Here is a 57,671-nt window from a genome sequence, read left to right as displayed (position 1 = left end):
GTAATGTGGGCTGGCGCCACAGTATGTTAATCATTGCCTTTTTATTTATTGCTTTAGCTGGTCTATTGTATCAATTTGTCCAAGATACCCCAGGTGGTCATCGCAGTGAGGGGCATTTAGTTAATCGACTCAGTATCTTACAAAGTTTGAAAATTATCTTGTCATGCAAGCAAACTTGGCTTAATGCCTTGTATGCAGGTTTTTTATTTGGCCCCACGGCAGTAATTGGCGAGGCGATTGGCCCTGCTTATTTACAATTTGGTCGCGGACTCGGAGCACATGCGGCCGCTTTTGCTACAGGTTTGATTTTTATTGGTTGGGGAATTAGTGGGCCATTATCGGGTTGGCTCTCGGATAAAATGGGACGTCGTAAACCGCTTATGATTCTTTCTGCAGCCTGTGGTATTGTCTTTACGTCATTATTTGTGTTCAGTCCAAACCTTAGTCAAAATACCGCGTATTTAATTTTCTTTGTGTTTGGCCTAACGAATACTGGAGTTGCTATTGCTTATGCTGTTTCCACTGAATTGCACGATCGCAATGTTGTCGGAACTTCGATTGCGTTTACCAATATGATTTCGATCTTTGTGGGGGCTTTATTGCAGCCTTTGGTTGGACGGTTAGTCGATATGGTTTCTGGGGCTCGTGCATATAATGTTGAATCCTTATTGTTGTCTGATTTTCAAGCGGGCTTAAAGCTGTTACCGTTGTGCTCTTTAATTGCTTTGATCTTGGCATTTACCGTTAAAGAAACTTATTGCAAACCAGTTAAACCGTCTTGATTTTACAGTCCCAAGCCGAAAATGCCTTTACCTCATTGCGGGGTTAGGCTTTAAGCTTAAGGCGTTTAGCCTTGTCTATCTTTGATTCGCTTGCGAAGAGAATAAATGACGTCAGAAAGGACTGCTCCGATGCATTAAAACAGGCGTATCATGTGCTCAATTAAGCTGACTTGCCCGGCAATTGTGACCAGATACGCTACGTTGCTCATTTGTTGCTTATGTATTATATTGGGCCTTTTTTTGCCTTAGTAATACTTCATAATGACTAATCCTTCGCCGCCGCAATCATCTTATTTCAAAAGCTCCCTGCGTTTTTTGTCTGATTATTTTTTTAATTCAAATGATAAATGGAAGGCGTGGGCGCTATTTTGGGGTTGTGCATTGAGTACTTTAGCAATGATTGGTCTTAGTTTTGCTTTAGGATGGTGGTGTTTTCCATCTATTTATGCCGCATTTATAGTTAAAGATACTGCTCTTTTGCTAGTGGGATTAGGTAGTGGTCTTTTAATTTCTAGTGCGATGGCTGGTTTTAATTATTTGGCTAATTTTTTAAAAAATAAATTGTATGTTAATTGGCGCGCTTGGTTAACTAAAAAAATAATAAATCAGTATTTAAATAATAAGACGAATTACCTGGATATCTCACGAATTTATAATGATATTGATAACCCGGAACAACGGATTCAAGAAGATATTGATAAAGTTGTTGAATCATTTTTGGGCTTATTTTTAGGATTTATCGATAACTTTTCTAATTTTGTCATTTATACAATACTTTTAAGCTTAGCAGGTGGCTCATTATCCTTTATGCTTTTTGGGGCAACTATAGTAATTCCGGGGTTTTTAGTATTTGTGGCACTAGGAGTGGGCATTGTAACTTCGCTCATCGGTTATTATATAAATAGATCATTGCGTGAGTCGACTAATGAAGAAACTATTGCGCAGTCCAATTTACGAGCTGATTTGCAACATATTAAAATGTTCTCTGAAGAAATAGCAATGGAACATGCTGAGAATTATTATCAAACACGATTAGAAAAAGAGGTCGATGAATTAAATATAAAAACCACAAGGCGCTTATCCCTTCAAAATGAAACAGCATCGTTTAATTTATTTAATGGAGCACTTCAAGCAATTATTCCATTCATTGCTGCAGCACCTTTATATTTCACTGATCTTATTACCTTGGATGTATTTTATTCTGCAGGATATTATTTTTCCATGATGACGCGTTCTTTAAACTGGTTTATCAATTCTTTTGAAATGATTAATAAATTCCAGACTAGCTTAGGCCGAATTGTAACATTACAACAGGCTTTGGATAAAAATAATGAACGTGAATCCACTAAGAAAATTATTCGTATTATAGAGCATCAAGATAAAAATCTTGTGGTAAAAAACCTGGATCTTAATTTACACGGGAGTAATGACTTAGTCATTAAAGGCCTTAATTTACAGTTTACACCAGGAGTTCATACTCTGATTCAAGCACCTTCAGGCTCAGGAAAAAGCAGTCTCTTTAAAGCAATAGCCGGATCGTGGTTGTCTGGTGAGGGAGAAATTATCATTCCCAAGAGCCTGGAAGCGGTTTATTTTTTACCGCAAAAGCCGACTCTTCCCAATGATACGCTAAGAAAGGTACTCGCATATCCTGATGCAGACTGCTCTTATTCTGATAATGAATTAATTTTAGCTTTAAAGGCTGTAAATATGGAAGTACTTGCAGACAAATTAGATAAACAAATTGGTGGTTTTAAATCATTGGGGGAGCAACAACGAATAGCTTTTGCACGCATATTCCTAAGAAAGCCCGACTGGATATTCCTGGATGAGGCCACCGCTTCTTTAGATGAACATGTAGAAGAACAAGTCTATTGTCGTCTCAAGAAGCTTCTGCCAAACACCACAATCATTAGTATTGCGCATCGCTCTACGGTGAGATGTCATCATGATCATGTTTTATTTTTTAATGTTAATGATAAAAAAGAAGTTCAAGTTGAAGAGGAATCTGAATTATTAGTGAATAGAAACACGGTCCCCAGTTTTTAGTAACCTCAGTGTAAATGGCCAGATTAAAGCCTTTACTTCCCAGTCTATAGCATGGCTAACTCATTCATTTTTTATTTAGGTTTAAATTAACTCATTTATCGCACTACTCTGTTATTTACTGATATACTTTACGTTGCAGTTTTGTTTGCGAGCGAATTACTAACATGGAGAACACAATGAAAAAATTGGCAGGATTAGTGATTATCCTGGCCGCTTTAGTTTTAGGCGGATATTATGGTATGGGGGTTCTTACTGAGAAAACAATCAGAAAGAATATTGAAGTAATCGACCAATCGAACGGATTGCATGCTGAACTTGAGCAATATGATCGTGGTCTATTTAGCTCTGAAGCTAAAATTAAATGGCAATTGCATATTCCTGAGCGTGTAGTAACTGATGCAAACGGACAACCTCAAACAGTTCCTGCGCAAGATTACACCACGGAAATGCCACTTACGATTCACCATGGGCCAATTATTTATACTAACAATCACGTACGTTTTGGATTGGGTTATGCTGAATCAGTTTTCCCTTTTCCACACCAATATGATGCGCAGTTTGATTCCACTTTCACCAAAGAATCGGACAAACCACAATTGGATTTAAGCATTTTCGTAAATTACTTCAATCAAAGTACGCTTGATTCGAAAGTCCCCGCATTTAAACTGTTTGCTAAAGATGGCAATGGTCGCTTTGAGTGGTTAGGAATGAATGCAACAACCACTATGTCCGCTGAAATGAAGAAGGTTGGTGGTACGATCAATCTTGATGGGATACACATTGCTAAAGACGATGCCACCGTTGATTTAGGCAAAGTATCTACTGATTATGATTTACATGAAACCTTGGCTGGATTGTACTTGGGTGATGCAAACTTTAACTTGCCAACACTTAGCATTGTCGTCAAAGGGCAAAAAATGTTTGAGATTGCTGAGCTGGCTATGAAATCAGACAGTGATATTGAACAGCATCTTTTTAATACCAATTTTACTATTACTGTAAAATCGATATTTGCTAATGCAAAAAACTATGGTCCTGGTGCCTTAGTTGTTGCGTTAAGAAATCTTGATGCGGATGTATTGGCTAAAATAAATCAACAAGCAGCAGCCATGCAAAATGGAACAGATGCACAGCGTCAACAAGCAGTTATTGCATTGCTTCCTGAACTACCAAAATTGTTTAGCCAAGGTGCTGAGTTTGAAATTTCAAGGCTTAGTCTGGTAATTCCTCAAGGTACGATTGATGGCAGTCTTTTTGTTTCATTACCAAAAAGCGATAATGTGAATCCATTCGATTTAATGCAAAAAATTCATGGTAAGGCAAAATTGCAAGTTCCTGCGGCTGCTGTGAAAGAATTAATGCAGCAATCAGTGATGCAACAAATTGCCAAACAACCTGATATCCAACAAACTTTGGTTCAACAATTGCAACCGACTCAGAGTGGTTCAACTCAGGCACTAAGTACCGATCAAGTTGCATCGATGCAAGCAGACAAACAATTGAGTGCATTACAACAAACTGGTTTGATTGTAGTCCACGGAACTGACTACTTGGTGGAAGTCACGTTGGAGCAAGGAAAATTCACTGTTAATGGAAAACCTTTTGATTCTTCGATGTTAAAATTCTAAGAATAGTTCTAATTATCAATAAGGTAGACCTAACAGTCTACCTTATTGAGGATTTAAAGGGATTTTTGAATCGGCGCGTGCTAATGGCCAGGGGATTATATGTTGATTTTTAACGTAGTTTTTTCAGTTCTACCCTTGTCTCACACTGCTTGATTCGGTAATATACTGTTTTTAAAAGGAGGAGCTAATAATAATGACAACAATCAGTAATGAAGTAGTGGATACCACCGCTTCACTAGCCGAGAGCGTAACACATTCAGTACAAAAATATTTTTCAGAGCTTAAGGGAACTGATCCTGTTGACTTATACCAGTTTGTACTTGAAGAAATTGAGACGCCTCTATTTCGCGCAGTAATGGAACACTGTAAGTACAATCAGTCACGAGCTGCAATTATGCTGGGAATTAGTCGTGGAACATTAAGAACTAAGTTACGACGTTATTTTGATGATAAATATGTTGGTACGCGTGATTAATTGAATTTTAAAAAAACAAAAAAGGGAGCATTAGCTCCCTTTTTTGTTTTTTCTACACTCATTTTAACGCTCACGTGGCTTGGTTAGGGAGATAGGTCTATTTCTGAAAAATCATGCGCTATAAGCGTTTATAGAACGGATGCCGGCTCCTCCGCTTAATTCGTGTTCAAATAGAGTCATTCTCAAGTGCGCTGAGTTAAGTGGAGTTAAGGAGAATTCATTAATGGGTTGGTACTGTCCCCTTTTTGATTAACAGCAGAAGGGGACCTAAATAGGATAGAATGTGGGACTACTTCTTATTACTCAGCAAACATAGAGCTAACAGACTCTTCAATATTTACACGCCTAATCGCTTGTGCCAGCATATCAGATAGGCTAACTACGCGAATTTTATCGCAAGCACGCGCTTCATCAGACAAAGGAATCGTGTCTGTAATTACTACTTCATCAAGTCCTGAATTTTTAATATTTTTAACTGCAGGCCCGGATAAAACAGGATGCGTTATATACGCTCTAACGCTTTTAGCTCCGTTTTTCTTAAGCTCATGAGCTGCAGAACAAAGAGTACCGGCGGTATCAACAATATCATCAATAATGATGCAGTTCTTATTAGCAGGCTCACCAATGATGTGCATGACTTCTGATTTATTGGGGCCACTGCGGCGCTTATCTATAATCGCTAATTCTGCATCTTCAATGCGTTTTGCAACGGCTCGAGCGCGTACTACACCACCAACATCTGGAGAAACAACCATAATGTTTTGTAGGTTTTGTTTGGTAATGTCTTCAAGTAAGATCGGTGTTGAATAAACGTTGTCTACAGGCATGTAGAAGAAACCTTGAATCTGATCGGCGTGCAAGTCAACAGTAAGAACACGACATATACCAACAGAGGCCATCATGTCTGCGACTATTTTGGCGGTAATAGGAACTCGCGCGGAACGTACACGTCGGTCTTGGCGGGCATAACCAAAATAAGGAACTACCGCGGTGATTCGCGCAGCTGAGGATCTTCTTAAGGCATCGGCCATGGCTAGAAGCTCCATCAGATTATTATTTGATGGATTACACGTAGATTGGATTATAAAAACGTCGCGACCACGAACATTTTCTAGGATTTCAATCATTGTTTCGCCATCGCTGAACGTACCAACGGTCGCTTTGCCTATAGGCAATTGTAAATGAGAGGAAATTTTTTGTGCTAGTTCCGGATTGGCATTACCGGTAAATATCATCATTGTGGACATGTGTAAAAAGCCTTAGATTTAGGTTCATCTAACTTAAACACATAGCAGAAGACAGCCGAAAAGATATTATTATTATTTGAGCACCAACAAGAATGCATCCTTCTAGGTTATCTTCTGCTGTCTGTTTACTTGTGAATCAACAAGAAAAGTGGCAGGGGTGCTAGGATTCGAACCTAGGTATGCAGGGATCAAAACCCTGTGCCTTACCGCTTGGCGACACCCCTAAAAATTGCAGATTCTAAAAAAACTTCCGTTAGTTAATAAAAGCTTTCATCCCTGCGATGTGCTGCGTATTTTGCAGGTGTTTTGTGTCTATGTCAACTTTGAAAGCAATAATTTTTCGTATTTTTTTTATTTTTATTAAAAGATGTGAATCATTGGCTTCTTGCTTGTAAATTTGGTTCAATTTATAACCAAAAAGCCAGTGGTTTTAATTTATTACACTAGACAAATTAATTATTTTTAAACTGACCAATTTTTAATAATGACCTTAATCATCACTCCATTTCCTTCAAGACGGATGATTCCTGGTAGATCCGCACCTTTGACCGAGGTGAAATTTCCGAAGGTAATGGCATAGCCACTTTGTTTTAATTGAACCAGGTGGTTATATTGATCATGTTGTTCTGAATTTACTTTGCCAGGCGCAGGCAAGCCTCTAACCCAATAATAAAGATTATTTACTGGAAGTCTGATGCCTGTTTGTTTTTGCAGCAATTCATCGGCATTGGTTGCGCTAATTTTTTTAGGTCCATCTTGGTAGGTAACGGTATTGCCGCTTTTATTAATTAGTACGGTACCGGCACCTAAAGGTCCCATTAAACGAAGGTGGTATGAGTTGGGGCCATTTTGTACCCAATTCATTACTGCAGACCAGCCCTTGGATTTATTTTTGGCAGCTATGGCGCCACGAATCTCCCAGGATGAAATTGTTTTTGTTCTTTCTTTACGTTGCTCTACAGGGATTACTTTATTAAGTGTAGTGGGTTGTTGGGGCTCCATGACCGGTCTTGGTGGTGCACAAGCAGTCAATAAGCAAATTGGAATGACAATAAAGCGTTTTAGATTATCCATGTTCACCTCAAGTCCATTATTGTAGTTTTTCGATTAACAATACGCTAGACTGTTGGCCTATGCAATCAGTCTTAAATAATATGAAAACAAAAGCAATCTATCCAGGCACCTTTGATCCAGTGACCAATGGTCATGTGGATATTATAGGACGTGCTGCTAAAATTTTCCCAGAGCTAATAGTAGCTGTCGCTAGCAATAATGCCAAACGTCCTCTTTTTTCTTTGGAAACTCGAATTCGATTCTTAGAAGAGGCAGTGGCTCATTTACCTGGAGTTCGGGTAATGGGCTTTGATAATTTATTAATTGATTTTGTGCAAGAGCAAAAAGCGGAAGTTATTTTACGTGGTTTACGAGCGGTTTCTGATTTTGAATATGAATTTCAATTAGCGGGAATGAACCGAAAATTATATAAGGATGTAGAAACTCTTTTTTTAACGCCTTCAGAAAATTTAATGTTTATCTCTTCTACCTTGGTGCGAGAAATAGCGCTTTTAAATGGTGATATTTCTCAATTTGTTCCTCCTTGCGTTGTTAAAGAATTAGAAAAGAGACAAAGTAATCATGGATCTCTATAGTCGTAAAGGTAGTTTTTGGGGAGGGATTGCATTAATTATCTGTTGTGTATTCCCGTTCACGGCAATCGATGCAAAACAAGCATACAGTCATCCTCCAGGTTATGCTGTTGCTACAGCCAATCCTTTAGCAACGAATGCTGCATTAGAAATGCTGGCTCAAGGTGGAAATGCTTTTGATGCAGGGGTGGCCGCTGCTGCGGTATTGGCGGTGGTTGAGCCCTATCATTCAGGGCTGGGCGGCGGTAGCTTTTGGTTATTGCACCAAGAAGATAAGCGGAAAAATATCTTTGTTGATGCGCGTGAAACGGCACCTGCGGCGGCGCAGAAAAACATGTATTTAGATGCTGACGGTAAAATTATTCCCGGCTTATCTTTAAATGGTGGTTTGGCCGCTGCAATTCCTGGTCAACCTGCTGCACTTGCTTATATCGCTAAAAACTATGGGCGCTTATCTTTAGAAAAATCATTGGCACCAGCTATTAAATTAGCCGAAGAAGGATTTTTAGTCGATAAGCAGCTTAGTCGTTTTTTACATCGAAGTGATCGGCTGGAACAAATTAAAAAATATCCCGCTACAGCGGCAATATTTTTGCAGAATGGACGTCCCTATGAACTTGGTGAACGTTTGGTGCAAGCTGATTTGGCAAAAACACTAAAATTGCTTGCTACAAAAGGGGAGCAAGGGTTTTATTCTGGACCAGTCGCACAACAATTAGTACACGGTGTTAATGCAGCAGGTGGGAAATGGGGGCTTGCTGATTTAGCTCAATATCAGGTGAAACTCCGTGAGCCTTTAGTTGGTGCCTATCATAATATGTTAATTATTACCGCACCGCCACCTTCGGCAGGAGGGATAGCCTTATTAACCATGTTGAATATTCTCTCGCACTATCCTTTAGCCTCATATACTAAGGCGCAATGGATTCATTATGTCGTTGAATCCATGCGTTTGGCCTATTGGCAGCGTGAAGAATTTTTAGGTGATCCCGATTTTGAGACTGTTCCTGTAGAAAAATTAATTTCTGCAGACAATGCCAAGCAATTAAGTTCTTTAATTCCGGCACATAAAGCGATTCCCAGCAAGGTTTTACAGGGGCCGAGCAATAATCCAGGTAAAATTACCAATACTACTCATCTGTCGATTATGGATGCCGAAGGAAATCGTGTTGCTGCGACCATGACGGTAAATTATATTTTTGGTTCCAGTGTTGTTGCCGCAGGAACTGGGGTGTTACTCAATGATGAGATGGATGATTTTACCGCCAAAGTAGGTGAAGAGAATGTTTTTGGCATTGTCGGTATGGAGAAAAATGCGATTGCTGCGGGTAAAAGACCTGTATCCACGATGACACCAACCTTTCTTGAGACACCAGGACGCGTTGCTATATTAGGGACACCGGGGGGGAGTCGTATTGCGACAATGGTTCTGCTTGCCTCGTTAATTTTTCATGATGATTTTGGCGCAATTAGCATGGTTTCAGGGATGCGTTTTCATCATCAATTTTTGCCGGATGTCTTGCAGTTTGAACCCGATACTTTTTCTCCAGCAATTCAAGAGGCATTAAAGGCAATGGGGTATGCCTTGATGCCATTAGAGCAGTATTATGGGGATATGCAGGCAATTACCTGGGATAAGGATACTAATATATTAACTGCAGCCTCGGATCCGCGCGGTATTGGCTTATCCGCTTCAGTGGTGGCTAATACGGGTGGCTATGGCGTGAAATATTAGCTAGAGATAATAATGGGATTGAGGCAGATGCTTCAGTCCTATGCTCACCGAATAACGAAATCTTTCATTTTCTTGACAATGTGTATATTAGCTTGACATAATGCGGGCTATTTTAAGCCTTCCCGTTTTTAAGGGGTTCATTATGTCCTCGTCATATACTAGCATTTTTGATGGTCCAACAATTATCACCAGAAAAGATTTATGCGCGGTGTTAAATTTGGATATGTCACGACCAGATTTAAAATTTAGTGAGGCAGAAATTAAAAAAGCCTATAAGATACGCGCCTTGCGATTTCATCCTGATTCACAATTAAGATTTGCTACGCCTATTCCAACTGAATCATGTAATGTATTGGTAAATGATATAGTTTTGGCAAGAGACTATATGCTTGAGGGCAAAGATAATATTCCTGGAAAAGCGTTTGTGGAAAAATCGCAGAATTTTGCGGGAACTGATTCGCTTGCTATGATCATTGGTGCACTAAATGCCCTTAAAGCCGGAGCAACCACGTTGGCATTTGCAGTTCCCTGGTTAAGTCGTTTTAGTAATAATTATTTAATGATCGGCTTAATGTCTACTTTTTTAAATGGGCAATTAAATTTACGCTATATTAATCTCTTGTCAAAGCCCTTGGCAGCTATTCGGCCTCTTTTGCAAGATGTTGATGGCAGTACGGCTGTTGATTTTTTGCGTCGTCTTAAAAGCGCTTTGACTGCTAACGATAATTTGGATCTAGAGAATCTAATTAATGAGTTAAAAACTAAATTACCCAAATCAATGACTGAGCATCCACAATTCGATACCTTGTTGGTGACGATTAAAGAAACAGGCACGGAGTTAAACAAACTATTGGATGATGCATTTATTGATCACGTACAGCATATACTGAAATTTTGGCCACAATTTATCGTGAATGTGCCTTCGTGGAAGCATATTATAGGGGTTTATTTTACTTCGTTAATCATCACTTCAAGTAATGCGTTGCATTCATTGAATGCATTAAAAGTAATCACTGAAATAATCCTGGAACAAAAAGGAATATTGGCCTTAGTGTTAACGGTTTTACCGTTAACACTGCTAAGTGCAGTGATGTTACCGCTAAGTATTCTGTCGCAAGCGTTGAAGCAGCTGGCCTGGATTGCTTTGAAAGCAGCCTACCAAGTATTGGTTAATGGATTTAGTTTATTAGTTTCGGTTATTAATTTACTGCGCTCCTTTTCAGCTGATAGTGATCTATCTTTTTCCCGGGAAGCTGTTGTTCTACTTGAAAGCATGTTTAATCTTACGGTGCGTTTGAGTATTAATATACTTATTGGGGGATTGGATGCTGCGATTTATGTTTTTACTAGCAAAAGTCCACTAAGTTCTTTATTGGATTCTATTAACACCGCCTTTGACGCTTTATTTAACCATTTGCGTCCTGAGAGTGGATTTATTAAGATAGAAGCAGATGCTAGAGCATTAGATAGAATACCAGCACCAGATTCGGCTCAAGAACCACTGCCCGCTGCGACTCAAGAACCACCAGCTTTTGCTTTCTTTACCAATCCCAATTTATCGCTGCATAATCAAGAAGACGTGTGGTTAAACCAGCTTTTAGCCAGTTTTGCTCATGAGAATAGGGATGATAAAGACGCACAAACTTCTCCAATGATGATGTAATAATAAATTTTATAGTTAAATTAATAACCTATGAAGGGGTATTCTTTAGAAAATTTGTAGCGAATCAAAAGGAAGCGAACGTTAATCAAGAAAGTTTCTTGGGCCGTGCTTCGTAGCGAGTATCCATCTAAAGCAGTCGTCAAAATAAATTTTTAGCTGAAAAATGACCCTATTTCGAATGGGGCCATTTTTCAATAATTACAAGGGCTCCTGAACTTCTTATTTCATACTAACCTAAGGCAGTAAAACCTATTTACCCATTAGTTCTTTGATTATCTGATGGGTTTGCGCAAGCAACTCGCCTTTATTGGCTACAGTAAATTTAGATGCGTCGATGGGTTTACCTATATGTATTTCTGCCTTTTGATTTAAATGAATGTTGAATGTACGTGCGGGAAGAATATTGTTAGCTCCTCTAATGCCTATGGGGATAATAGTTGCTTTTGCTTCAATTGCGGTAACAAATGAGCCTTTTTTAAATGGACCTAACTTACCATCTTTGGAGCGTGTGCCTTCGGGAGCAACCCAGATAACAATGCCGCTTTCCATTAATTCTTTTGCATAGGCTAAATCCTTAATTGCCTGATACCTATTTTTACGATCGATAAAAGGAAACTCAGCCGCTGCCATTGCTTTGCCTAGCAGCGGAATTTTAGATAGTTCTTTTTTTGCCAACATACGAAGGGAGCAATGGGGGAATGCTTTAAAGCTCAAGGGAATATCGTAGGCACTGGAGTGATTACACATCAGTATTGTTAATTTTCCTGGCTCAGGTTGTATATTGTATGGGTTTACGACCATATATTCCACTTGCACTTTATTGAGCAATTGGTCGACCCAATGATGAATACTTTTATCGGTCCAGTGCCTGGTGATCGTACTGAAATAATATTTACAGATACAGCGTAAACTGGTAATTGCCGTATAGTAAAATAAGGTAAAGATAATCCATGCGGTTCTTAATTGGTTTAATTTCATTATCGTGGGAGCCCTTAAATGAGTGGGTAATATGGCCTACGTCAGCACAATTGTCCAGATGGTTTTATCTGGGCAACTAGTTTTTAACGAAAGCTGAATGTTCTTTGGAAAAAGCCTGGTGTTTCAGTTGGTAGCGTATGGACATTAAATCCCTTGCTCATTATTTTTTCTGCATTCCATCGTTCTTTCATATAAGCATTATAGTTCGTAAGATGTAACCAACCCACATTGTTTATCTCTGTTATTGCCACATCATTTTGTTTCTCATCCTCTACAAGAGTATAATAATGGGCACGATAGTAGGGGTTCTTGGGCATAAGTTCAGTTGCTTTTTTGAAGAGCGGTTTTGCATCTTCTTTTTTTTCCTCAAAATAAAGCATGGTATCTGCCAGTAAATAGTAAGCTTTCGCTATGGAGACACGCATTTCATCTTGCTTTTCCATCGGTTTATTGAGTTCAATAAACGTTTTTAGACTTTTTTTCAGTGCGGCAATTTCTATTTGATGCTGTTCTGCAAATTCTCTTCGCTCTTCCCAGTGCTCGCAGCTAAGTGGCACGCCAAGTTTAATAATCAAGCAATCAATTTTACGTTGTACTAATTGATTAAAAATATTGATTTTAATTTTGTTTAAGTCTTTTTGATCAAGATTTAATTTGCATTCGTTTAAATAGTTCTGCGCTCTATCTAGTTGCTCTAAGTCAGTCTGTGCTATGTCTGGATGTAATATTTCATCAATTGTTACTAGTGTTTCAGCACAATCTAGAATCGCGCGAAAAAGCTTGCTCGCATCTTGAGGTTGGAGCTGTGTTCTCTTTTTGGCGAGGGCTATTTGTTTTTCAGCGGCCTCTTGTGCCTGTTGCGTATTTTTATGGGCTAATTCGGTCGTTATAATCTTTTTATTACGCACTAATTCAGTATCATAGTACTTTACCAAAAAATCTAAGTCGTTCTTATTAAATTGATAACAAGGATTTTGCGCATAAAGAGTTTCTGCATCTTGAAAACGTTTTTCTTTGATTGCGAGCGAAAACTGAAAAAGAGCCCATTCTTCTTTCATAGCCACTGTATGTATTGTATTGTTTTGTTCTAGAACCTGGGGTTCAAGGCTAACCGCATGTGTTAATAGAGGTAGCATTTGATTGCCCATAAAAAGTTTACTGATTGACCACTTATCGCGTTCTTTTTGGGCCTCAGCTAAATAGAACTGTGCGATTTTCATTCTTAATGCAGGATAATTTTTTAAGTAGCTCAATTGCTTTGAAACATCAAAATTATCTTTTATGTATTTAATTGCTGCAGCATGTTCCTCAGTGTTTGGTGATGAGGCTAAGGCATTAATTAATCTAAGTGCTTTGTCTACGGCTGCCGGATCTTTTTTTGTTTGTATGAAATAAAACTCAATGAACACCGTCTTAAATTTTGCGTCAACTTCAGGATCCCATACTAAGGCTTCTTGGCAAACGCTTTGGTTTAAGGCGTTCTTTCGTTGCTTATGCTCTATAAGAGCATAAGCATAATGGCTTGCGAATTTACTGGGTATGACATACCTTGACTGAACAGGGCTTTGCGCGGTGCTCAGCATGTAATGAATTGCTCTGTTGATGAGTGTATCGTCTTGAGGATCAATTGCTGGTAGCAATGTATGGAGTGCTTCGCTTATAAATACCTGCCCAAAAGGATAATTTGCCGGGTTGGTCGATGCTAGAGGCGGGACGTCTTCGAAATGGTTTTTGTAGTGACTTACTAACAGATGTTGCAGGGTTGTCGAATTTTCACGACTTTTGAGGGTGTTCACTAAATTTATAAAACCATGAGAGATGATTGGTGGCGCAAAAGTATTAAGCGTTTTAGAGTGAAAGCCTTTTAAATAACCGGCATAAGCAATTTTTGCACAAGTCATCTCAACTTTACTTGTGCTACAATGGTTTTCAAACCCCAACCACCCTTTAAAGCGTTCAAATAAAACGCGCAACCTACCTACTTTAGTTACGTTGATGCCATCAGTATATAAGTATTCTCGAGGATGTTGACTTACCTCATTCCAGAAATGCTGATATTCATCTTCAAAAAAATCATAAACGATAAAGTCTGGATAATAAACGGTTCCGTTTTTTTCCGTAACTTAACCTCAGGTTTTGATAATCCTAAACGAAGCATAAAATCTCTCGGTAACTTTCGGCGAGGATAGGGTACATGAAAAGAAGAAGGTGGTCAATTAGCTTGTATAGTGTATTTAATTTTGACAGTTTGGGCAAAAGGCTGAACTACGCCCACCAATGACTAGGGTTTCGATAAGCCGTTGACAGTGTAGACAGGGTTGATTTTTTCGGCCATAGACTTGTAGCAAGATACTAAAATAGCCTGGTTTGCCGTCAAAAGCATAAAAATCACGCAGTGTCGTACCACCGCTTTCAATTGCTTGTTGTAGCACGGCTTTAATATGCTTAACCAAAAGGTGACATTGTTCTTCGGAGACATTTTTTGTGGGTTTATTGGGGTGGAGCTGCGCTAAAAATAGGCTTTCTGTAGCGTAAATATTACCAACACCGACCACAATTTCATTATCCATAATAAATGATTTGATAGGCTTATTTTTATTTTTTGCTCTTTGGTATAAGTAGCTGCCATCAAAGTCTTCAGAAAGCGGTTCCGGGCCTAAATGGGACAGCAATTGATGTTGATGTGGGTTTTCATCCACATAAGTGAATAGGCCAAAACGTCTTGGATCGGAAAAGTGTAGTGCTTGCTTATTCGTCAGATTCAGAGTGATGTGATCATGTTTCTCAGGTATTGTAGCGCCGGAGATAATGCGTAAGTGTCCTGACATGCCTAAATGAATTATAAGATAGCCACGCGATAGTTGAATAAGGATGTATTTAGCACGGCGCGTTACGGCAATAATTTTTTTTCCAGCGCACAGTTCATCAATATTATTAGGGACAGGGATTCTGAGATTGAAATTACGTACGTTAATTTCGTGAATCGTTTGCCCTTCCAAATGGGATTTAATTCCTTGCTTCGTTGTTTCGACTTCAGGTAATTCAGGCATTATTTTTTATCATCATGCTCAATAATCCGGCCCTTATTTTTTTTAATCGTCGCTGATTTTGCCGGGCTTGGAAATATGAGTTCTTTAACTATAGAGAGCACCCAAAGTACGCCGCCAATGATTAATCCCCAAATAACAACATAGGAAAACATAAACAATAGACCAACAAAAAGGGCGATGGCGATCCCTGCGATGATAAAGGGCACAAAGGTTTCAAATATCTTTGGTACTTGAAATTTCTTGCTCATGGCATTATCCCAAAATTGAACTTTAATTTTTAATTATCGACTACATCGCGAAATGTTGCAACGTAATGAGTGAAAATGTGTTATCCTTATACTGTATGGATGTACTTTTGGGGGTTTTTTATGGACCCAGCTTAAGGAGTAGCGTTCTCTTACATTGTACTTGACGTGGAGTTATCATGGTTTTTGGTTATTTAAACCTGTCTTTTTGGGGTTATATTATTGCGGGGTTGATTTTAACGCAAATTACTATAGCCGGTGTAACGCTTTATCTTCATCGCTATCAAACTCATAGAGCATTGACTTTACATCCAATTGTCAGCCATTTCTTTCGTTTGTGGTTGTGGTTAACCACCGGTATGGTTACTGCCGATTGGGTTGCTATTCACCGTAAACATCATGCGACAACAGATGTTGAAGGCGATCCGCATAGCCCCGTTGTCTTGGGCATTAAAAAAGTATTTTGGGAGGGTGCTGAACTGTACCGTAGTGCACGGAAAGACCGTGAGATGGTTGCTAAATATTCGCATGGTACGCCGACAGACTGGATAGAGCGCAATATTTATTCGCGCCATTCGACTAAAGGCATTTTAATCATGTTTTTCCTTGATTTATTCTTCTTTGGCGTGCCAGGAATTACTATGTGGGCAATCCAAATGCTGTGGATTCCGCTGCATGCAGCAGGTGTAATCAATGGTATTGGCCACTATTGGGGCTATAGAAATTATGAATGTCGCGATGCGGCAACAAATATTGTCCCTTGGGGATTTTGGATTGGAGGAGAAGAGCTGCATAATAATCACCATACTTTTGCTTCTTCGGCTAAGTTTTCGGTTAAATGGTGGGAGTTTGATATGGGTTGGATGTACATCCGTATCCTTTCCTTTTTGGGTTTGGCAAAAGTAAAAAAATTACCACCAAAGTTGGCTATGGATGAGGGCAAGTTAACTGTAGATTTGGATACAGTAAAAGCCGTAATTGGCAATCGTTTCCAAGTTATGTCCAATTATTATAAAGGTGTGATTAGACCGATATTGCAACAGGAAAAGAGTACTATTGACAGTAAAGAAGCTAAAAAACTGTTTGCTCGTGCCGGTAGTTTATTACGCCGAGAGGATTCTTTATTAACCTCTAAAGCGAAAAAACGTTTATATACGTTATTAGAAACTCGTGAGCAATTGCGTGTTGTTTATGCTTACAAACAATCCTTGCAAAATGTATGGATGAAAACGGCTGCCTCGCAAAAAGAATTAATTGATGCTTTACAGCAATGGTGCCGTCAAGCCGAAGAATCTGGTCTTGAGGTACTGCGGCAGTTTGCGCAACAGTTAAAAGGCTATGTGCCAGTTTATCAGACTCGCTAAATCTGTTTGCCTATTCATCATTGTCCCCACTAAATGGGGGATAATGATGGGGTAGCGTCTCTATGTTAACCTCTGCAAATCCAATGCGAATAACTCGAAATTAAGAAAATTGATAAGAACTTGTAAAAGTGCAATTTATAAGCACAGTGTTAATATTTAATTAATATTAAGGCGATATAATGGAGTAAATATTTAACAGAAAGCACTTGAAGTGTTAAGTACTAAATATGAAATCCAAAATCGATGTACTCGTTGAGCATATAGAAAATAAATTACTTGCAGTTAAGCAGAGTTCGGCTATCGAGCAGCATTTATACTATATCAAATCCATTCTTAAGCAGAGTAAAACTCATGATGATCGCATTAATATTGCCAAAATACATGAAGCAATTCATTATATTGAAACAATTAAGATAGAACAAAATACGACTTTTTTTGCACCACAAGCCAGAGCAATGGCTGAGCTATTGCAGAAGCATGGGGAAATGATCCTTCCTGATAGGGAACGAAGAGTCAGACCGCTTTCTTTGTTACCAAAACAGCAAAATGAAACGGTTATCGCAAAATCACATACATTGTTTGGTCCTATACATGGCACCTTGATGGATATGATTCCTGAGCGTTTGCAGTTTGCAAAAAATACAGAAATTAATGCAAAAATTAAAAATCCTCCAGTTGCTTGGGAGTATGAGTATCCTTTAGACGAAGGCGAAGTCATGAACCAGGCAATTGGTGAATGGCAGGCTGCACGTATGGAACTCCCTGAGTCACAAGACGAGCTCCAAAAGGATTATAAAGATTTTCAACGGAATATCAGTATTCGTGGCCTCACAGGAAAAACCGCCGATGAAGTAACCGATTTATTAACTTATCTGGCCGCTGCTGCCAATTACCCTGAACATGATAAGGCCACAATAAAATATTGGCTGCAGGAACGTGGTGGGCAAGATAATAATCGTTTTTTAGATTTATTATTAATGAGCGGAGAATTCACTGCATGCATGGAGTCTGGGATCCTTAAGACACGAGGAATAGAGCAGAATTGGACACTAGAACGCGGAAAAATCGTTTTATTTTATGAAAGTGCAGTTTATGCCTTGATGATTAATGGGAGTATCTGTGTTAATGATGGTCATGGTGGTTTAAGCAAAGAACTTAATCCGGAAAAAATAAAATCAGAAAATAATCTACCTTTAATGAGAGTGCGTGCTAAAATTGAATTAAATATCAATTCAAATCATAATGTGGTGCCACAAATAACGGCTTTGTCTGTGACTAGTTTTAGTCCTAACTTGGTAAAACCAGAACCTTTGGAACAAGCACTGCACTTTAATGTATAATGACAATTTGTACATTTTAAACAAGGTTTGGTTATGGTTCTTCCAAAAAATATTCTTCCTAATGAGATTATTGCCCATATTCTGCATTTTTTGGATGTTAAATCACTGCTGCGGGTGAGTTATGTTGCAACTTTTTTCCATGTTCTCGTTGAGGAGCATTTTAAAGAACACTTGAAATGGGTTCGGCTTTGTTTTACTGATACGTGGTGTCAATCTCTTATCAAAGCTGCCGTGATAAAAGAAGAGCTGCTCAATGGTACCCTTGATGCACAGTTGTTTTATAACAGCGTCAATACAAAAAATATCGAACAAATTAAATCATTACTATTCCTTGATAAGAGCAGATATTTTCATTTATACGTCGCATCATATGAGCAAAAAACACCAGTGTTTTTTGCTTGCAGCGGAAACGATACGCGCACATTGTATTTAACGGAAGACGCGGCGAAAAATAAAACACTCAATGTGGCAAGGGTAAAACAATGGCTACGTGTAAGAGTACCTGTTGATGCTGCGCTATTTTATGAGCTATATACCACCCAAAAAGTACCTCATAAAGAGCTAATTCCACAAACAGCAATTTTGCCGACACTTGAATCGAGAACAGCATCGTTGCTCAACATTTAAAAAGAATTTTTGCTTTTAAGGCTTCGTATTCTTGTTTTTGATGATAGTTCTTCTATAGTAGTATTTTAAGTAATAACAGGGAGTTATCTATGACCAAAGAAGTAGCAATAGTTACTGGTGGCACAGGCGGTATCGGCTCGGCAATTTGTCAGCGTTTGGCTGCTGATTTTCAAGTTGTAGCATGTTATTTTAAGCATGGAAATCATGAAGAAGCAAAACAATGGCAGGAAGAGCAAAAAAAGCTCGGTTTTGACATTGATATTGCTTATGCTGATGTGGCGCAATTTGCAGATTGTGAAAAATTAGCGGCTTTGCTCATGGCGCGTTATGGTCATATTGATGTACTTGTCAATAATGCGGGCATTACCCAAGATTGCAGTTTAAGAAAAATGTCTCCGGAACAATGGCAGCACGTTCTTGATTCAAATTTAACCAGTGTTTTTAATATGACACGAAATATCATCCCTCATATGCTCGATAAAGGCTATGGCCGTATTGTCAGCATTTCCTCAATCAATGGACGCAAAGGACAGTTTGGTCAATGTAATTATGCGTCGACAAAAGCTGCCTTATTTGGTTTTACTAAAAGTTTGGCTTTAGAAGTAGCCAATAAAGGTATCACTGTGAATACTATTTCGCCAGGCTATATAGAGACACATATGCTGACCTCACTCAAAAAAGAAATATTAGATGCAATTATTGCTAATATTCCTGTTGGTCGTTTGGGATCTCCAAAAGAAATTGCTGATGCAGTTGCTTTTTTGGTTGCTGAAGAAAGTGGATTTATCACGGGCGCAAATTTAGATATTAATGGCGGTCAATATATGTAACAAGAATAGCTCCCAAAAGTTGAGAGTATTGGGAGTTCTGTCTATGCTTTAAGAATCCCTAACAACAAGAGAATCACATGCATAATCATAATGTTGCTTTGATCACCGGTGGTACTGGTGATCTTGGTACTGCAATTGCCAAACAATTAAATGCCTCGTCAAAACATGTATTTGCCCTTGATTTAGCTTCTGTAGAACATGGCAAGGCTTGGGAAAATGAGATGAGTGAAGAAGGTTATCGAAATGTCGCTTTTCGTCATATGGATGTAACGGATTATGAGCAATGCGAGAAGGTTATTTATTCGATTATTAAAGAATTTGGGAATATCGACGTTTTGATTAATAATGCAGGTATTACACGCGATGCGGTCTTCACTAAAATGACCAAAAAACAGTGGGATGAAGTATTGCGCGTAAATCTTGATGGCATGTTTAATGTGACGCGTCAGGTTGTTGAAAATATGAGGGAACATGAATCAGGAAGGATCGTTAATGTTTCTTCGGTGAATGCGCAAAAAGGTCAGTTCTCGCAAGCAAATTATGCTGCTTCTAAAGCAGGTGTGTATGGTTTTACTAAAAGTTTGGCTCAAGAATTAATGAGTAAAAATATTACGGTGAATAGCATATCTCCTGGTTATGTCGATACGCGTTTAATGAAGGGAATCCGCCCCGATATTCTGGAATCAATTATTGCTCAAATTCCAGCTAAACGCTTGGCTGAACCACAAGAAATTGCTTGGGCTGTTGATTTTTTGGTTAGTGAGAGGAGCCGTTATATTACCGGAGCAAATCTAAGTATCAATGGTGGCTTGCACATGTATTAAGGGTTGTCTTTCTACTGAAATAGTGTCCCTACGTTCCGCGGCTTGTTCGCGGAACATAGGGAGCCTGTTCTAAGTATAAGATTTCCAGATCCTTGGATAAGCAGCGAAGTGGGCATGGATTTTTATTTGTGCTTAGCTGTTAAGGCTCACGTGTGGACCTGTTTTGTTGTTATCATCCACTGAATTACATCAACATCCTTGAGAAAACGATATGACTCGATTAATAAAAAAATATAAGAATCGCCGACTTTATGATACGGAAACAAGCCAATACATTACTATTGAGCAATTACAGCACTATGTAGTGGATGGGGTAAAATTCAAAGTCGAAGATTCAAACACCGGCAAAGATCTGACAAACTCTATTTTGTTGCAAATCATTGTTGAAATGGAGGCAGGAGCGACGCAATTTTTATCGGCGGACATTTTGCGACAAATTATTTCTTTAGCAAATCATCCGATGCAGGCTTCATTAAAAACGATGATGGAGCAAATGTTCCAGGTCATGGAGAAACCTTTACAAAATAATCCTTATGCTAAAGCAACGGAAACGTGGAATCAGCAAATGCAACAAATGATGCAGCAGTGGCAGAGTATATTTAAAAAATAAAAAACATGGTGCAATGCAAAAAATAATTCTCTATCTCATTGACAGAACGGGTTCCTATGTACTAATATTAAATTGTGCAATGCAACATAGTGGAGAATATCATGAACCAACATAATTTTGAAAAATGGAGCGAAGTGGCTAAAAAATTGCAAGAGCCTTTTCAAGCCATCGCTGAATTGAACGTTAAAACGCTGCAAGGTATTACTTATATTAAACCAGAAGAACTTGCGAGCATAAAAAAACCCGAAGAATTATTAGAAAAGCAAATTAATCTGGCTGTTGAAAATGGCCACAAAGCATTAGATTACATGCAAAAATCTTTTCAAATTTTTGAAAAAGCAATGTTAAGTCTGGTTGAAGAAGCTAAAAAAGCTTCTGATAAGAAATAATTAATACTACTTAATTTGAAAAGCCGTTTCATCAATGAGGAAAACGGCTTTTTTATTTTATAGAGATTGCTTTATTAATGTGAGTTATTAAGCAAAAAATCCCTGTTTTTTATGCGCACCGGGTGAATAAAAAAACACAGAGAACACAACCATACGGTTCGATAGATATAACGCTCAAAATCCCCTTGTTTATGGATAACGATAAGTCACTATGATATAATTTAACTCATATTGGTTCTTGTGAGATTTCTCTATGCTAAAAACAGTACAAATTAGCTCTATTGACTCATTATCTTTTATTGAGCAATTACAAAAACTCATAGAACAGGCCAAAGCAAAATTGCATTTAGTCGTGCATCCTCTTCTTGGAGAGGAAGAATGGGCGCAATTTGCCGAATTCATTACCAGCCAAAAACCATTCTCGATTCAGAAACTATCTTTACAAATAGATCAGGTCACGCTGAACAATCCTCATTTTTTAGAATGCATTAAACGGTTGAATGCTACATCTTTAGCCAGTTTGGAATTAATTTTTTCTGATGAAGAGTTAGCGCAGTCTGCGGCAAAAATTACTAGGGAGTTGACGGAACATGTAGCGCCTTTAGTAAGCTATCCTGTGCACGTGAACCAAGCCGACAAATTAACATTAGATAAATTTCAGCGACAGGTGATTGCGGCAATTCAAAAAAGACATAATGAACAAACAGATAAGGATTCAACTCAGGAGGATAATTCGACCAGCATTAGAAAAAGAACATTAGATCCTAAAGATCCACTGGCCAAAAAGATACGACTCAAAGAATTAATAGCGCACAATCAATTACATGATAAGAATCGAGGGCAATACATCGATGTGGAAGTAGAATATGTGGAGACAGTAGAACAACAGAGCGCTCAAGAAGAGGTGATTGAGGTTCACGCCGAGGTTCAATTAAATGAAATACAACCGTATTTAGGGCAATTAATCGATTTTGCTAAATTTGAAGAACCCATTTATAAAAATAAAGTGGAAGAAGTAACAGGCAGTGCATCTCGGACTAATTATTTATATTCTATCTTAAAGCAGGAATTGTTTGCCAATTTGCCACAAGCCATTAAATACATTTCACCACTTGCCGCAGAACAGTTTGCAGCTAATTTACCCGCTTTGCTTTCTTTGAATAAGGACAATTTACCGCATGGTTTTCTATTAAAGCAAACGAATCTGGGGGAGCTGGTTTTAGATTACGATCCGTACTTGGAAAATGAGAAAGCGAATCCATTTACACCCGCCGGAGAAGTTCCTGAACTTGCCGCAAAGCCTATTTATAACATCGAGCTTGCTGAGCATGATGTGGAGCAATGGATAAATAATCCCATAATGTTTGCCAGTTTGTGTAGTCATCATCCCTATAATACCCCGGAACAGTTAAGCAATCTGTGGATTAAGTACGGTCATGAAGGGGTACGTTCTTTCTTCCAGAACTTAAACGAGCATACCGCCGTCGTGCCAGGCTTAGCAGAGTTTATGTTCATTCACTACGTTTTACCTTTACCGCAGTGGGATCACCTTTATAAAAACAAATCTTTTTTTAATAGCCTGCAACGGATTAGTCATTATGAAGAGAATAAATTAGCGTGTTTTCAACGATTTATTCAAGATGCGGGTTCTTCTCATCATGATTTGCATCAAACAGTAGCTGCATTTGAAGTGTTTTGGAGTGAATTAAATCTGTTGTGCACGGAGAACAAAGTTGCTCGCGATGCATTTGATCAGGCGAATTGGACTACTCCTGGGGGGGGAAACCCTGTGGTGTATATGGAGCGTCTGTTGACTGTACTTAAAAATGCGCGTGACCTGCACGATCAATTTAAAGGGTTGCATCAGCTGTCCTTAAGCAATTATGGTGCTTACTATGCATCTAAATATGAAGGCTTTAAATCAGTTTCAGCCGTAATGAAATTGGAGTATGACGTTGAGGCACAAAAACAACGTGCATTTAATAAAAATTTTCATTTATACCAAGTAGATTTGGATTCGCTTTATAATGTAATTACTCAAGGAGCTATATATAAAGAACATGCTCGATGGGCTAGTCGCCTTGCAAAATTCTACTGGTTAATTAATTGTGCTGAGGAACTGCCCCAACCCCTGGATTTAAAACAGTTGCAAAATGCAGGACTTGCGATTCCTTTTACTGAAAAAGATTTTATCCCACCCTACAAGTTTTATTTTGTGGGTGAGGATGAACGTTTAAGTTTGCTCTTGGATGAAAAACCCCCTTTCGTACAAACCGATGATTGCTATGCCTTAGGTTATCGCTTTATCGGCTTACAAGCATCGGGCATTACGGTTAGCTCATTTTGCGAGCAGGTCGAGCAATATATGATGCACATTTTTGGGGGGTACTCTTTCGCCTCTCAACTATTAGGCACATTATTCTTTGTATCTCATGAACGCTATGCGGGTACGCCATTAACCAAGATTTTATCCTCATTAAATCATGCGAGCGTGCATCATGAAGTAATTGATAGTGCGCTGGCTTTGTTAAAACAATTATATACGCTTGATATTAAATTAAATGAAGTCGAAGGATTCATCCTTTTTGAATCAATTGCCGGGATGAATTCTGCTGAATTTGAGGGTTTGGGTCTTGATAAGGAAGAGTGCATTAAAAAACTGCTGCATCAACTACAGCAGAATAAATTTGCAACGTTCAAACTGTTTGATTTTCGTGCCAAAGGAGGGAGTAGTCCAAAATGGCCATTTCTTTATGCCTTGGATACGGCCGAGTTTTTGGCGCAAGATCCGCTGGTCGCTGCGGTTTATCATGATGATTTATTGCTCTTTTCAGGACTAATAAACAGCGAGAGTAAAGACGTTTATTTTCATGCTCGCAAGGAGCCACAAGTATTGGCTAACTTAGAGAAAGTAAAAGGTTATTTACATCAGGCGGCAATGGAAGAAAAACCCAATAATCTGCACTATGCAGTACAGATAATGCTGCATAGTCAATCCATTTTTTCTTATGCGCAATTTCTTAAAGTTTGCGGCGAGATTAATGCCTTATCTACGTTTGATAATAAAGCGGTAGATAAACTATTAAATGCGAATGGTTTTCGTGCTGGGGCCCAATTACCGGAAGTATTTAATAAAGATAATGCAGATATTAAGGCCTTAATGATTCAGTTAATCATTCGACTTGACTGCATTAAAACGGCAACGCCACATTATGAACGTCATACGTTATCACCGCTTTATCACGAATTAACTTCGCGGTCGATTACTGAGTTACAAGTGCAATTACAAGGGTTATGGAATGACGTTGGGGTTTTAGCTTCTGTAGTGGAGCGATTATTTTTTAGCAAAGCATTAAAAACGCTGAAAGACATATTATTAACGGATGCTTTTAGTAATAGCGCCAGTGATTTAGTAAGGGGGATTGGGCAACGAATCAGGGATTTGCCTGATTTTCAAGATCATGGCGATTTTGACAAAGTAAACCGGATGAATAATGAGGCGCAAACAATCGCTCTTTTAGTAAAACACCTTGTGCAAAATCCCTTTGTTATTGAGCATGAAAAGGAGTTTATTGCTACTTTTGAGCGCATGGATTTTTCTAAAATTGATTATGAAACCTTATTTGCGCTATTGACTTTACTAACCACGATGCCGCAAAAAAATTACCTGATTTTGCTCAATACGCTGTTTGCTGATGTGCGCTTTATGAGTAAAAAAGCATTTGTTCTGGAGTTGATAGGTCATTTATCGTGCTTAAATGCCAGTTATTTCCCGGTGGAATATCTTGATGTCTTTACGAAAATGCTGATTGCAAACCCTGATGCCAAAGATTGGACTCAGGTGCGGCTGAATATGATTCGCGTTTATGAAAAAGATAATAAAGATCCGTTACTTGAAATGATTATGTCCAGTACCGCAATGTCTTCCGCGCAAATCTGTGATGTCCTTAATGTGACGGAAGAGGTCACTAACTATCGTGAGGAGTTTAGTCAATTACTCACAGGCTTAGTTGCTGAAAATAAATTAAATGCGGTATTAGCGCAATTAAAGACGACCACGGCTGATGCTCGAGTGCTGATCCTTGAAATCATTAGTAAAGGTCATGTGCTGAATCAAACTAATGCCTTAAATAAACCGAGCGTTGATTACAAAGATTTGCTTACTGAATTAGCGGCCTTGTCGCCGGAAAATCTAGCACATTTACATGCTTTTTATGAATCTACCCCCATAAGTTCCGATTGTTTATTCAACGCCTTAAAAAATCCGCAGCGGCCCCGCGAATTTATGGCTTTTCTACTGGATTTTGAAAAAACACCTTTTGGCGAGCGCAATTTTGATGCGCAATTTTCCATAGCTGAAGTAGAGCGGGTGATTAACCAAGGCAAAGATTTATTGAATGATAGTGCTTATACTTATCAATATCGCAAGCAATTAATGGAAGCTTTTTTGTTTGTGAATGAAATTGGTAAAAGTTTACCTGTTTATCACAATAAGGCGGCTAAAGATTTAACCAATGCGGAAATTAGCGCCTTATTTATTGATATTAAACAAGGCGGGTTTGCTGATTTAACGCCATTTCAAAGGCGCTTATTGGCTTTAGGGCTTATGCGTGAAGCGATGTATCGCAGTACCGGTGAATTTCCTTATTCTACGCAAATAATCACCTTAATCGATGGTCTCATGCATCAAGGTGATTTCATTTCTAATATTGATACCGGACAAGGTAAAAGTTTGATTGACTCGATGAAGGCGGCTTTATTATGGCTTGACTCCGATCGTGTTGATTTAACTACTTCTTCGCTGGTTGATGCAAAACGAGATATTGTGGGCTATGGGCCGTTCTTAAAATTATTGGGTATTCCTTATTCGGAAACCGCAATCAATTCAGCATTGGCTCCCCAAGCATTTAAAACAAATGGTATTAATTTTAGTACGTTTGCGCAGCTGTCCTTGTTTTTCGCCAAAGCTAAAGTTATGGGAGTACCATTAGAGACACCAGCGACACAGGTTTCTCTTGTAACGAATGAATCGGATTACGCTGTTTTAGATGATCGTATTATCTATCGTTTTGCCACAGCAGATGGCTCGGGCGTAGGTTATGGGCAAGAATGGGTTTATAAAGTGATTAATGATTTTGTCACGCAACCTGGTTATCGTGAGAATAATAAAACGACTGCAGGGGAAGATGTTGATGATTTAAAAGCTTATTTAATCGCGCAAGGCAATGCATTAAAAAAATCCACCAAAATTGTAGATAAGTTTAGTGACGCGCAGTATTTATCTTGGCTAGAAGCGGCACTTACGGTGAATTACGTATTGAAAGAAAATGAAGATTACGTGATTCCTGATGAGTTTGAGAAAAAAACAATTAATGGCGTTGAATTGCGTTCCCGAGTAGTAAAAATCTTGATGCACGATGGTAATGTCAGCGCGGATTCAACTTTTGGTAACGGTATGCAGCAATTGCTTTATGCACGTTTGAATAAGGAACGTGGTAGTGCCGATTTTGTCATTGAGCCACAAAACAAAACAATTTTGTCTGCAAATAATAAAAATTTAATGGATTATTATCTGGCGAAAAAAGGTTTCATTTGGGGGTCTTCTGGAACGGTAGGTTCGCCTGCCGAAATTGAGGAGCAACATGCAAAATATGGCTTTGAATTTGGCAAGGCTGAGCCGCATCAGAAGAATAAGGTGAAATTCAATACCCCTGAGTTTTTTGCGGATGAAGAGGCGCAATTTAAGGCTTTGATTCGTCAGTTAACCAGGTCTAATCCTAGTGATAATCGTTCGCCCAGCATTGTATTTTGTAAGGATATTAATACGGCAACAAAATTATTTAATCGATTAAAACAAAATAATGGCAAGGGTTTTCCGTTGCAGCTTTATACCGGCTTAGGTAGAGAAGAGCAGTTTATCAACAATGCCAAAAAACCTGGAATGATTACGATTACCTCGGCATTAGGGCGTAATACGGACATTCATTACAATAAAATTCATGGTTTGCATGTTTGGCATACTTATGTGGATTCAATTCGTGGCACTGGGCAAAAAAGTGGGCGCACAGGAAGACAAGGGTCTGCGGGTGAGGTGCATTATTTATTTAATAGCAAGGAGCTAGGCAGTAAAAGTGTGGCACAAATTCGCGCGCAAATTGACGCGAACGCCGCACGTGAACGCAGCATCAATGAAGAGCTTTATAATGTACTGGGTTATTTATTGCGTCAAATTGATGCGATACCAGTGGAGCATTTTACGCAAGGTAAAAACGCTTTCTTAAGAGAATCTTGGTCGCAATTTAGTACGACGATAGAAACACGCTTCCAAGAGAGTCGTCATGAAGCGGCTTATAATAAAGACGAATTTGTGCAAGAAACTTTAGCGGATTTTAATCACATGATGAATGTGGCGTTGAATGTTCCTGTTGCAGAAATGCCGCTAAGTTCAGTACTTCGTGTCTTAGAACAAAAGCAGCCAATGAAGACAACTTATCGACCTTTCACGGAGGCAGTAAAAATAAGGGATTGTACACCACCGATTGCTATTGCTTATCATCTATTGCAGGTTCATGAAACCGATGCGACACCTGAAGAGACGAAGCAGGGTATTAAGGCTAAATTAAGTAAATTATTTGCGCAATTGGGCCGCAATAACTTTACCGCTGAAAGCACGAACTATTTGCGCTACTTGGTCGCGAATCCTAGTACAAAAGCTGTGATTGTTGCCGCTCATAAAGAATTTTTAAGTGAATACTTGCAGCATCATTCGCAAAAATTAAATGTAGTCCAACGCTGGCTTGGTTATGAAGGTAAACTTAATAAAATAGCCCGTAATCAACACTACTTGTTAATGTTCCATGCCTTTGCCAGCATCCCTAATCAGTCGACCGTGGAATTGGCTACGATTAAAAACACAGTTACTACGTTGTTGGATGAGTACCTTGAAACCTGTTGGTTTATTAATAAAGAGCGCAAAAATTGGGCTTTAGCACTCAAAGAACAAATCAATAATGCCAATGATGTGGATGCCATTATTAGTTTGTTGGCTCAGAGTCAAATTGCGGTGGCAAAGGCGGATATTAAGAGAAATGAAACTTCGTTAAAGCCAATTCATTTTTTTGGTGAAAGTCGTTTTCAAAAAATATTGAGTCGGGCCACGGAACTAGCTGCTTCTTTAAGTGCCAAAACAGATATTCCTGAATTAATCAACGGTTTAACACCATTGGCGTCTCAAGTCACAGATAATATTCCGTTGACTGCGTTAACTGTGGATGAGTTAAAAGAGCGCGCTTCTGCTAAAAAGAAGGATAGGGCAAATGCGGCGGTAACTCTATCTGCTCTTGAACAGGCCATGAATATAAAAAATCGTCAAGGCCCAACTGGAATGATTGGTAGAAAAGGTTTTTTTAATTCGATACAAGAAGAACCCACATCTATAGATGAGAAGAAGGATACGGATAGTGAGCCTTTTGTAAAATTTTAGATGCCTGCTGGGCTGCGTGTCAGAAAAGGCTTTTTTAGTTTCTGGCAAGAGGATACAATGCCTATCTAGTCCTCTCTTATTAATGAGATGGGGAATTTCAATTGAGGTAGGTTTATTCTATTGCTGACATCATCTCAGTACAGGGGCACTAAGTGATCATTTTTCGTTATTTAGCCAGAGAAGTGTTTGTCACTTTGATTGCGCTAACGTCCATCTTGGTCTTAATTTTTTTGAGTAATCAATTAATTCAATATTTAAACAGGGCTGCTTCGGGCACTATTCCTGGGGTAATTATTATGAAATTAATGATGCTTGAATTGCCTACATTACTCAGTTTACTGGTTCCTTTAGGTTTTTATATTGCGATGCTGGTCGCTTATGGCCGTTTATATGCTGAAAGTGAAATGACTGTATTACGGGCTTGTGGTTATGGGCCAAACCAATTGTTGCAGCACAGTTTTATTATGGCAATAGGTGTCGCGCTCATTGTCGCCGCGGTAATGATCTGGGCTAGCCCTTACATCTATATTGAGCGTGCTAAATTATTACGTACTACGGGAATTCAAACTTTGGTGCAAACCATTATGCCTGGACGATTTCATGCCGCTCATAATGGCCAGGAAGTATTTTATGTGCAATCAATGAGTCGTGATCACAGTAAGGCCGAACACGTTTTTTTAGCCAAGCGCAGCAAGGAAAAGAATAAAATGCGCTGGGATGTGCTGTGGGCGGATAAGGCTTTTGCAGAAACTGATGCCAAAACAGGTGAGGACTATATTATCTTGCAAGATGGTAAAGAATATCAGGGAACCCCTGGGCATGCAGATTATCAAATTTCTGAGTTTGGCGAATATAAGGCACGGTTACCCCACCCGATTGTGAAAATCAATGATGATTTACGCACATTCAGTACGGCGAGTTTATGGCCTTTAAATAATGCGGATCCAGGCAAGGCAGCGGAACTGCAATGGCGTTTATCAGTTCCTATTATGGTGCTTACTTTGACTTTAGTGGCGGTACCTTTGAGCAGGATTAATTCACGTTCGGGTAAGTATGCCAAATTATTTCCGGCAATTATTATTTATATCTTATATGCGAATTTAATGTTTATTGGACGTGATGCAATTGTCTCGGGAAAGATTCCACAGTGGCTTGGTTTATGGTGGATTCATTTTCTCGTAGTTGCTTTAGGTCTGTTCTTAATCTGGCGTAATCAGGTGAAGTTGGCATGAGAATATTAGATCGTTATATTGCAAAAACAGTTCTAACTTCCATTGGCTTAGTTACCTTAATGTTGGTGGGATTGCAGATTTTATTTTATTTGTTCGATCAACTTGGCGATTTGGGAAAACTTGATTATGGGATCACGCAAGCTGCTTTTTTTGTCTTAATGCAAATGCCTTACCAAGTCTATTTATTTTTTCCCATGGCGAGCTTGCTTGGTTGTTTGATTGGTCTGGGGGCGATGGCCAATCATAGTGAATTAGTGGTAATGCGTGCTTCGGGTATGTCGATATTGCAAATAACTGGGGCGGTTTTAAAAGCTTCCGTGCTGTTAATTTTTCTAGTTACGGTATTGGGTGAAACCGTTGTCCCATATTTATCTCATTATGCAAACGATTATAAAACTGCCTCCGTTAGCGGGGGGCAGACGATACGTACCGCCAAAGGCTTTTGGTTACGTCATGGGAATGATTTTATCTCGGTAGGACGCATTCTTCCAAATAATGTATTGCAGAATATTTATCAGTTTCGTTTTGATGAGCAACATCATTTAAAACTTGCCCGTCTTATTCGTGAAGCCAAATATAGCGAGCAAGGTTGGGTTGCTTATAATGTTCAGCAAACTGAATTTGTCGTGGATCATACACGCGCGCAGACTTTTGCAACACTTCCTTGGGATGTGCCGGTGAAGCCAAAAATCCTCAACATCAGTAGTATTGAACCGGATGAAATGACTTTGCATGAGTTAAATCGTTATATTCGTGAGCAAAAGCGCAGCCATCAAAATGTACATAATTATCAATTTGCTTTTTTACAACGTATTATTCAGCCTTTTACCACGATGGTCATGATGGTGTTGGCCATTCCTTTTATTTTTGGTCCTTTGCGCTCGTCCACTATGGGCTCAAAATTGTTAGTTGGGGCCGCAGTTGGTTTTGGCTTTCATATTTTAAGTCGCTTTTTTGGGCCAGTCAGTAGCGTTTTTCAGTTACCGGCAGGATTGGCTGCCTTAGGGCCAACGTTTCTTTTTGCCCTATTAGGGCTGTATTTAATGCGAAGAGTACGCTAAAGCTGAGCCCCCAACTCCCTTATCCCCTTGGGTGATGGTGCATGTAAAGGCTGATGAGGGGGAGCATTTGATAATTTCATATTTAGATGGGGGGCGTGTTTTGTTATGCTACCTGGCCAGCTGCCCAGCCAGAGGACCAGGCCCATTGAAAATTGTAGCCGCCTAGCCAACCGGTTACGTCTAATGCTTCACCGATAAAATACAGTCCTGGAACCTCATTCGTTTCCATTGTTTTTGAGGAAACTGCATTGCAATCAACACCGCCAATGGTTACTTCAGCCGTTCGGTATCCTTCTGTACCATTCGGCTTCACCAACCAGGAGTTAATTTGTTTCGCAATCATTTCCAAATCACGGTTTGCCAGATCTGCTAATTTCTTTTCTGCTAACTCTTGAGGAATAAAGATTTCGACAACGCGTTTGGGTAAGTAGTTAGACAGTATTGAGTTTAATTGTTTTTGTGGCTTATTTATCCGCGCAGCTTTTAATGTATCAAAAAGATTAATTTCAGGAAGCAAATTGATGCAAATGCGTTCTCCTACATGCCAATAAGAAGACAATTGCAAAATAGCTGGGCCACTTAAGCCGCGATGAGTAAATAAGATATTTTCACGAAACTCAATGCGCTCATTGTTGACGATGCTGTCAATGCCAATACCCGACAGGAGGGCGATTTTTTCTTTTTCCATTGCATCAAGGGTTAAGGGAACAAGGCCGGCACGTGTGGGCCATACCTTAATATCAAATTGTTCGGCAACTTTATAGGCAAAAGGGCTAGCTCCCATCGTGGGAATCGATAGACCACCACTAGCAATGACTAGAGATTGGCAATGAAATTTGCCTTTATTGGTATGCAGTTTGAAGCCTTGTTCATGTTGAATTTTGTCAATGCTGGTGTGTAGCTGAATGGTGGCCCCAGTTTTATCACATTCTTTGAGGAGCATGTCGACAATGTCTTTGGATTTATTGTCACAAAATAATTGGCCAAGTGTTTTTTCATGAAATGGAATCGCATGTCGTTTAACCAGTTCAATAAAATCCCATTGCGTGTAGCGGGTTAAGGCTGATTTAAAAAAATGCGGATTATGGGAATTGTATTTTTCAGGTTCAATATAATAATTGGTAAAATTACAACGACCACCGCCAGACATTAAAATTTTCTTGCCAACCTTATTGGCATGATCTAAGACCATTACCTTACGATGACGTTTGCTGGCTTCAATAGCGCACATCAGGCCGGCGGCGCCTGCTCCAATAATAATGACATCTACTTCTTCCATATTTAGGATACAACTTGTTGCAACTTCATCGAGTGTGTAAGGGTATCATGAGGAGGTAGGTAATTCAAAATCAAAATTGGAGACTTTATGTATTTATTATTCTTCGATTGCTCTTGCTGTAATTTTTTAATACAATAATGGCCTTGTTAACCGAAAAAAAGCTCTTGTTTTAGTTAAGGTTTTCTGATGATCGAATTTGAGTTTGTACTATTAGTTTCAGCGATTCTATTCCCAGTTATTATTACATATGTCGTGCAAAAATTTTTTGAACGAAATACGGCTTTTCGCAATCGTGTAGAGGTATTTTTGCTGGATGAGTGGGCTATCGATCCGGTTGATCGGCATTTAGACGAGTGGGATACCGAACTCTTGGCGTACGACACTTCGGAGCAACGACGTATGACGGCCGAAAATTTTTCCCAATTGCAGCAGCATAATAAAAAAATTATGGGGGAGGACGCATTATTAGGCAAGCGTAAATTGCGCGAAATAAGATATTTACTCCGACAATTTGCTGAGTCGAATGCAACTATCCAGCCCGAGCTTAAAGCACTGTGCAAGAAATTCGCGGAGCAATATGAACAATATGCAAGTTTGTTTAAAAAATTGCAAATAGTGCGATCGGCATTGATGACAGGGAGGAATGAACTGATTGATGATCAGCTCATCATTATGGTTCCTGTTGAGAACCCTATTTTAGTGGTGAAACAATATTTACAGGACAAACACTGGTATGTCGTACCAACTTCCAGTCAGATCACGGATAAAGACTCTTTGCTTAGTTGGTTAGTGCTTAGATCAATACATCCACTTCATAAAGACAACTTTTTAAAACCTAAACCTTATAATAATTTGCCTACTCGCTATGTCTGGCATGAACTTACTCAAGACTACTGTTTGGCTCAAGAGTTAGTCGAAAAAGCGGCTATTTTACGAGCTCAGGCGAAGACATTAGGTAATGCATGGCACGAAATAAAGAAAAATCAGCCCAAGCTATCCCAGACGCCTCAATCTTTTTTTGCTGCTACTGATAACGAACTTCCAAGGATGAATGACGCCTTTAGAACCGCTATCAATAACGCTGCATTTTCAGGCTAATTGAACTTATTAAAATTTGCACAGCTATTTTTTCAGAAAACAATTACTCTATTTCTAAAGGAAGTTCTATTTTTCTATGCCAAATAACTTGTGCTATTTGTGCTACCTCGCAATTTAAGAGGCAGGCTACTGGGGAATTAGTATCTAAATTAGTACTGATTAAATTAAAGCGGCCTTCTTCAGAACCGGGTCTTAGCTTTCTTACCACGGTTTCACCGGTGACTAGTTTAATGATACAAAAAGTACCAATGTAACGTTCTGCATAATCTACAGGAACTAGTTTCCCGCCAACATAATCACCAACACTATAAAAGGGAAGCATGGTGTCATCTGTAATTACCGTGATAATTGGATTTTTGTTTTCTGTTTCAAAAAAATTAATTTCTCTAAGAATGGCATCTTTTTCTGCAATTGTGCTCATTGAGAATTTGTTAATCGGTCTTGGTGGTAATCCTTCGCCATTCAAAAACCATTCAGGAGATGTAGCAAGCCCACAATCAAATAGGGTTTGTACGTATTTGACCATGCTTTTTTTGGGTACAGGGTACCTTCCATCTTCCCAGGCTTGGAGGGTTGCTGCAGAAAAACCACATTTATCTGCAAACTCTCTTCTGGAAAAACCTAATTGCATCCTTACACTCTTAAGGCGTTCCCCCACTATTTTATAAATTTCTCTGTTCAATCCAATTCTAATATAACATAGACGGAATATTAAATTTCTGGATAAGAAAAAGAATCTTTTCTTTGAATTTAATATTTTCCATCAATATACGTAATCTATTTTAATAAGAGATCTGACGATGTCAATTCCTTTAAAAAAAAGATTGCATGAAGATAAGGCTGCTTTCTAAGTATAGCCGATTTTCCCAAATTGCAAGCAGTCTGTATTATATTTAATTTTATTCATGATTGGAATTAATTTTTTAGAGTAAAACAATATTTTATTCGGTTAAAATATTAAATTTTAATATTTATTTTTTATTAATAGTATTAAAATGATTTGTTTTTGACTATTGAGAAATATTGAACGTTTCCCTAATATAAATTTATGCTTTGAAAGTGGCATTTCAGAGGATAGTCACTAATAATTTATAATGAAGGTATCTGAATCTACATTAGGGTGAGCATCATGAATGAATTAGACATCTTGAAATTATTTTATGATGAAATGAAAGTGCGTGGTGTTACTCGGGATCAGGTATTTTTATCGATTGAAGAAGATGCAGCGGCAATGCTCACGCATAAGTTGAATGTTCCTGTTTCTCTAGAGACTGCGCAGAAATTTACCGATATTTGTATTGCTAATGAATGGTTGGAACGTACTACAGCCGATCCCAATTATAAATATTTATCATTAACAGAAGCGGGTTTGCAAATAGTTTTAGCGAATGAATACAGCTAATTATTCAAAGATCATCAATCAAAGGTATAAACTTTAAGCAAAAGCCGGTAAAATAGGTCACTTTATTTTTTTTGTTGTTGCCATGCCAAAACGAACTGATATTAAATCCATATTGATACTTGGAGCAGGGCCTATCATCATTGGGCAAGCCTGTGAATTTGATTATTCTGGTACTCAAGCAGTGCGTGCGCTGAGAGAAGAAGGGTACCGTGTAATATTAGTTAACTCTAATCCCGCAACCATTATGACCGATCCCGAACTTGCCGATGCAACATACATTGAACCGGTTTGCTGGAAAGAGGTTGCGCGTATTATTGAAATTGAGCGTCCTGATGCCTTGTTGCCTACTATGGGTGGCCAAACTGCATTGAACTGCGCTTTGGATTTGGTTCGGGAAGGTATTTTGGCAAAATATTCAGTTGAGATGATTGGCGCCACACGTGAAGCGATTGATAGGGCAGAAGATCGGGAGAAATTTCGCCAATTGATGATTCAAATTGGTTTGGACATGCCGCGTTCGGCCATTGCCCATAGCATAGAAGAAGCCATTCAGGTACAAGCACGCTTAGGTTATCCAGCTATCATTCGTCCTTCATTCACTATGGGGGGGAGGTGGCGGTGGCATCGCTTATAATCGCGAAGAATTTGAAGAAATATGTACTCGTGGTTTGGAACTATCTCCAACCCATGAATTATTGATTGATGAATCCGTGCTTGGTTGGAAAGAATATGAGATGGAAGTAGTACGCGATAGAAATGATAATTGCATTATTGTCTGTACTATTGAAAACCTTGATCCGATGGGTGTGCATACTGGTGATTCGATTACCGTCGCACCCGCACAGACACTGACTGATAAAGAATACCAACGCATGCGTGATGCTGCGATTAAGGTGTTAAGGGCAGTAGGTGTGGACACTGGTGGCTCTAATGTGCAGTTTGCCATTAATCCTGAAGACGGGCGGATGTTGGTTGTGGAAATGAACCCCAGGGTTTCACGTAGCTCCGCGTTGGCTTCTAAGGCAACAGGTTTTCCGATTGCAAAAATCGCGGCGAAATTGGCGATTGGTTATACACTTGATGAGCTTAAAAATGAAATTACCGGCGGTAAGACCCCCGCCTCATTTGAGCCTAGTATTGATTATGTAGTAACCAAAGTACCCCGATTTAATTTTGATAAATTCCCACAAACTTCAGATACCTTAACCACACAGATGAAATCGGTGGGAGAAGTGATGGCGATTGGCGCTAATTTCCAGGAGTCTTTACAAAAGGCAATTCGTGGTTTGGAGATTGGTCGTTGTGGTTTAAACCCTTTATTTAAAAAGGGTGATTTGGCGCAATTACGTGGTCATTTACGTGAACCGACCCCTGATAGGCTTTGGTATATTGCTGATGCATTTCGTCACAATATTTCGCTTGAAGAAATTCATATGGAAAGCCGTGTCGATCCTTGGTTCCTGGCACAAATTGAAGAGTTAGTACTTATGGAGCGCTCTGTAACAGGCTTATCGATTGAGGCGCTTGAGAAAACAACGTTGCGTTCATTAAAACGTCATGGCTTTGCTGATGCTTATTTAGCACAATTATTCTCGTGCGGTGAAGATGAGGTACGTCTGCGCCGTAAAGAATTAGGGATTGTGCCTGTCTATAAGCGTATTGATTCTTGTGCGGGGGAGTTTCCCAGTGATACGGCGTATATGTATTCTTGTTATGAAAGCAGTTGCGAAGCGCGACCTGAACATGACAAGACAAAAATTATGATCTTAGGTGGCGGTCCTAATCGTATTGGGCAGGGCATTGAATTTGATTATTGCTGTGTGCATGCGGCTATGGCCTTAAGAGAAGAGGGTTGCCAAACGATCATGGTAAATTGCAATCCTGAAACGGTTTCAACAGATTTCGATACCTCAGATCGCCTCTATTTTGAACCAGTAACTTTAGAAGATGTTTTAGCGATTGTTGATGTAGAACAACCTGATGGTGTGATTGTACATTATGGTGGGCAAACGCCATTAAAATTAGCCCGTGCTTTAGAGGCAAATGGCGTTAAAATAATAGGTACTTCTCCAGATGCAATCGATATGGCTGAAGATCGTGAGCGTTTTCAAAAATTAGTGACGGAACTACGTTTGCATCAACCTGATAATGGCACGGTGCGCAGTGAAGAAGAAGCAATTGCCTTGGCCAATAAAATCGGTTATCCGCTTGTCGTGAGGCCTTCTTATGTTTTAGGTGGTCGGGCTATGGAGATCGTGTATCAAGAAGAGGATTTACGTCATTATTTATCTCATGCGGTGGCGGTATCTAATGATTCACCCGTGCTGCTGGATCGCTTCTTGAATGATGCCATTGAAGTCGATATTGATGCAATTTGTGATGGCAAAGAAGTATTGATTGGTGCCGTCATGGAGCATATTGAACAAGCAGGTATTCATTCTGGTGATTCAGCTTGCACTTTACCTCCTTTTAGTCTGAGTGTGGTGGTGCAGCAAGATTTGATGGAACAAATGCGGCAAATGGCGTTAAAATTGGGCGTAGTTGGTTTGATTAATGCGCAATTTGCGATTCAAGCAGATGACATTTATGTGTTGGAAGTAAATCCACGGGCATCAAGAACGGTTCCTTTTGTTTCCAAAGCGACGGGCTTACCTTTAGCAAAAATTGCTGCGCGGTGTAAATTAGGGATTAGTTTAAGAGACCAAGGTTTAAGCCAAAACCATCATATGCCCTCGTTTTACTCCATTAAATTACCGGTTTTCCCCTTTATTAAATTTGCCGGTGTGGATTCTATTCTTGGTCCTGAGATGAAATCAACTGGGGAAGTAATGGGGATTGCCAGACGTTTTGGGCAAGCATATGCTAAAGCGCAATTAGGTGCAGGCTGTAATATTCTAAAGCGACGACGCGCTTTTGTTTCGGTGCGTGATGCGGATAAAACACGCGTAGGTGAAATTGCCAAACGCTTAATTGAATTGGGCTTTGAAATTATCGCTACCCGTGGTACCGCTTTGGCCTTACAAGCGGCAGGAGTTGATTGTCGCCGCGTGTTTAAGGTTGCAGAAGGGCGTCCACATGTTTTGGATTTCATTAAGAATAATGAAATAGATTTTATTGTGAATACTACTGAAGGCAAGCGTGCTATTGCTGATTCTTTTGCCATTAGACGCAATGCATTGCAACACAAGGTTAGTTATACTACGACGCTATCCGGCGCCGAGGCGGCTTGTTTGGCCATGAAATATGAAGACAGAGAGACTGTAACTCGGTTACAGGATTTACATTAACTATTTGGTATCTTGAGTAAGGAGCAGCTTCTTCGCTTACGGGAGAGAGTTGAATAAGCGGCTCTAATGAGTTTAGAGGGGGTTGGCATTTCGTTAGCTTGAGTCAAAATTGGTTGATTTTCGAGCACCAGAACGCAGCATACATAGTGTATGCGAGTACCGGAGCATAGAAAACCAACCAATTTTGGCCAAGAGAGTAGAAATTCAACAGCTTCTAATTACCAGGGAATTACATTTAGAGGTATATATGAATAAACATCCCATGACAATACAAGGTGCGGAAGCACTAAAAGAAGAGTTACAACGTTTAAAATTTGTCGACAGACCACGCATTGTTGAGTCAATTGCTACTGCGCGTGCACATGGTGACTTGAAAGAAAATGCGGAATATCATGCGGCTCGCGAGCAACAGAGCTTTAATGAAGGTCGTATTCAAGAATTAGAAGCTAAATTGTCGAACGCCCAAATTATTGATATTAGTAAATTGCCGAATAATGGCAAAGTGGTGTTTGGCTCAACAGTTACGGTATGCCATGTCGCAACTGATGCGCAACTCACTTATCAAATCGTAGGTGAAGATGAAGCGGATATTAAGTTACAATAAAATTTCGTACAGCTCACCAATTGGCCGTGCTTTAATTGGTAAAGAATTGGATGATACCGTAACGGTAAATACTCCAGGCGGTTTGGTTGATTATGAAATTATTGACGTGCAGTACGTGTAGGCCAATATTCTTTCATGCATAGAGTGTGTTGACAACGGGCGTGCAAAGCCCTGCGTACTGTGCATTTCGGGTGCTATCTGTGGGGAAGCTTCTCTCTTTGCAACAAGGAGAGAAGCTTATTCTATGCGGATTTAAGATTGAAAATCATTTTGCTGAATACCACCAACAACCCATTCTTTATTGTTATCAAATTGACGGAAATGCCATATTTCATCAATTTTCGTGGTTGGCTCATCATTTTCTTTAACTGATCCAGTAAAACGAACACTGGCGATTAATGAATTTGTTTGTTTGGAAATGTCGAGTAATTCTGCGTCTAAAGTGATGACCTCAGTTTTGTTAGGAGCATCACCACGCTCATCCAGTTGCATTTTAATTTCAGCAAATACTTCAGGGGCTGTAAACTCTCTTAAATCCTGGGTATTTTTTTCATCATAAGCAGTTTGTAAGCGATTAAATTTAACTTTAGCTTCACGTAGAAAAGAGGCTGGAGAAAAATCTGTTGGCATCGCACTACTGTTGCTGCTACTGCTCATTGCTGTATTACTATTAAATGCTTGAGTAAAATTACTAAAAGGACTTTGTTGTTGGCTAAAAGGGCTGGCTTGTCCTGTTTGCATGCCCGGCTGCATTCTTTTGCGGAAGAAATTAACGGCAAAGAAAATTACGGCGCCGAGAATGAGCCAGGTCATCAAGCCACTGGCAAGACCATGTCCCATGAATAGACTGGTTAATAGACCACCGATTAATAAACCACCCAATAGTCCACCCCATTTGCTAGGGTTCTTGGTACGTTGCCCTAAAGGGCTAGCGGTTGCTGCTTTATTCGGCGAAAACATGCTGCTTTGAGAACGTTGGACGCCAAAGCTTCGTCCACCGCCAAAGCGTTTGGCGGATGCTTCGTTAATTAATAAGCAAAAGCTTAATAAGGTAATAAGTAAACATGAAATGAGAGTACGCATAGTATCTGGCCTTTCTTTTTATAGGAATTATTAGTATATCCGAAATGGAGTAACTCTGCTGCTGTGTGAATAAAATATAAACTAAAATTAATGTATTTATCAAGTATCTAATTGCAGGACGCCGCTCACGCTTAATCAGGCGATGTGTAAAAAATCAGCTAAGCTATAAAGAAGAATGAAGACACAATAAATTAATATCCAGTTGCCGATGCAGGAAAATTAAAATGGAGTACTTTTTTAAAAAGGAATAATCATGTTAATAGGCGCATTAATTTGTTTAGTTATCGCGGCTTTTACTGCATTTTATGAGTTTGAAGGGGCTAATCCTACCTTTCTCCTGGTTGCGAAAGTGATTATGTATTTTTCATTAATTGCTTTTTTGGCACTGCTATTTACTTATGCCGTGAATACAACGCCGCCGATTCCAGTTGCTACACTATGATTTATACAATGGCTTCATTCAAAATAAAGCCATTTAAAATTCCTGGAGTAAATGGATTTACCTGATTATTAGTTTTTAATAAATAACGCCCGGAATTACTGTTCACTTCAAAGAGAATTTGTAAACTGGAACTGTCTTGTTCATCGACTAAAACATTCACTTTTTCCAAGAGCTTAAACAAGGCCCAGGTTCCTTGCTCTGCTAGTTCATAGTGATGGCCTTCAATGGAATCCAGAGCTAGTTTGGCATTTGCTTGTGGCCAGGTAAAACGAATTAGGGATTCACTACTTTGGTTATCTGTCAATCTGGTTTCACCAATCTCAAGCACCAGACTTGCAACCACCGGATCGAGATTAATTTTTTGCAAACTAAATTCAATCCTGCTTTCATTGCTTTGATAGGGGAAAAACATATTCGTAATAATGTTCGCACGGACTAATTCATCGAGTGTTTCTGGAGCTATAGGCAAGACGGTATCATTGGCCGCTTTGGGTTTCCATTCGGCACTCGAAACATCCAGGAACGGTTTTATAAAACTTTCAATGAAGGTATTTAATGAACCATTAGTCGAGAAAAAGTGATTAAAATCATTGATCGCTATTTCTTCTTGCTGTGTGGCATCAAAAGGATAGCGTTTGGCAATGTTATTTTGGAATTCTTGATAAATTGTTTGTTGCCATTGCTGGTTAATGTAATGTCGACTGTCTCTAATAAGGAGCGTCCAGGTTTCACTCGCGAGCTGTTTTGCCCAAGTACTTAATGGCTCGGGTAATTGGCGGGCTTGATTGTAGAGTAAGCTTACCGGATCAGATGCGGCATCGCTGACAAAGCGGGAGCGCGTAATATTAAATGCTGTTTTACCGCCATCATTAATCATGGATAAGGTCGAGATAAAACGCTCTAAGTCCATAATTTTCAAACTTAATTCTTTCGTGCTGGAAAAACTCATTAAATTCAAATCAGTAAATTGATTTGCAATTAACTGATTAAAAGGAGAGGCATTTTCAGTCATATCCGCATTGGTTTCTTGTTGGATTAAATGAACCAAATTGGTGATGGCATGCGATTGCTCCAGGCTCTTGGCAACCTGACGTCCTTCTTGATAGTCCTGATAATGTGCTGGTTGTGATTTACGCATGAACGTTTGCCACCAGGTAACGTAATCAAAGCCATAAGCTTGCGTTAACATGCTGGGTAGATTAGCTAAATCTTGTCGCGCCAGCACCCAGTTTTCTTTTTGTAAGCTGCGGCTGATGTCAGGAATTTTTTGCATGATTTCATTAAATCCTGTTTTAGTATAGTAAACAGGCAATTCTTGGGTTGCCAAAATAAAGCCATCAACAGCAATTTTTTGCGTGTTTTTCGGGAAGGATTCTTTGGCAATGGAATAATAGAGGTAACTGGTAGGTAAGGCATTTAAATAATTACGCGCATCACTGACCACTCGTTGCTTTATGAGTATTTCTTTAGGTGGTTTGCTTAAGGATTGCTTGAGTAGCGCTAATTGCTTTTGCAGCGCTCCTGCGGGTAGATTGTGCCATCGCACTGTAAACCAATCTTGGATTGGTGATGCCTCGAAGTGCTCAGGTTGGCCTAACATTAGGTACACTTTAAGGGCATCATAACGAACAATGGGGGTATTCCCTGGATTATTAATGACCTCTTCAAGCTCCGCCGCTAATGAGGGTAAAAATTCACCATGTAAGCGGTGTTCGGTATTGTGGTGTAAATTAGTTTTTAATTGATGCACTGTAGGCAACGACAATGAATTGCTGGCAATGTGGGTCATTTTTTTTGCTGCAATGGAGAGATGATACAGCGCTTGCTTGCTTTTATCTTTTTGACTATTTAAGGTGTCATAAGCAAGTAATTCTTTGCTTGCCTCATCCAGCAGGTGTACGGCTTTATAATGGTGGTAGCTTAAAATGCATAACGTAATTCCTGCAATACCAGCTGTAAGTGCAATCAACGGTTTTTGGGAAAATCTTCGTGCTAGCGGTACTTGACTGCATTGTTCCTGTACGGTTTTTAACGCACCTTCAACGAAATAAGCCCTAAAATTAGTTGCCTGAGGGAAGCTATCTTGTACTACCAGTGCATATTCGTGTTGAATTTTCTTGGTTAAGCGGTCAACACTAACACCACCTTGTTCGGCGCTGGTAAAATAAATGGAGTGCAGATGAAAAAGGCGGGGTGAAATCCCTTGGAGTAGTGAATGAATGGGCGCACGTAAGCCTGCAAACTGGATAGGAAATTCGCGAATTAAACTGCGTCTCATTGTGGAACGAGCAGGGTGCATTTTGCTAATCACTTGCTGTCCCAGCGTTTCCATTAATTGATTAAATTGTAGAGTAAATGCTTCGATTTTTTTGTTTAATTCATTCAAGCAATCTAAGGAAAAACCTAGTGGTTTGGCTAAATCAGTGACATGATCTCCCTGATAAAACTCAGTAAAGCCGGCTAAGGCATCCATTTTGGTAATTACTAAAGCTAATTCGATTGTATAACCTAAATTAATCCCCCAGCGTTCCAATAACTGCAAATGCCCCTTTCTTTGTTCAGTAAACTGCGCCCGATCGGTAGTCAATAGGTCATTAACATCAATGCATAATACTAAACCGGTAATTTTAAGGTAGTGGTTGCAGCGATTTAGTTGTTTGAGGGTATTTTGTAATAAGGTTTTACTGTTGGTGAACCAACCTTCACCCAATTCGATCAGAATTCCTTGTTGGTTAAAATAAATTTTGGCATGTTGTTCACTAAAGATGGGCATTTCTTCCATATTGCTTTGTTTCAATAGTGAGGATTTGCCTTGGGCATTTTTTCCCGTAACCACAATAAAGGACAGTTGATTACTTTGTGGTTTTAATCGTGAGAGAATTTTTTTTATAGCATCACATAGTGTGTGTAAAGAGTTATCCATTAGTTATCCAGCAATGCAAGTTGGGAATGTCCAAATAAAACGGCTTTTGCTTTATTTTCCAATAAAAGATGGCTGGAAAAAAAAGCAAGGCTGACTATCGCTGCAGCAGCCACCAGCGAAATTATGGCAGTTTTATAATTTTTCTTAATGATTTTGGGTAAGGGATTTTCGTTAAATAAACGATGCGGTTTATTAAAACGGTGCTGTTGTATTATTTGATAGAGAGCCTCAATATAGTTGTCTAATGCTTGGCGTCCATCTGCTTTCAGATGATATTGCCCCTCAAAGCCGGCAATCAGGAAAAAATAAATCAGCTCAATCAGATCAAGGTATTGATTCGGTCGTTCTTTAACGTAGTCAAGGATTTCAAAAAAACGTACTTGCGGTTGTGCATTATCACGCGTTAGTGGAGTAAATGCTTTAAATTCTGCAGTCATGTTATAGACTCGCATGTAACTTTTACCCAGGATTTCATCAATAGTTGCCGACATTAGATAATGAGCAATCCCGATTGAATGTTCGGTGTATTTAGAGGTACTCAGTTTACTATAAAAAGCCAGTAATTCATGCTCAATATTGTCTCTAATGCGTTCAATGGGCGGGAGCGAGGGACTGAGACAAAGGCGCTCCAAAAGCGATAATAACGGGCCTGCCGCGGCAACCAGTGAATTTGTTGAAAACGGAGCAATAAATAATTTGGAGCGATAATAGCCTTGTGGAACCGATATGGTTCCCGAATCAGCCAGAGGATTACTGACAAGTGAGGCGGGGTAATGCTCAGCTGCCATGGTTCTGCTCCTAAAACAGTTTTGTTTCAGCTTGCAACGCCGTTTGCAAAACTTTAAAAATTCAAAAACAAGATAATACGTATATAATGCCCTTAGTTCAAGTACGAACATTCGACCTAATAATGATCTCGGTACTGTACAATATATGGGGTATTGATGTTCTCATATATTTACTGTACATAAGGCAATATTTTATTTGCATCACTCTGTAACAATAAGGTACCATTCGCATTTGCTGTATATAGAACTTTTTTAGTACTATATTTATAGTATGGATGACTATATGAAAAGCACCGGACTTTGTCTTTAATTAAGACTTATTTAGTACTAGATTATTCGCCCTCGGAGTGTTATGCTGCGCATCAGCAAATTGGCCGATTATGGAACAGTTGTCATGGTGTATCTTGCCAAGCACGCGCAAGACTTATGTAATGCACGTGATATTGCTTTACATACGCACCTGGCTGTACCTACGGTAAGTAAAATTTTAAAACGTTTAACCAGTGCAGGTTTGTTAACCTCAGTACGTGGAGTGACCGGAGGATACCGGTTGCGTCGGCCTGCTACTGAAATTTCTGTATCGCAAATTATTTTTGCGTTAGAAGAACATCGTGGTTTCACCGAATGCAGTTTGCAGCCTAATGACTGTTCGTTACAAGGAGTATGTACTATTCAGGGCAACTGGCGATTAATCAGCCAGGCCATAGAAACTGCGTTGGATAGTGTGAGTTTGGATACCTTGGCAAAACCAACTCTGCAGGCACGAGATATTGAGCGTGTCCGACAATTAGCAAGTGGAGTCAATCGTGGCTAAAAGCAGTGAGCAAATTAATTCTCTGCTCGATAGAGAATATCAACATGGTTTTATAACCGACATTGAAGTAGAAACATTTGAACCTGGACTGAATGAAGATGTAATTCGTCGTTTATCAGCCATTAAAGGGGAGCCTGAATTTCTACTCGAATGGCGTCTGAAAGCATACAGGCATTGGCTAACTATGCCGCATCCAGAATGGTCCAGTGTGTATTATCCACCTGTGGATTATAATGCTATTTCTTATTACTCAGCTCCTAAAAGCAAAACCAATGCACCAAAAAGCTTGGATGAAGTCGATCCCGAATTGCTGAGAACCTATGAGAAATTAGGTATTCCTTTACGCGAGCAGGAAATGTTAGCCGGTGTTGCTGTTGATGCGGTTTTTGATAGTGTGTCTGTAGCGACCACCTTTAAAGCGAAACTCGCCGAGAAAGGCGTGATTTTTTGCCCCTTTTCAGAAGCCGTGCACAAATATCCTGAGTTGTTAATGCAATATCTGGGTTCTGTCGTGCCTTACCGCGATAATTTTTATGCCGCATTAAATTCCGCGGTATTTAGTGATGGCTCCTTTGTCTACATCCCTAAAGGCGTACGCTGTCCTATGGAATTATCGACTTATTTTCGGATTAATGCGGCATCAACCGGTCAATTTGAACGGACACTGATTGTTGCCGATGTCGATAGTTATGTCTCTTATCTTGAAGGGTGTACGGCACCGATGCGTGATGAGAATCAATTGCATGCGGCAGTTGTTGAACTTGTGGCTTTAGATGGCGCGCAAATTAAATATTCTACGGTGCAAAACTGGTATCCTGGGGATAAAGAAGGTAAAGGCGGTATTTATAACTTTGTGACCAAACGTGGCGCTTGTCGTGGTAAGCGTTCTAAAATTTCTTGGACGCAAATTGAAACCGGTTCGGCCATTACCTGGAAATACCCGAGTGTGGTATTGCAAGGTGATGATTCGGTTGGCGAGTTTTATTCAGTTGCCTTAACCAATAATTACCAGCAAGCCGATACCGGCACTAAGATGATCCATATTGGTAAAAATACGCGATCAACAATTATTTCCAAAGGCATCAGCGCCGGATGTGCGCATAATGCTTATCGTGGTTTAGTGCGTATTGCACCTACAGCGACGAATGCACGTAATTACACGCAGTGTGATTCCATGTTGATGGGCTCTGAATGTTCTGCACATACGTTTCCTTATATAGAAGTTAAAAACCCTACAGCACAAGTAGAGCATGAAGCCACAACATCTAAAATCAGCGAAGAGCAATTGTTTTATTGCCAACAACGAGGCATTGATACTGAAGATGCTGTGTCGATGATTGTGAATGGTTTTTGTAAGCAGGTATTGAAAGAATTACCCATGGAGTTTGCGGTGGAAGCCACTAAATTACTGGGTTTAAGTTTAGAAGGGGCGGTAGGTTAATATGTTAAACATCAATGAATTAAATGTTGAAGTGAACGAGCAGTCGATTTTAAAAGGCATTAATCTAACTGTAAATGCCGGCGAAGTTCACGCCATCATGGGTCCTAATGGTTCGGGTAAAAGTACTTTATCTAAAGTTTTAGCGGGGCATCCTTCTTATCACGTAACCAGTGGTGCGATGACTTATTTAGGTAATGATTTAGCGCCTTTATCGCCTGAAGAGAGAGCACGTGCCGGTATTTTCCTGTCCTTTCAATACCCTGTGGAAATCCCAGGGGTCACCAATATTAATTTTCTTAAAGCTTCAGTCAATGCGGTGCGTAAAGGCCAAGGCAAAAATACTTTAGATGCGATTGAGTTTTTAACGTTTATTCGTGAAAAATGTGCCTTATTGGATATGGATGAAAGCTTTTTATACCGTAGCATTAATGAAGGCTTTTCTGGCGGTGAGAAAAAACGCAATGAAATTTTACAGATGGCAGCTTTAGAACCTAAATTAGCGATTCTTGATGAAACAGATTCGGGTTTGGATATCGATGCCTTACGTATTATTTCTCATGGGGTAAATGCGATGCGTTCTCCGGAGCGCTCTATTGTTTTAGTGACGCACTACCAACGCTTATTGGATTACATTGAACCTGATTTTATTCACGTTTTAGTAAATGGTCGTATCATTATGTCCGGTGATAAAACGCTAGCACTCGAGTTAGAGAAAAAGGGTATGGCTGGCTTGAGGAAATGGTGCAGTGATGAACGAGATTTTAGATTTTTATCAGCAACAGGCAAGCGCCAGTTTATCAACAATCCCTTGGCTTGCCCAGTTGCAGTCTAAAGCATTGGCTGATTTGCAAGAGCGTGGTTTTCCAGGGCGACATGATGAGGAATGGAAATACACTCGTGTTGATGCCTTATTAAAACAGCCCTTTGCCGCGTACCATCATGGTTTAGCTGCTGTGCCTAAAGCTTCGGATTTGCCCATAGCCTCGCAAATTGTAATCCACAATGGTCTTATTTCTGGTGTGGAGGTGCTTGCTAAGACCTTGCCCGCAGGCGTTCTGGTGTTGCCTTTAGCTGCGGCGTTAATCAGTCATCCCGAATTACTAAAACCTTATTTAGGTATGATCTTAAAACAAGAACATGGCTTTCATTTTTTAAATACTGCCATGATTCATTGTGGTGTATTGATTTATCTTCCAGCAGGCGTGTACCTTGATGAGCCAATTGCTCTGCGTCATATACAGGATCAAACAAATCAAGCAGTTCATTTACGGCATGTAATTATTGCGGAAGCAGGCAGCCAGGCAACGATTGTTGAAGATTATCAAGGCTTAGAAAACAGCTGTTATTTGACCAATACTGTCACTGAAGTATTTATGGGCACTAACGCGAAATTAACGCACTGCAAAATCCAACGCGAAAGTAAAGCAGCCTATCATTTAGGGCATTTGTCGGTAAAACAAAGTACGCGCAGTGAATTTGCTAATCATTCATTGAGTTTGGGTGGCAAGTGCGTGCGCTCTGATCTTAGTTTGTATTTGCAAGAAGAACATGCACACTGCCTGATGAATGGTATTTATGCGCCTGCAGAAGGACAACACGTAGATCACCACACAACGGTGCATCATTTAGTGCCTAATTGCCGTAGTGAGCAAGATTATAAAGGTATTTTAACGGGGCGTTCGCGTGCCGTATTTAATGGTAAAGTCCTGGTTGCCAAAGACGCACAACATACCGATGCCCAACAACAGAATAAGAATCTATTGCTTTCAGCAAATGCTGAGGTGGATACCAAACCACAATTGGAAATTTTTGCTGATGACGTCCTCTGTTCGCATGGTGCAACGGTAGGACAATTGGATGAAGAGGCGCTTTTTTATTTAGCGACTCGCGGTATTGATCGGGTAGAAGCATCACATTACTTAATCCATGCTTTTGCGAGGGATAATTTGCGGCTTATTCCGCATCCTAAGTTGGCTGAGTTTATGGGCCATTTATTAACACAACAATTGGGGTAAGCAAATGGACACGATTGACTCATTAGTTGAAACTTTGGATATCATGGCAATTCGCAATGATTTTCCAATATTACATCAAAAAGTAAACGATTATGATTTGGTTTACTTTGATAATGCGGCTACGACTCAAAAACCACGCGCAGTGATGGATGCGATTACTCGTTACTATGAGCATGATAATTCAAATGTGCATCGTGGTGTGCATGCTTTAAGTGTCAGAGCTACTGATCTTTATGAAGTAGCTCGTTCCAAGGTAAAGCATTTTATTAATGCGCGCTCAGCACGTGAATGTATTTTTGTGCGTGGCACTACTGAGGCTATTAATTTAGTGGCACAAAGCTATGTTGCGCCTCGTCTTTTACCGGGTGATGAAATATTAATCACCCATATGGAACATCATTCGAATATTGTGCCTTGGCAGATGATTTGCAAGAAGACTGGTGCTAAATTACAAGTAGCACCTATTTCTCAAGATGGTGAAATCATCCTGGAAGAATTTGCTAAAAAATTAAATGAAAATACACGTTTTGTGGCGCTCAGTTATGTATCTAATGCTTTAGGTACGATTAATCCCGTGAAAAAAATGATTGAAATGGCGCATGAATACGGTGCACGCGTGTTACTTGATGGGGCGCAGGCAACTGCACATTTACCGGTAGACGTACAAGCCTTAGGTTGTGATTTTTATGCTTTTTCAGGTCATAAAATGTATGGCCCAACCGGCATTGGTGTTTTGTGGGGTAAAGAATCACTCTTAGAGGAAATGCCTCCTTACCAAGGTGGGGGAGAGATGATTAATTACGTCACCTTTGATGCAACGGAATATGCGCCATTACCGCAAAAATTTGAAGCCGGTACCCCCAATATCGCCGGAGCCATTGGTTTAGGTGCGGCTATGGATTATTTATGGTCTTTAGATTTAGATACCGTCGCGGCGTATGAGCATGAGTTATTAGAATATGCAACCGCAGGAATACAATCACTGGGTGGTTTTCATATTATTGGCACGGCCAAACAGAAAGTCCCGGTGATTTCTTTTGTGCATGAAACAATCCACGCGCATGATATTGGTACGATTATGGACAGCAAAGGCATTGCCTTACGCAGTGGCCATCATTGTGCTATGCCGCTGATGGATTTCTATGGGGTTGCGGCAACGTCGCGTATTTCTTTGTCTTTCTATAATACGCAAGAAGAGATTGATCGCTGTATTGATGCCTTGAATCGAGTTAAAGAGGTATTTGCATGAGTGCTGATTTGCGTGAGTTGTATCAGGAAATCATTATTGATCATAATCGCAATCCCCGTCATCACTACGCGATGGATGATGCGACAACGCAGGCTAATGGTTTTAATCCCTTATGCGGTGATAAGTTAACTGTGTATGCTAAATTAGACGGTGATCGCATCGCTGAGTTGAGCTTTTTAGGTTGTGGCTGTGCCATATCACAGGCTTCAGCCTCTTTAATGACGGATAGCATTAAAGGGAAGACAATTGCTGAAGCCCATGAATTATTCCATCGTTTCCATCACATGTTGACGCAAAACGAAGAAGGGCAGTTGCTGTTAATGGATAAATTGATGGTACTTGCTGGGGTCAAGGCCTATCCTGCACGTGTCAAATGCGCTACTTTAGCCTGGCATACGTTGGAAGCGGCATTAAACAAAGATGCGAATGTGGTTAAAACGGAATAGATTAGGGGCTGTTGCCATTTGGGCCAAGATAGTAGCCCCTAGGCAACAAATATGAATTGCTAATGGTGATACCTATGTTTGGCTTGAAGAAAAAACAAGATGCTGATGTGATGAAAGAGGCCATAATTACCGCGCTCAAGGGCGTTTATGACCCGGAAATCCCCGTAAATATTTATGATCTGGGGTTAATTTACGACGTATCTATAGATGATGATGCTCATGTAGCGGTGCAAATGACCTTAACGACTCCTGGCTGTCCTGTGGCACAAACCTTTCCTGGAACGGTAGAACAAGCAGTCAATCAAGTTGAGGGGGTTCGTGATTGCACCGTGGAATTGGTATGGGAACCACCATGGACGCAAGAGCGCATGACCGAAGCAGCACGACTTGAATTAGGAATTTTTTACTAAAAATGTGGCAACCTTCTGCATCGATTGATTTATTACGCCAACGCGCGCAATTAATCGCAACAATTCGTGATTTTTTTAATGGACGTGGCTATCTGGAAGTTGATACACCGATTATGGCACGTTATGGCACGACGGATGTTTATTTGAGTAACATCAAAGCGACATTTCGCGATGCTCATTATTGTTTACAAACCTCACCTGAATATCATATGAAACGCCTGCTTGCCGCAGGAAGTGGCCCTATTTTTCAATTAGCCCGCGTATTTCGTGATGATGAATTGGGGCGTTGGCATAATCCTGAATTTACCCTGCTGGAATGGTATCAATTAGGTATTGATCACCATGCCTTGATGGCCGAAATGGATTTATTCTTACAAGCCGTCATGCAGGCGCAACCGATGCTTAAGAAAACGTATCAACAAGCTTTTCTTGAGGCCTGTGATGTGGATCCGTTGACGGCGTCGGTTGCGCAACTACGCCAGGTTTTGGTCCGCTATGATTTGGATTATGTATTTCCTCCCGAAGAACACGATCGCGATCAGTATTTATTCTTGTTAATGAGTCATATCGTTGAACCGTTCTTGGGTAAAGAAAGTGCTCCGGTTGCAGTTTATAATTTTCCTAGTTCGCAAGCTGCGTTGGCCAAAATCAATGCGGGTGTTGCCGAACGGTTTGAAATTTATTATCAAGGCGTGGAGTTAGCCAATGGTTTCCATGAATTAACGGATGCCGATGCCCAGGCACAACGTTTTGCTCAAGATCTGCATCTAAGACAGGAAAAAGGCTTTCCCGCGGTCGAAGCGGATCATTATTTGCTACAAGCCTTAAAGCATGGCTTGCCCGCCTGTAGTGGTGTAGCTCTAGGTATCGACCGCTTATTAGCAATCGCATTAAAGCAATCAGCAATAGCAAACGTTATCTCGTTTGATTTCACCCGCGCGTAAGTCTGGTTGCTTCTTTGCGCTTTATTGTTAAGTATATGGCAAAAATCAAATAGAAGAGTGAAAAGCTTCTATTTGATTTAGGAGAAATCTATTGTTAATTACAAATCCATTTGCTTTCCGCAATAATGGAATACACCTCGTTATCACCAATGACAATATGATCTAATAAGCGGGCATCGACTAATTCCAACGCATCACGTATACGCTCAGTTACCATAATATCTTGATGACTGGCATCAGAAATACCTGAGGGGTGATTATGGGCGAGAATTAACGCTGCTGCATTAAGTTGCAAAACACGTTCGATGATTGGTCGAGGATGAATGGTTGCCGTATTGATTGTCCCCGAAAACAGTTCTTCATAAGCAATAATACGATGTTGGTTATCGAGAAATAATGCGGCAAAGGTTTCATTTTTACGATCACGCAGACGTTTTTTCAAATAAGCATAAGTTTGTTTGCTGTTGGTGATCTGGGTTTCCTTTTGTAACTGAATAAAATCACTGCGGCGGCAAATTTCTTTAACTGCTTGTAATTGAACATAGCGCACCGTGCCTAATCCATGTACTTGTTTGAAATTGTGTTGATCTGCATTGAGCACAGCGCGTAAATCACCTAAATGTTTCAGCAGATCAGCGGCCAGTTGTACACATGATTTTTTTCCACTGCCACAACTGATAAAAATTGCCAGTAATTCCGTGTCAGAGAGGTTTTGTACTCCATTGGTAAGTAATTTTTCACGCAGCTCTAACTGCCGCGTTGTTTGGACATACGTCATTATTTATTCCTTTATTGCGAAGTTTAGCAAGGTTATTTTTATCAAAAATAGTAGGTCATGCAAGATAAATTTTTAATAAAATCAGTGGTTATGGCTAAGGAACAGCATTATTGAGGGAAAATGTAAGCGTTTCTCTTGGCCGAACGAGGTTCGTATCAGGGCAAATTAGTTTATAATTAATATGTTAATGGGGATGAACCCTGGTCGTTTTGTTTGTCATTATTATCTATTTCTTTATTGTGAAGAGTGTGTTTTGATCGCAGCAGTTTTCTTCTCAAAGATGGTCGATTATGCAAGATTTTATTGGTAAAAAAGTTCTTCTCGGTGTTTGCGGCGGTGTTGCTGCTTATAAATCAGCATATCTGATTCGCGAATTAACGCGCCTAGGGGCTGAGGTAAACGTTGTGATGACGCAATCCGCACAGCAATTTGTTAGCCCTTTATTAATGCAGGCTTTATCGGGTAATGATGTACGTACCGAGTTATTTGATGCGCAAGCTGAGCGTGCCATGGGGCATATTGAGTTGGCGCGTTGGGCTGATTATTTGGTGATTGCTCCAGCTTCTGCCAATTTTATTGCGAAAATGGCGCACGGTATTGCGGATGATTTATTGTCTACTTTATACCTGGTTGCGGAAATTCCCGTACTTGTTTGTCCGGCAATGAACCACAGTATGTGGGCGCATCCAGCAACGCAAGCAAACTGTACGCTGTTGCACGAGCGCGGTGTCATTTTTGTGGGACCCGAAGAAGGCTCTCAAGCTTGTGGTGAGTATGGTTTTGGCCGAGTTAGTGAAGCGGAGCAAATTATCAGCGCCTTGCGCCTATATGATGTGCACCAGTTATTAGCCGGGAAAAAAGTTTTGCTTACAGCAGGACCCACCCGTGAACCGATTGATCCGGTGCGTTATGTCAGTAATTACAGTTCAGGAAAAATGGGTTATGCCTTAGCGGAGGCGGCCGCCATGGCTGGCGCTGAAGTTACTTTAATTAGTGGTCCTTGTGATCAGCCATGTTCTGCGGGCATCAAGCTCGTTAAGATTGATTCTGCCCAAGAAATGTTCGCGGCTGTTATGCATGAATTACAAGATGGCTGCATTTTTATTGGCGCCGCTGCAGTTGCTGATTATCATATTCAAGCACCGGCGCTGCAAAAAATGAAAAAAACCGAGCATGAGGAATTGACCCTGCACTTAGTGAAAAATCCAGACATTTTAAGTCAGGTTGCAGCAACGGCTAGAGCTTCTTTTGTGATGGGTTTTGCCGCTGAAACAACCGAGGTAATTCATTATGCAACTGATAAATTAAAACGTAAAAAATTGGATATGATTGTCGCCAATGCTGTCGGCAAAGGGGTTGGTTTTGAAAGTGAGATAAATCAAGTTACGGTTATTACTAAAAGCAAACAAATCAAACTATCGTTAACGCATAAAACACGATTAGCAGGACAGATTATTGCAATCCTGGCTGCAACTCTGCACAATGACGTCCATACAGAGCCGAAGGCCAATGAGATAAATAATTAGGAACAATTATGACCCAAGCAATTCAATTAAAAATTCTTGATGCTCGCATCGGCGACAGCATTCCTTTACCAACTTATGCGACTGATGGTGCAGCTGGCCTGGATTTGCGTGTTTGCATTAATGAGCCGCTGCAAATTGCTCCTCAAGAAACGGTATTATTACCTACAGGGCTTTCTATTTACATCGCCGATCCTCAATTAGCAGCGGTGATTTTACCGCGATCTGGTTTAGGGCATAAGCATGGCATCGTTTTAGGTAACCTGGTGGGATTGATTGATTCGGATTATCAAGGTGAATTAAAGATTTCTTGCTGGAATCGCGGCGTTGAGCATTTTACCGTGAATCCTGGTGAGCGTATTGCCCAATTAGTCTTCATTCCAGTGGTACAAGCTGCTTTTGAACTTGTTGATAATTTTACTGAAAGCTCGCGTGGCGAAGGAGGATTTGGAAGCTCTGGGAGGCATTAATGGTCTACCAGCAAAAACCAGTTTCTCGGGCTGTTTTTAGAGCTTATGACATTCGTGGCATTGTTGGTCAAGAGTTGGATGAACACTCCTTTTACAGTCTTGGCCTTGCCATAGCGTATCATCTGCAAGCCTTGCAACGCCGGCAAATATTTTTAGCGCGTGACGGTCGTTTGACCAGTGCTAGTTTGGCTTTGGCATTAAAACAGGGCTTGCTGGAGAGTGGCATTGATGTTTTTGATTTAGGTGCGGTTGCTACACCCGTCATGTATTATGCAACGCATACCCAAGAGATTGATTGTGGTTTGATGGTCACGGCAAGTCATAATCCTGCGAATTACAACGGCATTAAAATGGTGTTGGCGGGTAAGACTTTAGTGCAAGAAGATATTGATATTTTATACCATTTACTGATTGCGAAGAAGAGGTGCTTTGGTCAAGGTCAAGAAATGACCGCAGATATCTTGCCATTGTACCAGCAATGCATTATCCACGATATATGCCTCCAACGGCCGTTAAAAATCGTTGTTGATTGTGGCAACGGCATTGCGGGTCCAGTGATACCGCGAGTACTGGCAAAATTAGGTTGTGAGGTGATCCCTTTGTATTGTGATGTCGATGGGCATTTTCCTAATCATCATCCTGATCCCAGCATTGCAGCGAATTTAATGGATTTGAAAGCTGCCGTGGCTGCGCATCAAGCGGATTTGGGCCTGGCTTTTGATGGGGATGCGGATCGACTCGGTTTAGTCACCAATACCGGAGAGATGATTTGGCCTGATCGGTTGATGATACTTTATGTGCGCGAAGTTTTAAGTCGTATCCCTGGGGCAACCGTGGTGTTTGATGTCAAGTGTTCCAGCCATTTGAGTTCCGAGATTAAAGCGCTTGGGGGCGTTGCCAAAATGTGTCCTACAGGCCATTCGATTGTCAAAGGAGTGATGAAAAAAGAACAGGCTGTTTTAGCTGGTGAAATGAGTGGGCATCTATTCTTTAAAGACCGCTGGTATGGTTTTGATGATGCCTTATATAGTGCCTGCCGTTTGTTGGAAATCATCAGTGCTTCTAAGTTAAGCGTCAATGAACAATTTCAATTAATCCCTAATAGCGTGAATACGGCTGAGTTAAAAATTAAAATTGCCGAGAAGGAAAAATTCCTGTTTATGCAACGTTTTAATGAATTAGCTCAATTTCCAACAACCGCACAAATTATTGCTATTGATGGCCTACGTGTGGAATTTGAGCATGGGTGGGGCTTACTACGCGCCTCGAATACGACCCCGTGTTTAGTTGCGCGTTTTGAAGCTGTAGATCAGTTGCATTTAGAGGAAATTCAACAGTTATTTCGGGTACAAATACATCGTTTAGATCAGGAATTAGTGTTGCCGTTTTAAGGGGACGGTCCGGGACGGTTACCGTCTAATATTAATCACTTTGTGTCATTGCAAATAGGGTTCTGGGGGGCTTCAATTGTTAAGTCACCTTTATGTTTAATTTTCTCACTGGGAGCTAGTTGAGCAATCGTTTGCATTATTACCTCGATAAATAAGTGATTTTTGAGGGCGATAATATCACTGAGATAATAGGGAATCTATTAATTCGGATGGCACTAAAAGAGAGGATTTATTTATTTTGCAAAACATAAAGCATTACTTCTAAGGGATGCTGATTTTGTATACGGGCTGGAATTTTGTCTTGTTTGATTAATGCCAATTGATTGTGTTGCGCCAATTGCTTAATGTAATCAGGATGATGGCTAAAACGTGCGCTGCTCTGTAAGAACCATGGATTTTTCGGGCTGATTTCCGTGGTAAAGATAAAATAACCCTGGGTTTTTAAATGCTGTCCGATGGTTTGAAATAAAGCATCTAATTCACCAAAATAAGGTAGTACATCGGCGGCGACAATTAAATCATAGTGTTGCGGGTTGTTGTGGAAAAATTCATTAATTTCTGCTTCGACTAATTTATCATAAATGCCTTTTTCTTTTGCTTGTGCTAGCATTTTTGCTGCAATATCAACGCCAATTAAATGTGTGCTCACTTCGCGCAATACGCTTCCTGTTAAACCGGTACCGCAGCCTAAATCTAGCGTTTCTGTGTTCTTGGATAATTCTAACTGATGGACTAGGCGGGCAACATGTTGCGGAATTGAATAGTGCAGGGTGCCTTGCATGTGTTGATCGTAATATAAGGCATAATTATTAAATAAATTATGGGCATACTCAGGAGTGGTTTCAGCCTGGCTGTCACCATCTAAGGCATGGAGCATGTGCGCACTGACTGTGTCTTGAGGATTAATTGCCAGCGCTTGTCTGAGGTATTCACGTGAGGTTTCGCGTTGCTCCATCTTCAGATAAATTGCCGCTAAATTATTTAATGAGGCGGTATGCCGTGGTTGTAAACGCAGCACATGGTCAAAAAAAACAATGGCTTCATTTAAATGCCCCAAGGCCATTTGTGCTACACCTGAATTATATAAGTATTCAATATTATCCGGTTCTTTATTCAATAGCACATCATAATGCATGAGCGCGTTTTCAAAACGATCATGATGCATGAAGATCGCGGCTAAATTATTGCGTGCATCAATATTATCATTGTCTAAAGCTAAGGCTTTGCTGAAATAATCCACTGCCAGTTGATTGTGTTTTCTTTTTAGTGCAATCACCCCTAAATTGGTAATGGCTTGAATTTGTTCACTATCCTGTTCTAAAACATGTTGGAATGCTTGTTCTGCCTCATCGAGCGCATTGCCTTCAAGATGTAAAACACCTAAATAAAAATAGGCTTCAGTATGGTAAGGATTTAAAGCGACCACGTTATTAAATTGTGTTTTGGCTGCATCTAATTGGTTATTTTGCAGTAATAATAGGCCTAAATTAAAATGGGCTGCACTAAAATCAGGTTCGGCGTGAACTGCTTTGGTGTAATGGTGCAGGGCTTTAGGGTAATTATTTTGTAAGGCGTAAACAGTGGCCAAATTATTATGTGCTTGGGCGTAGTCTGGTCTTAATTGAATGGCATGTAAATAACCATCAATGGCCTTATCCCATTGCTGCGATTTCTTATAGGCATTAGCAAGATTGTTGAGTAAGGTGGCATCAGTAGGGCTTAAGGTCTGTGCTTTGGTTAAATAGAGGATGGCCTTATTTAGGTCATTTGCTTGCGCATACACCAGACCTAAAAAATGCAAGCTATTTAGGTGCTTGGGGTCTTGAGCTAATATCTGCTCATAAATACTAATTGCCTGGGGCAAATGCCCTTCATGGTGTAATTTATAGGCCTGTGCAAAGAGTGCCTCAAGTTCTCTATTCATGATCTGTTCTATCTATTTTGAATAAGTTCGCGCAGTTGGCTTAATGCTTTAGCACGATGGCTGATGGTATTTTTAATAGTAGCAGGTAACTGTGCTGCTGTG

43 protein-coding genes, 1 tRNA gene and 3 pseudogenes (1 of these 47 running past the window's edge) are annotated in these 57,671 nt (G+C 39.9%); 33 read left to right on the top strand and 14 right to left on the bottom strand.

Annotation, left to right across the window (positions count from 1 at the left end):
* The 4 genes from LDG_RS13825 to LDG_RS13810 all read left to right on the top strand — a co-directional run.
* On the top strand, window positions 1–782 hold the 3' portion of the coding sequence (locus LDG_RS13825; protein WP_006872032.1) for an MFS transporter. 514 nt of this gene lie to the left of the window's left edge; only the last 782 of its 1,296 coding nucleotides appear in the window; the start codon falls outside the window, past its left edge; the stop codon is at window positions 780–782.
* Window positions 783–1,043: 261 nt separating this feature from the next.
* Entirely contained in the window at window positions 1,044–2,831 is a 1,788-nt protein-coding gene (locus tag LDG_RS13820) for an ABC transporter ATP-binding protein/permease (protein ID WP_040535987.1), read from the top strand.
* Between the two features lie 176 nt (window positions 2,832–3,007).
* Window positions 3,008–4,459: a YdgA family protein gene (locus LDG_RS13815; RefSeq protein ID WP_006872030.1), complete on the top strand. Its 1,452-nt coding sequence runs from the start codon at window positions 3,008–3,010 to the stop codon at window positions 4,457–4,459.
* A 193-nt stretch (window positions 4,460–4,652) separates the two neighbouring features.
* Window positions 4,653–4,934 (top strand): helix-turn-helix domain-containing protein, encoded by a 282-nt coding sequence (locus tag LDG_RS13810; protein WP_006872029.1) that lies wholly within the window; start codon window positions 4,653–4,655, stop codon window positions 4,932–4,934.
* A gap of 299 nt (window positions 4,935–5,233) precedes the next feature.
* Here LDG_RS13810 and LDG_RS13805 read toward each other — a convergent pair whose 3' ends face one another.
* From LDG_RS13805 to lolB, 3 genes are all read right to left on the bottom strand, one after another.
* A complete protein-coding gene (locus tag LDG_RS13805; protein ID WP_006872028.1) occupies window positions 5,234–6,181 on the bottom strand; it encodes a ribose-phosphate pyrophosphokinase in 948 nt (315 codons plus the stop codon).
* A gap of 149 nt (window positions 6,182–6,330) precedes the next feature.
* Window positions 6,331–6,405: transfer RNA gene (locus LDG_RS13800), tRNA-Gln, on the bottom strand.
* Between the two features lie 238 nt (window positions 6,406–6,643).
* Window positions 6,644–7,255 (bottom strand): lipoprotein insertase outer membrane protein LolB, encoded by a 612-nt coding sequence (lolB, locus tag LDG_RS13795; RefSeq protein ID WP_040535985.1) that lies wholly within the window; start codon window positions 7,253–7,255, stop codon window positions 6,644–6,646.
* A 59-nt stretch (window positions 7,256–7,314) separates the two neighbouring features.
* Here lolB and coaD point away from each other — a divergent pair, with 59 nt between their 5' ends.
* The 3 genes from coaD to LDG_RS13780 all read left to right on the top strand — a co-directional run bounded on the left by coaD (window position 7,315) and on the right by LDG_RS13780 (window position 11,225).
* A complete protein-coding gene (coaD, locus tag LDG_RS13790) occupies window positions 7,315–7,830 on the top strand; it encodes a pantetheine-phosphate adenylyltransferase (protein ID WP_040535983.1) in 516 nt (171 codons plus the stop codon).
* Complete coding sequence (gene ggt / locus LDG_RS13785) at window positions 7,817–9,562, top strand: gamma-glutamyltransferase (protein WP_006872023.1); 1,746 nt, start codon at window positions 7,817–7,819, stop codon at window positions 9,560–9,562. Before coaD ends, ggt begins: the two co-directional genes overlap by 14 nt.
* 142 nt (window positions 9,563–9,704) lie before the next feature.
* Window positions 9,705–11,225, top strand: a complete 1,521-nt coding sequence (locus LDG_RS13780) for a J domain-containing protein (protein WP_040535981.1) — start codon at window positions 9,705–9,707, stop codon at window positions 11,223–11,225.
* A 249-nt stretch (window positions 11,226–11,474) separates the two neighbouring features.
* Here LDG_RS13780 and LDG_RS13775 read toward each other — a convergent pair whose 3' ends face one another.
* The 4 genes from LDG_RS13775 to LDG_RS13760 all read right to left on the bottom strand — a co-directional run bounded on the left by LDG_RS13775 (window position 11,475) and on the right by LDG_RS13760 (window position 15,501).
* Entirely contained in the window at window positions 11,475–12,203 is a 729-nt protein-coding gene (locus LDG_RS13775) for a lysophospholipid acyltransferase family protein (protein ID WP_006872021.1), read from the bottom strand.
* Between the two features lie 83 nt (window positions 12,204–12,286).
* The gene (locus tag LDG_RS13770) at window positions 12,287–14,104 is read right to left on the bottom strand and encodes a hypothetical protein (RefSeq protein ID WP_148263592.1); all 1,818 of its coding nucleotides are present in this window, start codon (window positions 14,102–14,104) and stop codon (window positions 12,287–12,289) included.
* Between the two features lie 333 nt (window positions 14,105–14,437).
* Window positions 14,438–15,253: a bifunctional DNA-formamidopyrimidine glycosylase/DNA-(apurinic or apyrimidinic site) lyase gene (gene mutM, locus LDG_RS13765; protein WP_006872018.1), complete on the bottom strand. Its 816-nt coding sequence runs from the start codon at window positions 15,251–15,253 to the stop codon at window positions 14,438–14,440.
* Entirely contained in the window at window positions 15,253–15,501 is a 249-nt protein-coding gene (locus tag LDG_RS13760; RefSeq protein ID WP_006872017.1) for a hypothetical protein, read from the bottom strand. The genes mutM and LDG_RS13760 overlap by 1 nt, the downstream gene beginning before the upstream one ends.
* Before the next feature lie 176 nt (window positions 15,502–15,677).
* Between LDG_RS13760 and LDG_RS13755 the strand changes: the two genes are divergently transcribed.
* The 10 genes from LDG_RS13755 (at window position 15,678) to lptG (ending at window position 31,258) form a co-directional block, all read left to right on the top strand.
* The gene (locus tag LDG_RS13755) at window positions 15,678–16,862 is read left to right on the top strand and encodes a DesA family fatty acid desaturase (RefSeq protein ID WP_006872016.1); all 1,185 of its coding nucleotides are present in this window, start codon (window positions 15,678–15,680) and stop codon (window positions 16,860–16,862) included.
* A 227-nt stretch (window positions 16,863–17,089) separates the two neighbouring features.
* Window positions 17,090–18,202, top strand: coding sequence for a hypothetical protein (locus LDG_RS13750; protein WP_006872015.1), 1,113 nt, complete (start codon window positions 17,090–17,092; stop codon window positions 18,200–18,202).
* Window positions 18,203–18,235: 33 nt separating this feature from the next.
* Complete coding sequence (locus LDG_RS13745; protein WP_006872014.1) at window positions 18,236–18,829, top strand: F-box protein; 594 nt, start codon at window positions 18,236–18,238, stop codon at window positions 18,827–18,829.
* Between the two features lie 89 nt (window positions 18,830–18,918).
* Complete coding sequence (phbB, locus tag LDG_RS13740) at window positions 18,919–19,659, top strand: acetoacetyl-CoA reductase (protein ID WP_006872013.1); 741 nt, start codon at window positions 18,919–18,921, stop codon at window positions 19,657–19,659.
* Window positions 19,660–19,736: 77 nt separating this feature from the next.
* A complete protein-coding gene (phbB, locus tag LDG_RS13735) occupies window positions 19,737–20,483 on the top strand; it encodes an acetoacetyl-CoA reductase (protein ID WP_006872012.1) in 747 nt (248 codons plus the stop codon).
* Window positions 20,484–20,694: 211 nt separating this feature from the next.
* Window positions 20,695–21,093, top strand: a complete 399-nt coding sequence (locus LDG_RS13730) for a polyhydroxyalkanoate synthesis regulator DNA-binding domain-containing protein (protein ID WP_006872011.1) — start codon at window positions 20,695–20,697, stop codon at window positions 21,091–21,093.
* Window positions 21,094–21,194: 101 nt separating this feature from the next.
* Window positions 21,195–21,482 (top strand): phasin family protein, encoded by a 288-nt coding sequence (locus LDG_RS13725; RefSeq protein WP_006872010.1) that lies wholly within the window; start codon window positions 21,195–21,197, stop codon window positions 21,480–21,482.
* 253 nt (window positions 21,483–21,735) lie between these two features.
* A complete protein-coding gene (locus tag LDG_RS13720; RefSeq protein WP_006872009.1) occupies window positions 21,736–28,965 on the top strand; it encodes a hypothetical protein in 7,230 nt (2,409 codons plus the stop codon).
* 152 nt (window positions 28,966–29,117) lie between these two features.
* Complete coding sequence (gene lptF, locus LDG_RS13715; protein ID WP_006872008.1) at window positions 29,118–30,197, top strand: LPS export ABC transporter permease LptF; 1,080 nt, start codon at window positions 29,118–29,120, stop codon at window positions 30,195–30,197.
* Window positions 30,194–31,258 carry an LPS export ABC transporter permease LptG gene (lptG, locus tag LDG_RS13710; RefSeq protein WP_006872007.1) on the top strand — a complete coding sequence of 355 codons (1,065 nt, stop codon included), beginning with the start codon at window positions 30,194–30,196 and terminating at the stop codon, window positions 31,256–31,258. The genes lptF and lptG overlap by 4 nt, the downstream gene beginning before the upstream one ends.
* Window positions 31,259–31,361: 103 nt before the next feature.
* Here lptG and LDG_RS13705 read toward each other — a convergent pair whose 3' ends face one another.
* The gene (locus LDG_RS13705; RefSeq protein WP_006872006.1) at window positions 31,362–32,537 is read right to left on the bottom strand and encodes a BaiN/RdsA family NAD(P)/FAD-dependent oxidoreductase; all 1,176 of its coding nucleotides are present in this window, start codon (window positions 32,535–32,537) and stop codon (window positions 31,362–31,364) included.
* A gap of 186 nt (window positions 32,538–32,723) precedes the next feature.
* Between LDG_RS13705 and LDG_RS13700 the strand changes: the two genes are divergently transcribed.
* A complete protein-coding gene (locus LDG_RS13700; RefSeq protein ID WP_006872005.1) occupies window positions 32,724–33,635 on the top strand; it encodes a hypothetical protein in 912 nt (303 codons plus the stop codon).
* 43 nt (window positions 33,636–33,678) lie between these two features.
* Here the strand turns inward: LDG_RS13700 and LDG_RS13695 are convergent, their stop codons facing one another.
* Window positions 33,679–34,293 carry a helix-turn-helix domain-containing protein gene (locus LDG_RS13695; RefSeq protein ID WP_267878848.1) on the bottom strand — a complete coding sequence of 205 codons (615 nt, stop codon included), beginning with the start codon at window positions 34,291–34,293 and terminating at the stop codon, window positions 33,679–33,681.
* Between the two features lie 471 nt (window positions 34,294–34,764).
* Here LDG_RS13695 and LDG_RS13690 point away from each other — a divergent pair, with 471 nt between their 5' ends.
* From LDG_RS13690 to greA, 3 genes and pseudogenes are all read left to right on the top strand, one after another.
* The gene (locus LDG_RS13690) at window positions 34,765–35,037 is read left to right on the top strand and encodes a hypothetical protein (RefSeq protein WP_006872003.1); all 273 of its coding nucleotides are present in this window, start codon (window positions 34,765–34,767) and stop codon (window positions 35,035–35,037) included.
* A gap of 82 nt (window positions 35,038–35,119) precedes the next feature.
* A pseudogene (gene carB / locus LDG_RS13685) lies at window positions 35,120–38,324 on the top strand (carbamoyl-phosphate synthase large subunit).
* 247 nt (window positions 38,325–38,571) lie between these two features.
* A pseudogene (gene greA, locus LDG_RS13680) lies at window positions 38,572–39,049 on the top strand (transcription elongation factor GreA).
* A 131-nt stretch (window positions 39,050–39,180) separates the two neighbouring features.
* Here greA and LDG_RS13675 read toward each other — a convergent pair.
* Window positions 39,181–40,011, bottom strand: coding sequence for a Tim44 domain-containing protein (locus LDG_RS13675; RefSeq protein ID WP_040535978.1), 831 nt, complete (start codon window positions 40,009–40,011; stop codon window positions 39,181–39,183).
* A 253-nt stretch (window positions 40,012–40,264) separates the two neighbouring features.
* Here LDG_RS13675 and LDG_RS13670 point away from each other — a divergent pair, with 253 nt between their 5' ends.
* Window positions 40,265–40,453 (top strand): hypothetical protein, encoded by a 189-nt coding sequence (locus tag LDG_RS13670; RefSeq protein WP_006871996.1) that lies wholly within the window; start codon window positions 40,265–40,267, stop codon window positions 40,451–40,453.
* A 1-nt stretch (window position 40,454) separates the two neighbouring features.
* On the opposite strand, the gene icmF is transcribed toward LDG_RS13670, so the two are convergent.
* Both icmF and icmH read right to left on the bottom strand, forming a co-directional pair.
* Window positions 40,455–43,376 carry a type IVB secretion system protein IcmF gene (gene icmF, locus LDG_RS13665; RefSeq protein ID WP_006871995.1) on the bottom strand — a complete coding sequence of 974 codons (2,922 nt, stop codon included), beginning with the start codon at window positions 43,374–43,376 and terminating at the stop codon, window positions 40,455–40,457.
* Window positions 43,376–44,164 (bottom strand): type IVB secretion system protein IcmH/DotU, encoded by a 789-nt coding sequence (gene icmH / locus LDG_RS13660; RefSeq protein WP_006871994.1) that lies wholly within the window; start codon window positions 44,162–44,164, stop codon window positions 43,376–43,378. The genes icmF and icmH overlap by 1 nt, the downstream gene beginning before the upstream one ends.
* A 352-nt stretch (window positions 44,165–44,516) precedes the next feature.
* Between icmH and LDG_RS13655 the strand changes: the two genes are divergently transcribed.
* The 8 genes and pseudogenes from LDG_RS13655 (at window position 44,517) to epmA (ending at window position 51,483) form a co-directional block, all read left to right on the top strand.
* The gene (locus LDG_RS13655; RefSeq protein WP_006871993.1) at window positions 44,517–44,978 is read left to right on the top strand and encodes an SUF system Fe-S cluster assembly regulator; all 462 of its coding nucleotides are present in this window, start codon (window positions 44,517–44,519) and stop codon (window positions 44,976–44,978) included.
* A complete protein-coding gene (gene sufB, locus LDG_RS13650; RefSeq protein ID WP_006871992.1) occupies window positions 44,971–46,419 on the top strand; it encodes a Fe-S cluster assembly protein SufB in 1,449 nt (482 codons plus the stop codon). The genes LDG_RS13655 and sufB overlap by 8 nt, the downstream gene beginning before the upstream one ends.
* Before the next feature lies 1 nt (window position 46,420).
* Window positions 46,421–47,169 (top strand): annotated as a pseudogene (gene sufC, locus LDG_RS13645) (Fe-S cluster assembly ATPase SufC).
* The gene (sufD, locus tag LDG_RS13640; RefSeq protein ID WP_040535975.1) at window positions 47,169–48,434 is read left to right on the top strand and encodes a Fe-S cluster assembly protein SufD; all 1,266 of its coding nucleotides are present in this window, start codon (window positions 47,169–47,171) and stop codon (window positions 48,432–48,434) included. Before sufC ends, sufD begins: the two are co-directional and overlap by 1 nt.
* Window positions 48,435–48,438: 4 nt before the next feature.
* A complete protein-coding gene (locus tag LDG_RS13635) occupies window positions 48,439–49,683 on the top strand; it encodes a cysteine desulfurase (protein WP_006871989.1) in 1,245 nt (414 codons plus the stop codon).
* Window positions 49,680–50,129 (top strand): Fe-S cluster assembly sulfur transfer protein SufU, encoded by a 450-nt coding sequence (gene sufU, locus LDG_RS13630; RefSeq protein WP_006871988.1) that lies wholly within the window; start codon window positions 49,680–49,682, stop codon window positions 50,127–50,129. The genes LDG_RS13635 and sufU overlap by 4 nt, the downstream gene beginning before the upstream one ends.
* 74 nt (window positions 50,130–50,203) lie before the next feature.
* Complete coding sequence (locus LDG_RS13625) at window positions 50,204–50,539, top strand: SUF system Fe-S cluster assembly protein (protein WP_006871987.1); 336 nt, start codon at window positions 50,204–50,206, stop codon at window positions 50,537–50,539.
* Between the two features lie 2 nt (window positions 50,540–50,541).
* Window positions 50,542–51,483, top strand: coding sequence for an elongation factor P--(R)-beta-lysine ligase (gene epmA, locus LDG_RS13620; RefSeq protein ID WP_006871986.1), 942 nt, complete (start codon window positions 50,542–50,544; stop codon window positions 51,481–51,483).
* Window positions 51,484–51,577: 94 nt separating this feature from the next.
* Here epmA and radC read toward each other — a convergent pair whose 3' ends face one another.
* Window positions 51,578–52,261 (bottom strand): RadC family protein, encoded by a 684-nt coding sequence (gene radC, locus LDG_RS13615; RefSeq protein ID WP_006871985.1) that lies wholly within the window; start codon window positions 52,259–52,261, stop codon window positions 51,578–51,580.
* A gap of 290 nt (window positions 52,262–52,551) precedes the next feature.
* On the opposite strand from radC, the gene coaBC reads away from it, so the two are divergent.
* Genes coaBC through LDG_RS13600 form a run of 3 tightly spaced genes read left to right on the top strand, consistent with a single transcriptional unit; the run spans window position 52,552 to window position 55,645 of the window.
* Window positions 52,552–53,787, top strand: a complete 1,236-nt coding sequence (gene coaBC / locus LDG_RS13610; RefSeq protein WP_006871984.1) for a bifunctional phosphopantothenoylcysteine decarboxylase/phosphopantothenate--cysteine ligase CoaBC — start codon at window positions 52,552–52,554, stop codon at window positions 53,785–53,787.
* A gap of 8 nt (window positions 53,788–53,795) precedes the next feature.
* Window positions 53,796–54,254, top strand: a complete 459-nt coding sequence (dut, locus tag LDG_RS13605; protein ID WP_006871983.1) for a dUTP diphosphatase — start codon at window positions 53,796–53,798, stop codon at window positions 54,252–54,254.
* Window positions 54,254–55,645 carry a phosphomannomutase/phosphoglucomutase gene (locus tag LDG_RS13600; protein ID WP_006871982.1) on the top strand — a complete coding sequence of 464 codons (1,392 nt, stop codon included), beginning with the start codon at window positions 54,254–54,256 and terminating at the stop codon, window positions 55,643–55,645. Before dut ends, LDG_RS13600 begins: the two co-directional genes overlap by 1 nt.
* Window positions 55,646–55,874: 229 nt before the next feature.
* On the opposite strand, the gene LDG_RS13595 is transcribed toward LDG_RS13600, so the two are convergent.
* Window positions 55,875–57,569 carry a tetratricopeptide repeat protein gene (locus tag LDG_RS13595; RefSeq protein WP_006871981.1) on the bottom strand — a complete coding sequence of 565 codons (1,695 nt, stop codon included), beginning with the start codon at window positions 57,567–57,569 and terminating at the stop codon, window positions 55,875–55,877.
* Window positions 57,570–57,671: the final 102 nt, after the last annotated feature.

Origin of the sequence: Legionella drancourtii LLAP12, from assembly GCF_000162755.2 — a bacterium.
GTDB lineage: Bacteria > Pseudomonadota > Gammaproteobacteria > Legionellales > Legionellaceae > Legionella > Legionella drancourtii.
This window is presented reverse-complemented; position numbering and strand designations above follow the sequence as displayed.

Coding starts and splice junctions, on each gene's coding strand:
- LDG_RS13725 (WP_006872010.1), top strand. CDS start 21,195: ATGAACCAACATAATTTTGAAAAATGGAGCGAAGTGGCTAAAAAATTG.
- LDG_RS13655 (WP_006871993.1), top strand. CDS start 44,517: ATGCTGCGCATCAGCAAATTGGCCGATTATGGAACAGTTGTCATGGTG.
- LDG_RS13820 (WP_040535987.1), top strand. CDS start 1,044: ATGACTAATCCTTCGCCGCCGCAATCATCTTATTTCAAAAGCTCCCTG.
- dut (WP_006871983.1), top strand. CDS start 53,796: ATGACCCAAGCAATTCAATTAAAAATTCTTGATGCTCGCATCGGCGAC.
- LDG_RS13635 (WP_006871989.1), top strand. CDS start 48,439: ATGGACACGATTGACTCATTAGTTGAAACTTTGGATATCATGGCAATT.
- lolB (WP_040535985.1), bottom strand. CDS start 7,255: ATGGATAATCTAAAACGCTTTATTGTCATTCCAATTTGCTTATTGACT.
- phbB (WP_006872012.1), top strand. CDS start 19,737: ATGCATAATCATAATGTTGCTTTGATCACCGGTGGTACTGGTGATCTT.
- LDG_RS13705 (WP_006872006.1), bottom strand. CDS start 32,537: ATGGAAGAAGTAGATGTCATTATTATTGGAGCAGGCGCCGCCGGCCTG.
- LDG_RS13775 (WP_006872021.1), bottom strand. CDS start 12,203: ATGAAATTAAACCAATTAAGAACCGCATGGATTATCTTTACCTTATTT.
- icmH (WP_006871994.1), bottom strand. CDS start 44,164: ATGGCAGCTGAGCATTACCCCGCCTCACTTGTCAGTAATCCTCTGGCT.
- LDG_RS13720 (WP_006872009.1), top strand. CDS start 21,736: ATGCTAAAAACAGTACAAATTAGCTCTATTGACTCATTATCTTTTATT.
- sufU (WP_006871988.1), top strand. CDS start 49,680: ATGAGTGCTGATTTGCGTGAGTTGTATCAGGAAATCATTATTGATCAT.
- lptG (WP_006872007.1), top strand. CDS start 30,194: ATGAGAATATTAGATCGTTATATTGCAAAAACAGTTCTAACTTCCATT.
- LDG_RS13675 (WP_040535978.1), bottom strand. CDS start 40,011: ATGCGTACTCTCATTTCATGTTTACTTATTACCTTATTAAGCTTTTGC.
- LDG_RS13670 (WP_006871996.1), top strand. CDS start 40,265: ATGTTAATAGGCGCATTAATTTGTTTAGTTATCGCGGCTTTTACTGCA.
- radC (WP_006871985.1), bottom strand. CDS start 52,261: ATGACGTATGTCCAAACAACGCGGCAGTTAGAGCTGCGTGAAAAATTA.
- LDG_RS13810 (WP_006872029.1), top strand. CDS start 4,653: ATGACAACAATCAGTAATGAAGTAGTGGATACCACCGCTTCACTAGCC.
- LDG_RS13770 (WP_148263592.1), bottom strand. CDS start 14,104: ATGACTTGTGCAAAAATTGCTTATGCCGGTTATTTAAAAGGCTTTCAC.
- LDG_RS13690 (WP_006872003.1), top strand. CDS start 34,765: ATGAATGAATTAGACATCTTGAAATTATTTTATGATGAAATGAAAGTG.
- LDG_RS13805 (WP_006872028.1), bottom strand. CDS start 6,181: ATGTCCACAATGATGATATTTACCGGTAATGCCAATCCGGAACTAGCA.
- LDG_RS13600 (WP_006871982.1), top strand. CDS start 54,254: ATGGTCTACCAGCAAAAACCAGTTTCTCGGGCTGTTTTTAGAGCTTAT.
- LDG_RS13755 (WP_006872016.1), top strand. CDS start 15,678: ATGGTTTTTGGTTATTTAAACCTGTCTTTTTGGGGTTATATTATTGCG.
- LDG_RS13760 (WP_006872017.1), bottom strand. CDS start 15,501: ATGAGCAAGAAATTTCAAGTACCAAAGATATTTGAAACCTTTGTGCCC.
- LDG_RS13745 (WP_006872014.1), top strand. CDS start 18,236: ATGGTTCTTCCAAAAAATATTCTTCCTAATGAGATTATTGCCCATATT.
- LDG_RS13815 (WP_006872030.1), top strand. CDS start 3,008: ATGAAAAAATTGGCAGGATTAGTGATTATCCTGGCCGCTTTAGTTTTA.
- epmA (WP_006871986.1), top strand. CDS start 50,542: ATGTGGCAACCTTCTGCATCGATTGATTTATTACGCCAACGCGCGCAA.
- ggt (WP_006872023.1), top strand. CDS start 7,817: ATGGATCTCTATAGTCGTAAAGGTAGTTTTTGGGGAGGGATTGCATTA.
- LDG_RS13625 (WP_006871987.1), top strand. CDS start 50,204: ATGTTTGGCTTGAAGAAAAAACAAGATGCTGATGTGATGAAAGAGGCC.
- coaBC (WP_006871984.1), top strand. CDS start 52,552: ATGCAAGATTTTATTGGTAAAAAAGTTCTTCTCGGTGTTTGCGGCGGT.
- phbB (WP_006872013.1), top strand. CDS start 18,919: ATGACCAAAGAAGTAGCAATAGTTACTGGTGGCACAGGCGGTATCGGC.
- icmF (WP_006871995.1), bottom strand. CDS start 43,376: ATGGATAACTCTTTACACACACTATGTGATGCTATAAAAAAAATTCTC.
- mutM (WP_006872018.1), bottom strand. CDS start 15,253: ATGCCTGAATTACCTGAAGTCGAAACAACGAAGCAAGGAATTAAATCC.
- LDG_RS13780 (WP_040535981.1), top strand. CDS start 9,705: ATGTCCTCGTCATATACTAGCATTTTTGATGGTCCAACAATTATCACC.
- LDG_RS13750 (WP_006872015.1), top strand. CDS start 17,090: ATGAAATCCAAAATCGATGTACTCGTTGAGCATATAGAAAATAAATTA.
- LDG_RS13700 (WP_006872005.1), top strand. CDS start 32,724: ATGATCGAATTTGAGTTTGTACTATTAGTTTCAGCGATTCTATTCCCA.
- LDG_RS13730 (WP_006872011.1), top strand. CDS start 20,695: ATGACTCGATTAATAAAAAAATATAAGAATCGCCGACTTTATGATACG.
- coaD (WP_040535983.1), top strand. CDS start 7,315: ATGCAATCAGTCTTAAATAATATGAAAACAAAAGCAATCTATCCAGGC.
- sufD (WP_040535975.1), top strand. CDS start 47,169: ATGAACGAGATTTTAGATTTTTATCAGCAACAGGCAAGCGCCAGTTTA.
- LDG_RS13595 (WP_006871981.1), bottom strand. CDS start 57,569: ATGAATAGAGAACTTGAGGCACTCTTTGCACAGGCCTATAAATTACAC.